At 65.5% G+C, this 55,742-nt stretch carries 52 protein-coding genes, 4 tRNA genes and 1 pseudogene (2 of these 57 only partly in view); 17 read left to right on the forward strand and 40 right to left on the reverse strand.

Going from position 1 to position 55,742, the window contains the following annotated elements:
- From AB4Y92_RS05440 to AB4Y92_RS05450, 3 genes are all read left to right on the forward strand, one after another.
- Window positions 1-194, forward strand: the 3' portion of a protein-coding gene (locus AB4Y92_RS05440) for a response regulator (RefSeq protein WP_441818710.1). It extends 454 nt beyond the left edge of the window; the window shows 194 of its 648 coding nt (coding positions 455-648); its start codon lies off the left edge, out of view; it ends in the stop codon at window positions 192-194.
- Window positions 195-398: 204 nt separating this feature from the next.
- Window positions 399-881: an LEA type 2 family protein gene (locus AB4Y92_RS05445; protein WP_441818711.1), complete on the forward strand. Its 483-nt coding sequence runs from the start codon at window positions 399-401 to the stop codon at window positions 879-881.
- A gap of 131 nt (window positions 882-1,012) precedes the next feature.
- Window positions 1,013-2,803, forward strand: a complete 1,791-nt coding sequence (locus tag AB4Y92_RS05450; RefSeq protein WP_057943696.1) for an acyl-CoA dehydrogenase C-terminal domain-containing protein — start codon at window positions 1,013-1,015, stop codon at window positions 2,801-2,803.
- 123 nt (window positions 2,804-2,926) lie between these two features.
- Here AB4Y92_RS05450 and AB4Y92_RS05455 read toward each other — a convergent pair.
- Window positions 2,927-3,061: pseudogene (locus AB4Y92_RS05455) on the reverse strand (DUF6053 domain-containing protein); the annotation flags it as partial.
- Window positions 3,062-3,335: 274 nt separating this feature from the next.
- On the opposite strand from AB4Y92_RS05455, the gene AB4Y92_RS05460 reads away from it, so the two are divergent.
- The 3 genes from AB4Y92_RS05460 (at window position 3,336) to dxs (ending at window position 7,372) form a co-directional block, all read left to right on the forward strand.
- Window positions 3,336-3,848, forward strand: a complete 513-nt coding sequence (locus AB4Y92_RS05460) for an HNH endonuclease (protein ID WP_441818822.1) — start codon at window positions 3,336-3,338, stop codon at window positions 3,846-3,848.
- Between the two features lie 140 nt (window positions 3,849-3,988).
- The gene (locus AB4Y92_RS05465) at window positions 3,989-5,224 is read left to right on the forward strand and encodes a hypothetical protein (RefSeq protein ID WP_441818712.1); all 1,236 of its coding nucleotides are present in this window, start codon (window positions 3,989-3,991) and stop codon (window positions 5,222-5,224) included.
- A 240-nt stretch (window positions 5,225-5,464) separates the two neighbouring features.
- Window positions 5,465-7,372, forward strand: coding sequence for a 1-deoxy-D-xylulose-5-phosphate synthase (gene dxs / locus AB4Y92_RS05470; protein ID WP_441818713.1), 1,908 nt, complete (start codon window positions 5,465-5,467; stop codon window positions 7,370-7,372).
- A gap of 173 nt (window positions 7,373-7,545) precedes the next feature.
- On the opposite strand, the gene AB4Y92_RS05475 is transcribed toward dxs, so the two are convergent.
- Genes AB4Y92_RS05475 through AB4Y92_RS05485 form a run of 3 tightly spaced genes read right to left on the reverse strand, consistent with a single transcriptional unit; the run spans window position 7,546 to window position 9,733 of the window.
- Complete coding sequence (locus tag AB4Y92_RS05475; RefSeq protein WP_441818714.1) at window positions 7,546-7,878, reverse strand: DUF3325 domain-containing protein; 333 nt, start codon at window positions 7,876-7,878, stop codon at window positions 7,546-7,548.
- A 12-nt stretch (window positions 7,879-7,890) separates the two neighbouring features.
- Window positions 7,891-9,465, reverse strand: a complete 1,575-nt coding sequence (locus AB4Y92_RS05480; protein WP_441818715.1) for a PepSY-associated TM helix domain-containing protein — start codon at window positions 9,463-9,465, stop codon at window positions 7,891-7,893.
- A 10-nt stretch (window positions 9,466-9,475) separates the two neighbouring features.
- The gene (locus AB4Y92_RS05485) at window positions 9,476-9,733 is read right to left on the reverse strand and encodes a hypothetical protein (protein WP_441818716.1); all 258 of its coding nucleotides are present in this window, start codon (window positions 9,731-9,733) and stop codon (window positions 9,476-9,478) included.
- Between the two features lie 431 nt (window positions 9,734-10,164).
- Between AB4Y92_RS05485 and AB4Y92_RS05490 the strand changes: the two genes are divergently transcribed.
- Both AB4Y92_RS05490 and AB4Y92_RS05495 read left to right on the forward strand, forming a co-directional pair.
- The gene (locus AB4Y92_RS05490) at window positions 10,165-11,166 is read left to right on the forward strand and encodes a TraB/GumN family protein (protein WP_441818717.1); all 1,002 of its coding nucleotides are present in this window, start codon (window positions 10,165-10,167) and stop codon (window positions 11,164-11,166) included.
- A 120-nt stretch (window positions 11,167-11,286) separates the two neighbouring features.
- Window positions 11,287-11,358 (forward strand) — tRNA-Pro (locus tag AB4Y92_RS05495).
- A gap of 169 nt (window positions 11,359-11,527) precedes the next feature.
- On the opposite strand, the gene AB4Y92_RS05500 is transcribed toward AB4Y92_RS05495, so the two are convergent.
- The 11 genes from AB4Y92_RS05500 to thrS form a co-directional block, all read right to left on the reverse strand.
- Window positions 11,528-11,734, reverse strand: a complete 207-nt coding sequence (locus tag AB4Y92_RS05500; protein WP_441818718.1) for a hypothetical protein — start codon at window positions 11,732-11,734, stop codon at window positions 11,528-11,530.
- A gap of 188 nt (window positions 11,735-11,922) precedes the next feature.
- Window positions 11,923-11,999 (reverse strand) — tRNA-Pro (locus AB4Y92_RS05505).
- A gap of 142 nt (window positions 12,000-12,141) precedes the next feature.
- Window positions 12,142-12,498, reverse strand: a complete 357-nt coding sequence (locus tag AB4Y92_RS05510; protein ID WP_057943702.1) for a MerR family transcriptional regulator — start codon at window positions 12,496-12,498, stop codon at window positions 12,142-12,144.
- Window positions 12,479-12,793, reverse strand: coding sequence for an integration host factor subunit alpha (locus AB4Y92_RS05515; RefSeq protein WP_036101930.1), 315 nt, complete (start codon window positions 12,791-12,793; stop codon window positions 12,479-12,481). The genes AB4Y92_RS05510 and AB4Y92_RS05515 overlap by 20 nt, the downstream gene beginning before the upstream one ends.
- Before the next feature lie 52 nt (window positions 12,794-12,845).
- Window positions 12,846-15,254 carry a phenylalanine--tRNA ligase subunit beta gene (gene pheT / locus AB4Y92_RS05520; RefSeq protein ID WP_441818719.1) on the reverse strand — a complete coding sequence of 803 codons (2,409 nt, stop codon included), beginning with the start codon at window positions 15,252-15,254 and terminating at the stop codon, window positions 12,846-12,848.
- A gap of 133 nt (window positions 15,255-15,387) precedes the next feature.
- Complete coding sequence (pheS, locus tag AB4Y92_RS05525; RefSeq protein ID WP_441818720.1) at window positions 15,388-16,398, reverse strand: phenylalanine--tRNA ligase subunit alpha; 1,011 nt, start codon at window positions 16,396-16,398, stop codon at window positions 15,388-15,390.
- Between the two features lie 111 nt (window positions 16,399-16,509).
- The gene (locus tag AB4Y92_RS05530; protein ID WP_441818721.1) at window positions 16,510-16,782 is read right to left on the reverse strand and encodes a hypothetical protein; all 273 of its coding nucleotides are present in this window, start codon (window positions 16,780-16,782) and stop codon (window positions 16,510-16,512) included.
- A gap of 151 nt (window positions 16,783-16,933) precedes the next feature.
- Complete coding sequence (rplT, locus tag AB4Y92_RS05535) at window positions 16,934-17,293, reverse strand: 50S ribosomal protein L20 (RefSeq protein ID WP_057943706.1); 360 nt, start codon at window positions 17,291-17,293, stop codon at window positions 16,934-16,936.
- Between the two features lie 12 nt (window positions 17,294-17,305).
- Window positions 17,306-17,503 (reverse strand): 50S ribosomal protein L35, encoded by a 198-nt coding sequence (gene rpmI, locus AB4Y92_RS05540; RefSeq protein WP_027083463.1) that lies wholly within the window; start codon window positions 17,501-17,503, stop codon window positions 17,306-17,308.
- Window positions 17,504-17,958: 455 nt separating this feature from the next.
- Window positions 17,959-18,483 (reverse strand): translation initiation factor IF-3, encoded by a 525-nt coding sequence (gene infC, locus AB4Y92_RS05545; RefSeq protein WP_441818823.1) that lies wholly within the window; start codon window positions 18,481-18,483, stop codon window positions 17,959-17,961.
- 73 nt (window positions 18,484-18,556) lie between these two features.
- Window positions 18,557-20,458, reverse strand: coding sequence for a threonine--tRNA ligase (gene thrS, locus AB4Y92_RS05550; RefSeq protein ID WP_441818722.1), 1,902 nt, complete (start codon window positions 20,456-20,458; stop codon window positions 18,557-18,559).
- 554 nt (window positions 20,459-21,012) lie between these two features.
- Here thrS and AB4Y92_RS05555 point away from each other — a divergent pair.
- Together AB4Y92_RS05555 and AB4Y92_RS05560 are read left to right on the forward strand one after the other, a co-directional pair.
- On the forward strand, window positions 21,013-22,830 hold the full coding sequence (locus tag AB4Y92_RS05555; RefSeq protein ID WP_441818723.1) for an ABCB family ABC transporter ATP-binding protein/permease: 1,818 nt from the start codon (window positions 21,013-21,015) through the stop codon (window positions 22,828-22,830).
- The gene (locus AB4Y92_RS05560) at window positions 22,827-23,963 is read left to right on the forward strand and encodes a hypothetical protein (RefSeq protein WP_441818724.1); all 1,137 of its coding nucleotides are present in this window, start codon (window positions 22,827-22,829) and stop codon (window positions 23,961-23,963) included. Before AB4Y92_RS05555 ends, AB4Y92_RS05560 begins: the two co-directional genes overlap by 4 nt.
- Window positions 23,964-24,106: 143 nt before the next feature.
- Here the strand turns inward: AB4Y92_RS05560 and AB4Y92_RS05565 are convergent, their stop codons facing one another.
- From AB4Y92_RS05565 to AB4Y92_RS05605, 9 genes are all read right to left on the reverse strand, one after another.
- The gene (locus AB4Y92_RS05565) at window positions 24,107-24,274 is read right to left on the reverse strand and encodes a hypothetical protein (protein WP_441818725.1); all 168 of its coding nucleotides are present in this window, start codon (window positions 24,272-24,274) and stop codon (window positions 24,107-24,109) included.
- A 483-nt stretch (window positions 24,275-24,757) separates the two neighbouring features.
- A tRNA-Val gene (locus tag AB4Y92_RS05570) sits at window positions 24,758-24,832 on the reverse strand.
- A gap of 106 nt (window positions 24,833-24,938) precedes the next feature.
- The gene (uvrB, locus tag AB4Y92_RS05575; protein WP_441818726.1) at window positions 24,939-26,969 is read right to left on the reverse strand and encodes an excinuclease ABC subunit UvrB; all 2,031 of its coding nucleotides are present in this window, start codon (window positions 26,967-26,969) and stop codon (window positions 24,939-24,941) included.
- Window positions 26,970-27,128: 159 nt separating this feature from the next.
- Complete coding sequence (locus AB4Y92_RS05580) at window positions 27,129-27,581, reverse strand: type IV pilin protein (protein WP_441818727.1); 453 nt, start codon at window positions 27,579-27,581, stop codon at window positions 27,129-27,131.
- Between the two features lie 12 nt (window positions 27,582-27,593).
- A complete protein-coding gene (locus AB4Y92_RS05585; protein ID WP_441818728.1) occupies window positions 27,594-31,367 on the reverse strand; it encodes a pilus assembly protein in 3,774 nt (1,257 codons plus the stop codon).
- Between the two features lie 10 nt (window positions 31,368-31,377).
- Window positions 31,378-31,896, reverse strand: a complete 519-nt coding sequence (locus AB4Y92_RS05590; RefSeq protein ID WP_441818729.1) for a pilus assembly PilX family protein — start codon at window positions 31,894-31,896, stop codon at window positions 31,378-31,380.
- An 8-nt stretch (window positions 31,897-31,904) separates the two neighbouring features.
- Entirely contained in the window at window positions 31,905-33,203 is a 1,299-nt protein-coding gene (locus AB4Y92_RS05595) for a PilW family protein (RefSeq protein WP_441818730.1), read from the reverse strand.
- Window positions 33,146-33,637: a type IV pilus modification protein PilV gene (gene pilV / locus AB4Y92_RS05600; RefSeq protein WP_441818731.1), complete on the reverse strand. Its 492-nt coding sequence runs from the start codon at window positions 33,635-33,637 to the stop codon at window positions 33,146-33,148. The genes AB4Y92_RS05595 and pilV overlap by 58 nt, the downstream gene beginning before the upstream one ends.
- Window positions 33,637-34,158 carry a GspH/FimT family pseudopilin gene (locus AB4Y92_RS05605; RefSeq protein ID WP_441818732.1) on the reverse strand — a complete coding sequence of 174 codons (522 nt, stop codon included), beginning with the start codon at window positions 34,156-34,158 and terminating at the stop codon, window positions 33,637-33,639. Before AB4Y92_RS05605 ends, pilV begins: the two co-directional genes overlap by 1 nt.
- 239 nt (window positions 34,159-34,397) lie before the next feature.
- On the opposite strand from AB4Y92_RS05605, the gene AB4Y92_RS05610 reads away from it, so the two are divergent.
- Window positions 34,398-35,057: a GspH/FimT family protein gene (locus tag AB4Y92_RS05610; protein ID WP_441818733.1), complete on the forward strand. Its 660-nt coding sequence runs from the start codon at window positions 34,398-34,400 to the stop codon at window positions 35,055-35,057.
- A 52-nt stretch (window positions 35,058-35,109) separates the two neighbouring features.
- Here the strand turns inward: AB4Y92_RS05610 and AB4Y92_RS05615 are convergent.
- The 7 genes from AB4Y92_RS05615 to grxD all read right to left on the reverse strand — a co-directional run bounded on the left by AB4Y92_RS05615 (window position 35,110) and on the right by grxD (window position 42,911).
- Window positions 35,110-35,186 (reverse strand) — tRNA-Asn (locus AB4Y92_RS05615).
- A gap of 88 nt (window positions 35,187-35,274) precedes the next feature.
- Window positions 35,275-36,657: a nucleotide 5'-monophosphate nucleosidase PpnN gene (ppnN, locus tag AB4Y92_RS05620; RefSeq protein WP_215057008.1), complete on the reverse strand. Its 1,383-nt coding sequence runs from the start codon at window positions 36,655-36,657 to the stop codon at window positions 35,275-35,277.
- Window positions 36,658-36,834: 177 nt separating this feature from the next.
- The gene (locus tag AB4Y92_RS05625) at window positions 36,835-37,398 is read right to left on the reverse strand and encodes a hypothetical protein (RefSeq protein ID WP_441818734.1); all 564 of its coding nucleotides are present in this window, start codon (window positions 37,396-37,398) and stop codon (window positions 36,835-36,837) included.
- Between the two features lie 169 nt (window positions 37,399-37,567).
- Window positions 37,568-40,768: a TonB-dependent receptor gene (locus tag AB4Y92_RS05630; protein ID WP_441818824.1), complete on the reverse strand. Its 3,201-nt coding sequence runs from the start codon at window positions 40,766-40,768 to the stop codon at window positions 37,568-37,570.
- Between the two features lie 456 nt (window positions 40,769-41,224).
- On the reverse strand, window positions 41,225-41,818 hold the full coding sequence (locus tag AB4Y92_RS05635) for a YhgN family NAAT transporter (RefSeq protein ID WP_441818735.1): 594 nt from the start codon (window positions 41,816-41,818) through the stop codon (window positions 41,225-41,227).
- 11 nt (window positions 41,819-41,829) lie between these two features.
- Complete coding sequence (locus tag AB4Y92_RS05640; RefSeq protein ID WP_441818825.1) at window positions 41,830-42,558, reverse strand: SDR family NAD(P)-dependent oxidoreductase; 729 nt, start codon at window positions 42,556-42,558, stop codon at window positions 41,830-41,832.
- Window positions 42,559-42,590: 32 nt separating this feature from the next.
- Window positions 42,591-42,911: a Grx4 family monothiol glutaredoxin gene (gene grxD / locus AB4Y92_RS05645; RefSeq protein ID WP_057943755.1), complete on the reverse strand. Its 321-nt coding sequence runs from the start codon at window positions 42,909-42,911 to the stop codon at window positions 42,591-42,593.
- A 192-nt stretch (window positions 42,912-43,103) separates the two neighbouring features.
- Between grxD and AB4Y92_RS05650 the strand changes: the two genes are divergently transcribed.
- The 3 genes from AB4Y92_RS05650 to AB4Y92_RS05660 all read left to right on the forward strand — a co-directional run bounded on the left by AB4Y92_RS05650 (window position 43,104) and on the right by AB4Y92_RS05660 (window position 46,385).
- Complete coding sequence (locus tag AB4Y92_RS05650; protein WP_441818736.1) at window positions 43,104-43,682, forward strand: superoxide dismutase; 579 nt, start codon at window positions 43,104-43,106, stop codon at window positions 43,680-43,682.
- A gap of 153 nt (window positions 43,683-43,835) precedes the next feature.
- Window positions 43,836-45,713 carry an esterase/lipase family protein gene (locus tag AB4Y92_RS05655; RefSeq protein ID WP_441818737.1) on the forward strand — a complete coding sequence of 626 codons (1,878 nt, stop codon included), beginning with the start codon at window positions 43,836-43,838 and terminating at the stop codon, window positions 45,711-45,713.
- A gap of 159 nt (window positions 45,714-45,872) precedes the next feature.
- A complete protein-coding gene (locus AB4Y92_RS05660) occupies window positions 45,873-46,385 on the forward strand; it encodes a hypothetical protein (protein ID WP_441818738.1) in 513 nt (170 codons plus the stop codon).
- On the opposite strand, the gene AB4Y92_RS05665 is transcribed toward AB4Y92_RS05660, so the two are convergent.
- The 3 genes from AB4Y92_RS05665 to purE are packed head-to-tail and all read right to left on the reverse strand — an operon-like array spanning window position 46,382 to window position 48,212.
- The gene (locus AB4Y92_RS05665; protein ID WP_441818739.1) at window positions 46,382-46,540 is read right to left on the reverse strand and encodes a hypothetical protein; all 159 of its coding nucleotides are present in this window, start codon (window positions 46,538-46,540) and stop codon (window positions 46,382-46,384) included. The two genes, AB4Y92_RS05660 and AB4Y92_RS05665, sit on opposite strands and share 4 nt — an antisense overlap.
- Window positions 46,537-47,676, reverse strand: a complete 1,140-nt coding sequence (locus AB4Y92_RS05670; RefSeq protein ID WP_441818740.1) for a 5-(carboxyamino)imidazole ribonucleotide synthase — start codon at window positions 47,674-47,676, stop codon at window positions 46,537-46,539. Before AB4Y92_RS05670 ends, AB4Y92_RS05665 begins: the two co-directional genes overlap by 4 nt.
- Complete coding sequence (gene purE, locus AB4Y92_RS05675; RefSeq protein WP_441818741.1) at window positions 47,673-48,212, reverse strand: 5-(carboxyamino)imidazole ribonucleotide mutase; 540 nt, start codon at window positions 48,210-48,212, stop codon at window positions 47,673-47,675. The genes AB4Y92_RS05670 and purE overlap by 4 nt, the downstream gene beginning before the upstream one ends.
- Window positions 48,213-48,276: 64 nt before the next feature.
- Here purE and AB4Y92_RS05680 point away from each other — a divergent pair, with 64 nt between their 5' ends.
- The 3 genes from AB4Y92_RS05680 to AB4Y92_RS05690 are packed head-to-tail and all read left to right on the forward strand — an operon-like array spanning window position 48,277 to window position 49,799.
- Window positions 48,277-48,546, forward strand: a complete 270-nt coding sequence (locus tag AB4Y92_RS05680) for a Trm112 family protein (protein ID WP_057943761.1) — start codon at window positions 48,277-48,279, stop codon at window positions 48,544-48,546.
- A complete protein-coding gene (nadC, locus tag AB4Y92_RS05685) occupies window positions 48,543-49,436 on the forward strand; it encodes a carboxylating nicotinate-nucleotide diphosphorylase (protein ID WP_441818742.1) in 894 nt (297 codons plus the stop codon). The genes AB4Y92_RS05680 and nadC overlap by 4 nt, the downstream gene beginning before the upstream one ends.
- A 39-nt stretch (window positions 49,437-49,475) precedes the next feature.
- Window positions 49,476-49,799, forward strand: coding sequence for a DUF3301 domain-containing protein (locus AB4Y92_RS05690; protein WP_057943763.1), 324 nt, complete (start codon window positions 49,476-49,478; stop codon window positions 49,797-49,799).
- Between the two features lie 232 nt (window positions 49,800-50,031).
- On the opposite strand, the gene AB4Y92_RS05695 is transcribed toward AB4Y92_RS05690, so the two are convergent.
- The 6 genes from AB4Y92_RS05695 to AB4Y92_RS05720 form a co-directional block, all read right to left on the reverse strand.
- Window positions 50,032-50,529, reverse strand: a complete 498-nt coding sequence (locus AB4Y92_RS05695) for a ClpXP protease specificity-enhancing factor (RefSeq protein WP_441818743.1) — start codon at window positions 50,527-50,529, stop codon at window positions 50,032-50,034.
- A gap of 304 nt (window positions 50,530-50,833) precedes the next feature.
- Window positions 50,834-51,469, reverse strand: coding sequence for a glutathione S-transferase N-terminal domain-containing protein (locus AB4Y92_RS05700; protein ID WP_057945536.1), 636 nt, complete (start codon window positions 51,467-51,469; stop codon window positions 50,834-50,836).
- Window positions 51,470-51,647: 178 nt separating this feature from the next.
- Entirely contained in the window at window positions 51,648-52,391 is a 744-nt protein-coding gene (locus AB4Y92_RS05705) for a cytochrome c1 (protein ID WP_441818744.1), read from the reverse strand.
- A gap of 76 nt (window positions 52,392-52,467) precedes the next feature.
- The gene (locus AB4Y92_RS05710) at window positions 52,468-53,727 is read right to left on the reverse strand and encodes a cytochrome b (protein WP_441818745.1); all 1,260 of its coding nucleotides are present in this window, start codon (window positions 53,725-53,727) and stop codon (window positions 52,468-52,470) included.
- Between the two features lie 3 nt (window positions 53,728-53,730).
- Window positions 53,731-54,342, reverse strand: a complete 612-nt coding sequence (petA, locus tag AB4Y92_RS05715; protein WP_441818746.1) for a ubiquinol-cytochrome c reductase iron-sulfur subunit — start codon at window positions 54,340-54,342, stop codon at window positions 53,731-53,733.
- Window positions 54,343-54,754: 412 nt separating this feature from the next.
- A protein-coding gene (locus tag AB4Y92_RS05720; protein WP_441818747.1) for a lytic transglycosylase domain-containing protein crosses the window boundary here: on the reverse strand, window positions 54,755-55,742 show its 3' portion. It continues 26 nt past the right edge of the window; 988 of the gene's 1,014 nt are visible here — the last part of the coding sequence; its start codon lies beyond the right edge, outside the window; the stop codon is at window positions 54,755-54,757.

Consider the following 55,742-nt stretch of genomic DNA (forward strand, 5'->3'; position numbering starts at 1 on the left):
GCCGCCTGACCCCACGCGAACGCGAGGTGTTCCATCTGATCGCCGAAGGGCTGACCACGAAGGAAATCGCCCGCCAGCTGACCATCAGCGTGAAGACCGCGGAGAACCACCGCGCGCGGGTGCTGGAGAAACTGGCGGTGCGCAATACCGCGGAGCTGGTCCGCTACGCCCTGCGCAAGGGTTTGCTGGATTGAGGGCGCGCCGCCTCGATGGCGGCGGCGAAGCGTCCGGGCGCATCGGGGCCGCGGACTGACCCGACCCGGGCACGGCCCTCGGCCTGAACCGCCGCCCCGCCGGTTCCCGACCCAAGCCGCGAAACCGCCGATCCGGCCCTGCCGGCGCCACCATGCGCCGTAGTATCCTCGCCTTCCCAACGGTCGATTGAATGGAGCGGCGGCATGAAAGCAGCGGTCTGGGTTCGGGTCTTCGGTCTGGCGCTGGTGTTCGCGCTGCTGGCCGCTTGCAAGTCCGGGCCGGTACGCCGCGTTTCCGAACCGGCCGCGCGCATCCAGCAGCTGACCGTGCGCGCCGACGGCAGTTGGTCGGTGGACGTGCGGATCGAGAACTTCAGCAGCATCCCCATGCAGTTCGACCGCCTGGACCTGCAGCTCAAGCTCGGCGAAGACAGCGCCGGCCAGTTGCAGGCGCAGCCGGCCCTATCGATCGGCCCGGAATCGGCCGACGTGGTCACCGTCGCCCTGAAACCTTCGGGCAACGCCAGGCTGGCCATCGCCGACGCCCTCGCCGGCGGCCGCGGCCTCAATTACAGCCTCAAGGGCGACATCGTCGCCACGCCCGACCAGAACAAGCAGCGCACTTTCACCATCGACCGCAGCAGCGCGCTGAGTCCTGCGCCCGGGCTGCCGGGCGTGATGCGGTAAAGCCGGGAATCGGGAATGGGGAGTCGGGAATCGCAAACCCGACGCTCGATTTCCGACGGCCCCGACTGCCCGCGCGACCTGCATCAGCGCTCTTCGAATCCCAAATCCCGAATCCCAAATCCCGGACCCCCATGAGCACCTACCAAGCCCCCCTCACCGACATGCGTTTCGTCCTGTTCGACGTGCTCGGCGCCGAAGCGCAGTTCCAGCGCCTGGGTTATGCCGACGCCACCCGCGACACGCTCGATGCCGTGCTCGAAGAAGGCGCGCGCTTCAACGAAACCGTGCTGGCTCCGCTCAACAGCATCGGCGACCAGATCGGTTGCAGCCACGACAAGGCCACCGGCGCGGTCACCACGCCGCCGGGCTTCAAGCAGGCCTATACGCAGTTCGTCGAAGGCGGCTGGTCGGGTCTCACCGCCGAGGTGAAGTTCGGCGGCCAGGGCCTGCCGCACGCGGCCGGCGTGCCGCTCAAGGAAATGATCGACGCGGCCAATCTGGCCTGGGGCAACTTCCCGCTGCTTTCGCACGGCGCCACCGAGGCGTTGCTGCATCACGGTGAGGAATGGCAGCAGGAGGTCTTCCTCAAGCCGCTGGTGGAAGGCCGCTGGACCGGCACCATGTGCCTCACCGAACCGCATTGCGGCACCGACCTGGGCCTGCTCAAGACCAAGGCCGAACCGCAGGCCGACGGCTCGTATTCGATCAGCGGCACGAAGATCTTCATCACCGCCGGCGAGCACGACCTCACCGACAACATCATCCATCTGGTGCTCGCGCGCCTGCCCGACGCACCGGCCGGCAGCAAGGGCATTTCCTTGTTCATCGTGCCGAAGATCAAGGTCGCGCGCGACGGCAGCATCGGCGAGGCCAACGCGGTGCGCTGCGGCAGCCTGGAACACAAGATGGGCATCCACGGCTCGGCCACGTGCGTGATGAACTTCGACGGCGCCCAGGGCTATCTGATCGGCCAGCCGAACAAGGGCCTGATGGCGATGTTTACGATGATGAACACCGCTCGCCTGGCAGTCGGCCTGCAAGGCCTGGGCCTGTCCGACCGCGCGCTGCAGAACGCGCTGCGTTATTCGCGCGACCGTCTGCAGATGCGCTCGCTGTCGGGCACCAAGTTCCCGGAACTGCCGGCCGATCCGATCATCGTCCACCCCGACGTGCGGCGCATGCTGCTGACCTGCAAGGCGCTGGTCGAAGGCGGCCGCGCGATGGGTTACGACGCCGCGCTGCAGGTCGATATCGCCCACGCCGCGCCGGAGGAAAAGGAACGCAATGAGGCCGATGCGCTGATCGGTTTCATGACGCCCATCGTCAAGGCCTGCCTGACCGAGTGGGGCGTGGAATGCACGTACCACGCGCTGCAGTGTTTCGGCGGCCACGGCTACATCGCCGAGCACGGCATGGAGCAGCTCGCCCGCGATGCGCGCATCACCACCTTGTACGAAGGCACCACCGGCATCCAGGCGCTGGACCTGCTCGGCCGCAAGGTCATGCAGCTGCAGGGCGCGGGCCTGCAGGTGATGCTGGCGAAGATCGAAGCGTTCTGCGCGGAAAACGAGGGCAATGCGGCGGTGGCCGAATTCGTCGCGCCGCTGCGCAAGGTCGCGGCCGAATGGATGCAGCTGACCATGAGCATCGGCAAGCGCGCGGCGGCCAATGCGGATGAAGTCGGCGCGGCGTCGTACGACTACCTGTTCTATTCCGGCTACGTCTCGCTGGCTTATTGGTGGGCGCGCAGCGTCGCCGCGGCCGAGGCCTCGTCGCAGTCGCAGCTGTTCAAGGACGGCAAGCGCGAGACCGCGCGTTTCTACTTCAGCCGGATCCTGCCGCGCACGCTGGCGCACAAGGCCGCCATCGACAGCGGCACCGCGCCGTTGATGAGCCTGAGCTCGGAAGGCTTCGGCGGCTGAGGCTGAGCGCGCTCGCGAAGCTCTCTCGATGGGAGGGCTTCGCGGTGCTGGCTGCATCGCGATCTGAGCGAAGAGCATCGGGGCTGAAGCCCCTCCCACAGAGACTTCGAAGGCTTCGAGGTTTCTTGTAGGAGGGGCTTCAGCCCCGATGCTCTTCGTTCGGATCGCGGCAAAACCATCACCAACAGGCAAGAGCCGAAGGCTATGCGCCCCTCGCCTTCGCCCCCACACACCCAAGCCTCGATCCCCACCGAACATCACCCTTCGCCCCCTCCGACACACCCGGGCATCTACACAAAATGTAACCAAGAGGGTATAAGCTGATACCCCGATGGAGACCGATAGAGCGAAGATCCGCCTGGTCCGAACCGGAACCCACGCTGAAATGCTTCAGCGTGAGCCGGATGCCTCCGGTGTCGGCGATCCTTACTCGCCCTGGACCGGCCCGCGCGCCGTCCCGCGCAACGCCCTTGAACGACTCAACTCGGTGCGACTGCTGTCGCTCGATGCGCATGGGCGCGTGCTCGACTGGATGAACTGGCAAGAGGCCAGCTGCCTGTACGCACGCGGCGCGGTCGCCTGGACCCTCGGCGATCCCTGCCTGGAAGTGCACGGCGGCATCAACCGTTTCACCGGCGAGCGCAGCGTGCTCGAGCTGCATCCCATCGTCGCCGCGCGCGGCCATGCGCGTCCCGGCGCGCTCGATCCCACGCCCGCGCTGACCAACGCCGCGCTGTTCGCGCGCGACGGCCATCTGTGCATGTACTGCGGTCACGACTTCCACCGCCCTCACCTCACCCGCGATCACGTCGTGCCGGTGTCCAAGGGCGGGCGCGACATCTGGGAGAACGTGGTCGCCGCCTGCTTCGCCTGCAATTCGCGCAAGGGCAACCGCACTCCGCAGCAAGCGAGCATGCCGCTGCTGGCGGTGCCGTACCGGCCGAGCTGGGTCGAGCATCTGATCCTGTCGAACCGCAACATCCTCGCCGACCAGATGGCGTTCTTGAAAAACCAGCTGCCGAAGAACGCGCGACTTAGCGCTTAAGTCGTGAAGCGCGTCGCAGTATCCTGGGGCCACGCACACAGAATGTGCCGATACGCGCGCATATGCGACGCATAACGCTCGTTGACGACACTACAGTCGTCCCGGACACTCATCGCCATCGACTTCAGGACGTAACCAAGATGCCTTTGACCCTCGGTCTGACCGGCATGGACCCGGCGACGGAGTCTGCTTTGCAGACGGCCTTCAAGGTCGCCAATGCCCAACTCGGGGGTCACTGGACCCTGGTGCCGGAACAGCAGGCCGACTTCGTAGTCGTCGACATGGACAGCATGTACGGTCCGATGAGCTGGCTGCGCCTGCACGCCTCGGGCAAGGCCGTGGTCGCGCTGACCGCGGCGCAGCGCACCCAGGCCGATTACCTGCTGCCGCATCCTTTCAGCGCCGACTCGATCGCCCGCCTGCTCGGCGAGATCGCGACCCAGAGCGGCCAGTCGCTGCCGACCCCGCCCCCGCCCGCCGCGCCGGTGGTGCCGGCGACGGTGGAGATTCCTCAGCAGCCGCGCACCGACCCGACCGCGGCGCTGCCGGATGTGGTGGTCGAACTGCTGCAGACCGATCTGGCCCAGGCCAAGGCGGCGGCGCAGGTGGCGGCAGCTTCGGTTCCGACTCCGACTCCGGCTCCGGCGGCGCCTGCCCCGGCGCCGATTCCCGCACCTGCTCCGGCGCCCGCTCCGACTCCGATCGCCGCGCCCGCCGCGGTTGCGCCCGTCGCGGCGGTACCGGCGGCACCCGCCGCCGTGCCTCGCGCTCCGGCCCAGGCCGCGGCGCCCTCTTCGCTCAGCCCCGCCGTCACCCTCAGCGGCGACGGCATGCTCGACTGGCTGGTGCCCGGCCGCCTGCGCGGCCTGTTGCGGGTCGCCAGCGGCGCCGAGCGCATCCTGATCGACGCCGATCAGCGCAAATATCACGGCCCGGCCGCGCTCAAGCCGCTGGCCGGCCTGTTCGAGCGCGGCTTCGCGCCGTCGGAATTCGAGATCCTGCCGGCCGCGCAGTGGGACAGCGCCGCCGCCCAGCTCGGCGCGCCGATGCCGCTGATCCGCCTGGTGTGGTTCGGCAACCTGCTCGCCGGCCACGGCCGCCTGGCCCCGGGCTACGACCCCTCGCGCCGCTACCGCATGACCAAGTGGCCGCAGACCGAGCGCGAGTACCCGAAGCACTTCCGCATCGCCACGGTGATGATGAAAGCGCCGGCCTCGCTGGGCGAAATCGCCGAAGCCAGCGGCGTGACCGAGGCCGAGGTCGCCGATTTCATCAACGCCAACCTCGCCACCGGTTTCGCCGAGCCCGAGGGCGATCCGACCCCGGTCGAGCCGGCCAAGTCGGGCGGCCTGTTCGGACGCCTGCGCGGGCGCTGATCCGGCTGCGACGCAGCGTCGCAGGGGCTCGCCCGGCATCGGCCGCGCAAGCCCCGTCAACGCCGCCCAACGCACGCCAACGGCGGCGAACGCGCCGCCGGCTTAACCGGACCTCGGTCACGCTCGCAACAGGCCGACTCTGGCCATGTTCGCCAGTGTGAACATCAAATCGTCACACTTCTTGCCCGGCTCACACAGTGGCAGGACAATGCTCGACTAGCTGAATGCCAGATGGTCGTGATGATCGATTCACAGCGCTACCCGCGTCTTTCCCGTATCCAGGCCCCCGCCGACCTGCGCCGCTTCCCGGAAGAGGAACTGCCGGCGATCGCCGAGGAACTGCGCGCTTACCTGATCGAACAAGTCGCTCTGGTGGGCGGCCACTTCGGCGCCGGCCTGGGCGTCATCGAACTCACCGTGGCCCTGCACTGGCTGTACGAAACGCCGGTGGACCGCCTGGTGTGGGACGTCGGCCACCAGTGCTATCCGCACAAGATCCTCACCGGCCGCCGCGATGAGATCCACACCGTCAAGCAGAAGGACGGCGTCGCCCCGTTCCCCAAGCGCGACGAATCCGAATACGACACCTTCGGCGTCGGCCACAGCTCGACCTCGATCTCGGCCGCGCTCGGCATGGCCATCGCCGCGCAGCGCAAGAACGACGAGCGCAAGATCGTAGCGGTGATCGGCGACGGCGCGATGACCGCGGGCATGGCCTTCGAAGCCCTCGCTCACGCCGGCGGCATGACCGATCCGGAACCGAACCTGCTGGTGATCCTCAACGACAATCAGATGTCGATCTCCGAGAACGTCGGCGGCGTGACCAAGATGCTCGGCCGCCTCACCGGCAGCCGCACGCTCAACGCGATCCGCGAAGGCGGCAAGAAGCTGCTCGGCGACAAGCGCAAGCCCGCGGCCAAGTTCGTGCGCCGGTGGGAAGAACACTGGAAGGGCATGTTCGTGCCGTCCACGTTCTTCGAGGAAGTCGGCTTCCACTACACCGGCCCGATCGACGGCCATGACCTGCCCGCCCTGCTCGCGGCGATGAAGACGCTCAAGGGCCTTAAGGGTCCGCAGTTGCTGCACATCATCACCACCAAGGGCAAAGGCTACGAGCTGGCCGAGGACGATCAGATCGGCTACCACGCGGTCGGCCCGTTCGATCCGGAGAAGGGCCTGGTCAGCAAGCCCGGCGCGAAGAAGCCGACCTATACCGACATCTTCAGCGAATGGCTGTGCGACATGGCCGCCGCCGACGAGCGCCTGCTGGGCATCACCCCGGCGATGCGCGAAGGCTCGGGCCTGGTGCGTTTCAGCAAGGAATACCCGCAGCGATATTTCGACGTCGCCATCGCCGAGCAGCACGCGGTCACCCTCGCCGCCGGCATGGCCTGTGAAGGCGCCAAGCCGGTGGTCGCGATCTACTCGACCTTCCTGCAGCGCGGCTACGACCAACTGGTGCACGACGTCGCCATCCAGAACCTCGACGTACTGTTCGCGATCGATCGCGGCGGCGTGGTCGGCCCGGACGGCGCCACCCACGCCGGCAACCTGGATCTGTCCTACCTGCGCTGCGTGCCGAACATGGTCGTGATGGCGCCGGCCGACGAAGACGAATGCCGCAAGATGCTCAGCACCGGCCATCGCTATGAAGGCCCCGCCGCGGTGCGTTACCCGCGCGGCACCGGCCCCGGCACGGCGATCCAGCCGGGCCTGGACACCTTGCCGATCGGCAAGGCCGAGCTGCGCCGCCAGGGCTCGCGTATCGCCCTGCTCGCCTTCGGCGCGATCGTGCCGGCGGCCGAAGCCGTCGCCGCCGAACTCGGCTTGACCGTGGTCAACATGCGCTTCGTCAAACCGCTGGATCGCGCGTTGATCCTGGAGCTGGCGCGCACGCACGAAGGCTTCGTCACCGCCGAAGACAACGTCGTCGCCGGCGGCGCCGGCAGCGGCGTGGCCGAATTGCTCGCGGCCGAAGGCATCGTCCTGCCCGTGCTGCACCTGGGCCTGCCGGACGAATTCCAGCATCACGCCAGCCGCGAACAACTGCTGGCCGAAGCCGGATTGGATGCGGCTTCGATCCGCGCCTCGGTGCTCAAGCGCTGGCCGCAGTTGACGGCGGTGCCGGCGCAGTCGGCGATCGGCTGAGCCGGACAGCGCTGCAGCACTAACTGTGGGAGGGGCTTCAGCCCCGATGCTTTCGTCTCAATTGTGGGAGGGGCTTCAGCCCCGATGCTCTTGTCTCAAGTCGCCGGACAATCGGACGATCTGAGACAAGAGCATCGGGGCTGAAGCCCTTCCTACAAAAGCCCGCCATGGGTTCAGCCAAGCCACAACGGAATCGAAGCGACTCCGCTCAGCAACACCATTGCCGCGACCTTGATGCTCGCCTTCGGCGCCATCGTCATCAGCAAGGTCCAGGCCAGCGCCGAGACGATCAGCGCGGCGAACCAGAAGATCGGGCCTTGCGCCCAACCCAGGCGATAGACGAACAAAGCGAACACCACGGCCAGCAGCAGCCAGCCGCCGGCGCGCAGCGCGCGTGCGCGACCGGCGTTGAACGCGCTCGCGAACACTTGCTGATGGTGCTTTGCGAGCCCAAGACTCAGCAGGCACCACGCCGCGACACCCAGACACAATCCCAACCACAGCATGCGCGCGTCTCCTCAGCGATCCGCGAGCGCGGGTTGGTTGGCGCCGGCGCGATCGTTGCGGCGCGGCTTACGCGCTTCGACCGGCAGGCGCGCCTTGACGAACGAATGCCGCGCCAGCGCAGCGAAGCCGGCGGCGAGCGCGAGCGCGGTCAGATCCACCGCCGCCAACGACCAATCGCCGCGGCCGATCGTCGCGAACAGGTGGCTGTTCGGCGCGGTGGCGAAATTGACCAGCGGAATCAGCGCGAACGCGCCGGCGTTGATCGCGAAGAACTGGCCCCATCCGCGCTTGTGCACCGCTGGAATCGCCGCGTACAAGGTCGCGGCGATCCACACCGCGCAGAACACGGCGATCTCCACGTTGGCGCGCGCGGCGACATCGGCGGGGATCAAACGATTGCCGATCACCATCGCCGCGCTCGCCAGCGGCAGGCCGCCGACCACGCCCAGGTTCAAGGCCTGCACCAGCGCATAGCCCGATACGTTGCCGGCCTCGGCGATCTTCTTCGCGCGCTTGCTCACCCACACCTGCATGCCGCTGGCGATCATCACGCAGCCGGCGATGCCCATGACGAAGTACAGCCAGCGCAGCGCGCTGCCGCCCCACTGCGCCATGTGCATGCCGCCGATGAAGGTATAGGTCTGGTAGCCCGGCGCCATCGGCCCGGACTGGTGCAGGAACTTGCCGTCGTTGGCGTCGTAGAACACCGAGCGGTAGTTCCAGGCCACATCGCGGCTGTGGTCGCCGCCGAAGGAAATCGTCGCGCTGGTGTCGTCGGGATGGTGCACGCTGACCCAGGTGACCGGCTGGCCCAGGCGCGCGCGCGCGTCGGCGACCAGCTTGTCGATCGGATAGATGCTCTTGAGCGCCTTGTGCGTTTCTGGCCGCTCGTAGCTGTCGCTGGCCTCGATGAAGAACTTCTCCGCATCGCCGTTGTAGGCCGCGAACAAGCCCGCCGGCATGTAGTTGGCGACGAAGATCGCCACGCCCGTGTAGGCGATCATCAGATGAAACGGCAGCCCGAGCACGCCAGTGAGGTTATGTCCGTCCAGCCACGCGCGCTGGCCGCCGTTCTTCGGCCGGAAGGTGAAGAAGTCCTTGAAGATGCGCTTGTGAATCACGATGCCGGTCAGGATCGCGATCAGCATGAACATACCGGCCAGGCCGACGATGTACATACCCAAGGTTTGGGCATGCAGGTTGTAGTGCAGGGTGAAGAAGAACTCGCCGCCGGCGGTTTCGGGAATCTTCTGCCCATTGGCCGGATCGAGCGTGACCAGGTCCGGCGTGCCGGCGTCGTAGTACACGCCGCCTTCCAGCGACTTGCCGCGCTCGCCGGGCAAGGTGAGGTAGTACGCATGCGGATGCGGCTTGGCGATCTTCTGCAACCGCTCGACCGCATTGGCCAGATTGACGCTGTCGGCGCTGCGCTCGTGGCCGTGCAGCGCCGGCTGCATCCAGTGGGTGAGTTCCTTGTCGAAGCAGGCGATGGTGCCGCCGACGAAGATCACGAACAGCAGCCAGCCGATCACCAACCCGGCCCAGGTGTGCAGCCACGCCATCGCTTGCGAGAACGTATTCTTCATGCGCGTCTCCTTACGGCCGGGCCGCGGCTTCGGGGAACAACGCCGCGATGCCGTACATCGCCGCCGCCCACAGTGTCAGCACCCAACATGCGCGCCAGGCGCTGCGCGCGGCGAAGGCGTACATCGCAGCGGCGCACCAAACGAAGAAGCAGAGCAAACTTGCCGCAACCACCCTGTCGCTTCGCGCAAACGGCAACACCAAAGTGCCGAACGCGGTGAATCCATACGCGACCAGATAACCGATCACGCTCGCGGCGATCGCGCGCACAGCAACCGCGCCGCGATACCGCCAGGACAACTTCGCGCGAGGCTTGCGCGCCGGCGCGTTGGCGGAAGCGGACGACGCGCTCGCGTGCGTTCGTTGCGAAACATGCGCGCGCGCGCCGTGAGGCGCAGGCGCGGCAGCCGGATTGGCGAGGGTGTCGGTCATGCGGTATCGATAGCGAAGGACGGCCGAGCCGGGGCGGCATCCTGCCGGGCCGGCGGGCGCTCGCGCAGGCGGGCCAGCGGGCAGTCTAATTGGCAATAGTTCTCATTTGCAAACCCCGCCGTATCGCATTCGGGATCGAATCGATGCCGCAAAGCCGCCTTGCCGCAGCGGTCGGGTTACATACCAGTACACAGTTGCCGTCACCGACCGGCTACGATCCGGCTTCCGCCCAGCCCCGGCTTGCCCGCCTTCCCCCAGGAGCGCCACGGATGCGTCGTGTCTTCATCGCCCTCGTCCTGACCGGCCTGTTGCCCGGCGCCGCGATCGCGCAGACCGCGCCGTCCCCGCCCGCCGGCGCCATCCGCGACATGGACACCCTGGTGGTCACCGGCGAACAACCCGGCCCGGGCATGTGGAAGGTAATGCGCGGCGGCCACGTGCTGTGGATTCTGGGAACCCTCAGCCCGCTGCCCAAAGACATGACCTGGCTGTCGCGCGATGTCGAAGCGACCATCGCCGAATCGCAGGAAGTCATCGCCCCGCCCTCGGTCAGCTTCGGCACCGAACTGGGCGTGTTCCGTACCATGATGCTGATCCCCACCGCGCTGAAGGCGCGCAAGAATCCCGACGGCAAGACGCTGCAGGAAGTGGTGCCGGCCGACCTGTACGCGCGCTGGTCCACGCTGAAGGCGCGTTACATCGGCCGCGACGGCGGAGTGGAGAAATGGCGGCCGATCTTCGCCGCGCAGGAACTCTACGAAGCGGCGATCAAGCAATCGGGCATGAGCCTGAAAGGCGTGGTCCAGCCGGTGGTCGAGAAGACCGCCAAGCAGCACGACGTGCCGATCACCGAGGCGCGGGTGACGTTGAAGATCGACGATCCGAAGGCGACGCTGAAGGAGTTTTCCGCCAGCGCGCTGGACGATCGCGAATGCTTCTCCAAGACCATGGCGCGCATCGAAGGCGACCTGGAATCGATGCGCGCGCGCGGCAACGCCTGGGCGATCGGCGACATCGCCACCTTGCGCACGCTGCCGCAGGGCGATCAATACCGCACCTGCCTGGACGCGCTGGCCGCGACCGGCGTGGCCAAGCGCCTCAACCTGGGCGACCTGCGCCAGCGCGTGACCGCGCAATGGTTGGAGCGCGCGCAGGCGGCGATCGCGAAGAACAACAGCACCTTCGCGACGCTGCCGGTGTCGGACCTGCTGGAGAACGGCGGCCTGCTCGATAAGCTGCGCGATGCGGGGTATACGGTCGAGGATCCTTGAGGTTGGGATTCGGATTCGAAGCCACGACATCCTGCCTCCCTGCCTCCCTGCCTCTGCTCACGTAGCGGAACTTCGGCCCGATGCATTCCACCTACTGCCAGCAGAGCCCGCCACATACCTCGGAGTGGCGAGCTCTGGTAGCGCATCTGCCTGGGGGGCAGAGGGTCGTCGGTTCAAATCCGGCCGTCCCGGCAATGCGAGTCAACACAGCCCTAGCGAAAGCTGGGTTTCTCGTTGGTGAGCGACTGTTTTTCTGCGGAATGCCGATCCCGGCCAAGCGCGGATCAACCCACGAAAACGGCCCGCCGATAGCGATGGGCCGTTCGCAGGCCCGATGTACCGCGAGTGCAGACCGCTGAAATCAGGCGGCGATGCGGGGCGAGGCGGCTGCCGGCCTGGCGTCGCCACGGCCGAACAGTTCGTAGATCCGCCGCAACAGCGCCGGCGTGTCGTCGAAGACTTCGTGATGCAGGCGCAGGCCCGCGTCCTCGCGCGTCCAGAACTTGAGCACCCAGCCGTTGTCGGTGCGCTCGAACTCGCCGGTCTTTTCCAAAGGGGTCGGAGTCATGGGCTTCCTCGCTGTGCCGGCATCCTGCCCTGCCGGTTCGGGTATGGCGCGACGGCCTGAGGCCATTGTCGCCGCCCGCGCTCGCACAGCCTGCGATTGGCCGCGCTCCGGCGCGGCCCGCGAAACCCGATGCGCAAAAACACGAAACCCCGGCTTTTGCCAGGGTCTGCGCGTTGCATATCGAATAATGGTCGGGACGGCCGGATTTGAACCGACGACCCTCTGCCCCCCAGGCAGATGCGCTACCAGGCTGCGCTACGCCCCGACGTGTATTGCGATGTCCGCCCTTGCGAGCGGGCGGCAAGTATAACGTTAACCGCGAGGATTCGGGAAAGGGGATTGGGCATTCGCGAAAAAACGCGGCCGGCCCCGGTGCATCCCTGACCTTAAGATCCCGTCGCTACGCCTCAGCGCCGCAACAGGTGCAGGACTTCTTCCAGCTCCATCCGGACCTGCTTGACGATCTGCGAACTCAGCGCCGATTCGTCCTTGCCGGCCTCGCCTTCCAGGCGCAGACGCGCGCCGCCGATGGTGTAGCCCTGTTCGTACAGCAGGCCGCGGATCTGCCGCACCATCAGCACTTCGTGGCGCTGGTAGTAACGGCGGTTACCACGGCGCTTGACCGGATTGAGGGTCGGAAACTCGGTTTCCCAGTAGCGCAGCACGTGCGGCTTGACGTCGCACAGCTCGCTGACCTCACCGATGGTGAAGTAACGCTTGGCCGGGATCGGCGGTAATTCTCGGTTACTGCCCGGATCCAGCATGCTCGCCTCCGCTGTAAGCCTCGACGCGTTCCTTCAGCTTCTGGCCCGGACGGAAGGTCACCACCGTGCGCGCCGAGATCGGTATTTCCTCACCGGTCTTCGGATTGCGGCCCGGCCGCTGGTTCTTGCGGCGCAGATCGAAATTGCCGAAGCCCGAGAGCTTCACCTGACGGCCCTGCTCCAGCGCTTCGCGCAATGCGTCGAAGAACGCATCGACGAATTCTTTGGCCTCGCGCTTGTTCAGCCCGACTTCGTCGAACAACCGCTCCGCCATTTCCGCTTTGGTAAGTGCCATTTTGTCCTCTGCGCTACGCCGGGGCTGGGATCGCGATCCAATCGCACCGCGTTCAGGCGCGCAATTTCGCGCCATGTTCCTTTTCGACGGCAGCCGTGACTTCAGCCACCACCGTATCCACATCCCGGTCAGTCAGGGTGCGCGATTCATCCTGCAGAATCAAGCCCATAGCGAGACTCTTGAATCCGGTTTCCACGCCCTTGCCCTGGTAGCGGTCGAACAGCACCAGCTCGCGCAGGCTGGGGCCGGCGGCGGCGTGCACTGTGGCCTGAATAGCCGCCCATGGCACCGAATCGGCGACGATGAAGGCGCGATCGCGACGCACGGACGGATATTTGGACTGCGCCCCGGCCTTCGGAATGGCACGCTCGACCAGCGGGCCGAGATCGAGTTCGAACGCGATCACGTCGCCGTCGTTAACCAACTTCAGGTCCAGCGCGCGTTGCAGGCGCGGGTGCAGCTGGCCGATCCAGCCCAGCCGCTGCTCGCGGCCGCCGTCCACGCGGTAAATGTCCGCCGAACGCCCCGGGTGCGCCCAAACCTGTGCCGAGGGGCGGTAGTCCAGGCGCGCGCCCGATGCCGCGGCGAGGCTGTCGAGATCCCCGCGCAGGTCGTGGAACCCGACCGGCCGGGCGCTCACGCCCCACTGCTCGGCATGGGCCGCGCCGCAGACCGCGGCGGCCACGCGCTGGGTCTCGATGGGCGAGGCGCCCGGGTTGTGCTTGAACACGTTGCCCAGCTCGAACAGGCGCACGCGGTCCTGCTGGCGCGAGGCGTTGCGGCCCAGCGCCGCGACCAGCCCCGGCAGCAGCATCGTGCGCATGACCCCGAGTTCGGCGCTGAGCGGATTGGCCAGCGGCACCGCGCCCTCGCCCGCCTGCCACAGCTCCAGCCAGGCGGCATCGACGAAGGCGTAGTTGACCGCTTCCAGATAATCGCGCGCGGCCAGCTGGCGGCGCACGGTCGCGGTATCGACCCGGGTTTCGCTCGGCGCGACTAGGCGCGAGGCGCCGCCGGGCAGCGTGGTCGGGATCGCGTCGTAGCCGTGGATACGGGCGACTTCTTCGATCAGGTCTTCTTCGATCGCGATATCGAAACGGCGGCTCGGCGGGGTGACGTGCCAGCCGTCGTCGCTGCGCTCCACCGTCAGGCCCAGCGCCTGCAGAATGCGTTCGACTTCGGCATCGGGCACGGTCAGGCCGAGCACCCGCGCCAGGCGCGCGCGGCGCAGCGCGACCGGCTGCGGTTGCGGCAGGTGTTCGGGCAGCGCCGCTTCGATCACCGGGCCGGGACGGCCGCCGGCGATGTCGAGGATCAGGCGCGTGGCGTATTCGATGGCGATGCGCGGCAGTTCCGGATCGACGCCGCGCTCGAAACGGTGGCCGGCGTCGGTGTGCAAGCCGAGCTTGCGGCCGCGGCCGATGATCGCCGCCGGCGCGAAATGCGCCGCTTCCAGGAACACGTTGCGTGTGGCGTCGGTGACGCGGCTGTCGAAGCCGCCCATGATCCCGCCGAGCGCAACCACCCGCTGCGCGTCGCCGCGGCCGTCGGTGATCGCCAGGAACTGCTCGTCCAGGGTCACGTCCTGACCGTTGAGCAGCTTGGTGACCTCGCCCGCTCGCGCGTGGCGCACGCCGACCGGGCCGGTCAGCGTGTCGCGATCGAACGCGTGCATGGGCTGGCCGATATCGAGCATCACGTACTGAGTCACGTCCACCAGCAGCGAGACCGGACGCACGCCGCTGCGGCGCAGGCGTTCGGCCATCCACACCGGGCTCGGCGCGGTCGCATCGACGCCCTCGATCACCCGGCCGCAGTAACGCGGCACGTCGGCGCCGGCATCGAGTTCGACCTGCATCGTCGCCTCGCTCGCGGCCGGCACCGCGGCGATGTCGAGCGCGGTCACGGCGCTGCCGGTGGCGGCGGCGACGTCGAAGGCGATGCCGCGCACGCTGAAGCAGTCGGCGCGGTTCGGGGTCAGCTTGATCTCGATGTTGGCGTCGGGCAGGCCGAGAAACTCCGCCAGCGGCGCGCCGACGACGACGTTGGCCGGCAGTTCGAGCAGGCCCGAGGCATCGGCATCGACACCGAGTTCCTTCGCCGAGCACAACATGCCGAAGGATTCCACGCCGCGCAGCTTGGCCGCCTTGATCGCGATGCCGCCGGGCAGCGTGGCGCCGACCGTGGCCAGCGGCGCGACCAGTCCGGCGCGCGCGTTGGGCGCGCCGCAGACGATCTGCACCATGCCGGCGCCGGTATCGACCTGGCATACCTGCAGGCGATCGGCCTCGGGGTGTTTTTCCGCGCTGACGATGCGCGCGACGACCACGCCGTCCAGCGCCGCGCCGAGCGCGGTGACTTCTTCGACTTCCAGCCCGATCGCGGTCAGGGTCGCGGCGAGTTGCTCGCGCGTGGCGGCGGTCGGGACGTGTTGACGGAGCCAGTTTTCGGAGAATTTCATTGGAAGGCCGGGAATCGAGAATGGGGAATCGAGAATCGGAAGGCGCTACGCGAGACCGGGAAGATTCATCGGAACCCTGAGAGCGGCAGAGCCGCTCTTACGATTCCCGATTCCCCATTCCCGATTCCCGCCCTCAAGCAAACTGCCTGAGAAACCTCACATCGTTCTCGAAGAAGCTGCGCAGATCGTCCACGCCGTAGCGCAGCATGGTCAGGCGCTCCACGCCCATGCCGAAGGCGTAGCCGGTGTAGCGCTCCGGATCGATGCCGACGTTGCGCAGCACGTTCGGATGAACCATGCCGCAGCCCAGAACTTCCAGCCAGCGCGTGCTGCCGTCGGGCTGCTGCCAGGCGATGTCCACTTCGGCCGAGGGCTCGGTGAAGGGGAAATAGCTCGGGCGGAAGCGCATTTCGAAATCGCGCTCGAAGAAGGCGCGCACGAATTCGGCCAGCGTGCCCTTGAGGTCGGCGAAACTGGAGTGTTCGTCGATCAGCAGGCCTTCGCACTGGTGGAACATCGGCGTGTGGGTCTGGTCGCTGTCGCTGCGATACACCTTGCCCAGCGCGATCATGCGCAGCGGCGGCTTGTTGTCCAGCATGTAGCGCACTTGCATGCCCGAGGTGTGGGTGCGCAGCAGGCGCGCGACGCCGGCGCTGTCGGGCGCGAAGTAGAAGGTGTCGTGCATCGCCCGCGCCGGATGGTGCGGCGGGAAGTTCAAGGCTTCGAAGTTATGCCAGTCGTCCTCGATCTCCGGGCCGTCGGCGAGTTCGAAACCCAGGCGGCCGAAGATATCGGCCATGCGCTCCATCGTCCGGCTGACCGGATGCAGGCCGCCGCGCACCGCGTCCAGACCGGGCAGGGTCACGTCGATGGTTTCCGACGCCAGGCGCGCATCGAGCGCGGCGTTGTCCAGCGCGTGCTTGCGCTCGCCTAGCGCGGTGGTCAGCGCGTCGCGCGCCTTGTTGATCGCCTCGCCGGCGTTCTTGCGCTCTTCCGCCGGCAACGCGCCCAGTTGCTTGAGCTGGGCGGTGACGCTGCCGGACTTGCCGAGCAGCGACACGCGCAGCGCTTCGATCGCATCCGACGAAGACGCCGCGGCGATTTCGTCCAGCGCCTGCCGGGTCAATGATTCGATTCCACTCATCGCCTGTCGAACCTCAATGAATTGCGCACCGGCCTCTCGCCGATGCGGTCGCCCCAAAGCCGCGGAGCCATCGTCCGATCCCGCCGGCCCGCGCAGCGGTCCCGGCACGGATCAATCGCCAAAGCTTTCATCCGAAAAACTCAACACCACGTCCGCGCCCATCGTTTCCAGCACCTGCCTGACGCTTTCCAGGTGCTCGGGACGAATGGTCGTGATCACCATCGTCTTGCGCGCGCGGATGTCGCGCTCCAACTGCTTGCGCGCCGCCGGCGAGCCGGCGAATCCGCTGCGCAGACGCTTGGACAATTCCGCGTTCGCGTGGCTGTCCGCGTCGTCCCAATCGCCGGGATTTTCGTCCCAGCCTTTTATCGTCAAGGTTCCCATCGTCATCCGATCCGTCGCCATCGAGCGAAGTACAAGACAATTTCTGAAACTCTAAAACGACAATGGGGAAGGACTTGCGCCCTTCCCCATGCCGAGGTTCCTCTCTAAAAGTCCGCGCATCGATGCGCGGGCTCTCGTGGAGGCATCCGCATTAAGCCGCGAGCGCGCTCTTCGCCTTTTCGGCCAGCGCCGCAAAACCGTTCGCGTCGTGCACGGCGATGTCCGCCAGCACCTTACGGTCGAGGGTAATGCCGGACTTGAGCAGACCGTTCATGAAGCGGCTGTAGCTCAGACCGTTGATGCGGGCCGCCGCGTTGATGCGCGTGATCCACAGCGAACGGAAATTGCGCTTCTTCTGCTTACGGCCGATGTAGGCGTACTGCAGAGCCTTCGTGACCGCCTGCTTGGCGACGCGGAAGACCTTGCGGCGGGCGTGATAGTAGCCCTTGGCCTGCTTCAGGATTTTCTTGTGACGGCGACGCGCCGTAACACCACGTTTAACTCGTGCCATTGTTCAGTCTCCTCACAAATACGGAAGCATGCGGTCCAGACGGCCAGCGTCCTCGGCACGAACATGGTTCGTCTGCCGCAGGTTGCGCTTCCGCTTGGTCGCTTTCTTGGTGAGGATGTGGCTCTTGTTGGCGTGACCGCACTTGTACTTGCCGGAAGCAGTCTTCCGGAAGCGCTTGGCCGCCGCCCGATTGGTCTTGATCTTGGGCATTGCGATGTCCTTTCGGAGGTTTATGTCACTGGCCTGGGCGGTGGCACCGGTGCGCTTGCGCGCGGCCACTCTTTCCGTCCTGCCCTTGCCGGCTTGTAAGTCGTTGATCTAAAACAGATCTACAACAGGTCCGTGATGCAACGTACTGCAAACCCGGAGAACCGGGCCGCACATTATGCGCAGCTTGGCAACCCGATGCAAATCAGCGGTTTAGAATCCCGCCGGAGAGCCGGCTGGAGAGGGCCGGAAGCCGGCTTGGCGCCGGCCTGGCGGCGTCAGCAAGCACTGCCCATGGCCTCGCAGGGCCGATCGTGCCCGGGTCCGGAAGGGACCGGCCATCGATACGAACAAGGGCGCGAAACGCGGCGGCGCCGCCTGCCCAACGAAAAAAGCCGCAAGCGCGACCTCTTCGTCTCGCAAAAAACAAGGGCCGCGAACGCGGCCCCTGCGGTAACTCAGATCTTTTTCTTCGGCGCGATCATCATGACCATCTGCCGCCCTTCCAGGCGCGGACGCGACTCGACCACGATGTCTTCGCCGAGGTCGGCCTCGATCCGGGCCGCCATTTCGCGACCGAGTTCCTGATGGCTCATCTCGCGGCCACGGAAGCGGATGTTGACCTTGACCTTGTCGCCCTCTTCCAGAAAACGGCGCATGTTGCGCAGCTTGATCTGGTAGTCGCCTTCATCGGTGACCGGGCGGAACTTGAGTTCCTTGATCTCGACCTGCTTCTGCTTCTTCTTGGCCTCGTTGGCCTTCTTCTGCTGCTCGAAGCGAAACTTGCCGAAGTCCATGATCTTGCAGACCGGCGGATCGGCATTCGGCTGGATTTCGACCAGATCCAGGGCTTCGTCCTCGGCCATGCGCAGCGCTTCGTCGCGCGTGAGCACGCCGATCATTTCGCCATCGCTGCCGATCACGCGCACTCGCGGTACGCGGATTTCCTGGTTCTTTCGATTCGGCTTCTCGGGGGTACTGATTGTTGGATCTCCAAAGTGATTCAGGCCGTCCCGGACTGGCACCGGGACGGGATCTGTTGCTGGCTGCGCGCGGTTAGCAGGCCGACTCGCCGTTCAAACGCGAGGCGAACTCGGCGACGGTCATCGTCCCCAGGTCTTCCCCAGCCCGCGTGCGCACCGCAATCATGCCATTTTCCTTCTCGCGGTCTCCGGCCACAAGCAGGTACGGCACGCGATCGAGCGTGTGCTCACGAATCTTACGGCCGATTTTTTCATTGCGCAAATCGGCCTCGACCCGGAACCCTTGATTTGCAAGGAGTTTCCGGACATCGGCCACATAATCGGCCTGGGCGTCGGTGATGTTCATGACCGTGGCCTGGACCGGGGCCAGCCAGGCCGGGAACTGGCCGGCGTGGTGTTCGATCAAGATTCCGATGAAACGCTCCATCGAGCCGACGATGGCCCGGTGAAGCATGACCGGCGTCCGCCGCTGGCTGTGTTCGTCCACGTATTCCGCGCCCAGACGGCCCGGCATCATGAAATCGACCTGCATCGTGCCCAACTGCCAGGTACGGCCGATCGCGTCCTTGAGGTGGTATTCGATCTTCGGGCCGTAGAAGGCGCCCTCGCCCGGCAGCTCCTGCCATTCTACCCCGCACGCCGACAGGGCGCTGCGCAGGGCGGTTTCGGCCTTGTCCCAGGTGGCGTCGTCGCCCAGGCGCGAATCCGGGCGCAGGGCGATCTTGATCTGGATCTCTTCGAAGCCGAAGTGCTGGTAGACCGCCAGCGCCTGCTGGTGGAACGCGGTCACTTCGGCCTCGATCTGGTCTTCCAGGCAGAAGATGTGGCCGTCGTCCTGGGTGAAGCCGCGCACGCGCAGGATGCCATGCAGCGCGCCGGAGGGCTCGTTGCGATGGCAGGCGCCGAATTCGCCGTAGCGGATCGGCAGGTCGCGGTAGCTGTGCAGCCCCTGGTTGAACACCTGGACGTGGCCCGGGCAGTTCATCGGCTTGATCGCGTAGGTGCGCTTCTCCGACTCGGTGAAGAACATGTTCTCCTTGTAGTTGTCCCAGTGGCCGGACTTCTGCCACAGCGACACGTCCAGGATCTGCGGGCAGCGCACTTCGCCGTAGCCGCTGTCGCGATAGACCTTGCGCATGTACTGCTCGACCACCTGCCACACCGACCAGCCCTTGGGATGCCAGAACACCAGGCCCGGGGCTTCTTCCTGCAGGTGGAACAGGTCCTGCTGCTTGCCGATCTTGCGGTGGTCGCGCTTCTCGGCCTCTTCCACGCGCTGGATGTAGGCGGCCAGTTGCTTCTTGTCGGCCCAGGCGGTGCCGTAGATGCGCTGCAGCTGTTCGTTCTTGGAATCGCCGCGCCAGTACGCGCCGGAGATGCGCGTGAGCTTGAAGGCCTTGAGGAAGCGCGTATTGGGCACGTGCGGGCCGCGGCACATGTCCACGTATTCCTCGTGGTAGTACAGGCCCATGGCCTTTTCTTCCGGCATGTCCTCGACCAGGCGCAGCTTGTAGTCCTCGCCGCGCGAGGCGAACACTTCGATGACTTCCGCGCGCGGGGTGACCTTCTTGATCACGTCGTAGTCTTTGTCGATCAGCTGGACCATGCGCGCTTCGATCGCGGCCAGATCCTCCGGCGTGAACGGGCGTTCGTACCAGATGTCGTAGTAGAAGCCTTCGTCGATGACCGGGCCGATCACCATCTTCGCGGTCGGGTACAGCTGCTTGACCGCGTGGCCGACCAGGTGGGCGCAGGAGTGGCGGATGATCTCGACGCCCTCGGGGTCCTTGGGCGTGATGATGCGCAGCTTGACGTCGTGGTCGATGCGGTCGCTGGCATCGACCAGCTTGCCGTCGACTTCGCCGGCGACGGTGGCCTTGGCCAGGCCGGCGCCGATCGAGGCGGCGACGTCCATGATGGATACGGGTTGTTCGAATTCGCGGCGGCTGCCGTCGGGGAGCGTAATGGCGATCATGACGGGGTCTTCGTAGGCGGAAACGTTGCGGTGAGCGGCCGCGCCGGCCGGCGGCGACCTTGCGGGGTCGGACCTGCGGCGGCGGCGGGGAACCAGGATTCGGTGCGGAGGCGGTATGGATCGAGCGAACGGGCCGGCGCGGTGAACTTCAGCCGGACATCGCCGGGCCATCGGCGGCAAGAAAAAAGCGCCGCGAGGGCGCCTGCGTGTGCGGGGGCCTCGGACGGTTCAGCGATGGGCGCGGGTAGTGTCCATGTCGCACGCTCGGCCGGCGGGTTCGCGGGCCACCTCGGGTTCGATCGCGGCGGAATGCGGCGATCCGATTCGCTCATATTTGGGTACGCCGCCGGGCAAGTCAACCGCCGTCACGGCGCCTTGCATCGACAATGCCGCCAAGATAGGCAAGCCGCGGGGCTTGGAGTACCGTGGAACGCGACAAGGACGGCCTCCGCAATGGGGACGCGAAGGAAGCGCGAAGGGCACCGGCGACGCCGGTAGCGGCCCGTTCGGCGACCGACGCGACGGGCCGGCCGCCAACCTCTTTCGGGCCCTCGATGAGCGCCACTGCGAACGCCTCCAACGCCGGCACGATCGCGATCTTCCGCCGCCTGCTGCCCACGGTGTGGTTCTACCGCTGGCGGGTGCTGCTCGGCCTGAGCCTGCTGGTGGGCACCAAGCTGGCGACGATCGGGGTGCCGCTGCTGCTCAAGCAGCTGATCGACACGCTGGACCAGAAACCCACTCCGCTGACCGTCCCCGCCCTGCTGCTGATGGCCTACGGCGCGTTGCGCTTGTCTACCTCGGTGCTCCAGGAATTGCGCGGCATTGTGTTCGCGCGGGTGCTGGCTCGGACCTCGCGCGAGATCACTCTGCGGGTATTTTCGCATCTGCATGCGCTGAGCCTGCGGTTCCACCTCGACCGCCGCACCGGCGGCATCACCCGCGATCTCGAACGCGGCATGTCGTCGATCTCGGAACTGCTCGACACCATGCTGTACCTGGTGTTGCCCACGGTCCTGGAAGTGGTGCTGATCTCGGCGATCCTGATCGGGCGCTACGACACCAGCTTCGCCGTGATCACCCTGGGCACCCTGGTGGCCTACGTCGCCTTCACCGTGCACATGACCGAGTGGCGGTTGCGCTACTACCGGGCCATGAACGAGGCCAACACCGAAGCCAGCGCCAATTCGGTGGATTCGCTGCTGAACTACGAGACCGTCAAATACTTCAACAACGAGCGCTACGAAGCGCAGCGCTTCGACAGCAGCCTGCGCGAGCTTGAGGAAGCCGCAGTCAAGAGTCTGAAGACGCTGTCGCTGCTCGGCATCGGCCAGGCGGCGATCGTCGCCATCGGCCTGACCCTGCTGGTGTGGCGCGCGACCGAAGGCGTCATCGCCGGGCGCATGACCCTGGGCGACCTGGTGCTGGTCAACGCCTTCCTGATCCAGCTCGCCGCGCCGCTGAGCTATCTGGGCATGATCTATCGCGAGACCAAGCAGACCCTGTCGAACCTGGAACGCATGTTCGTGCTGCTCGACGAACCGATCGAAGTGCGCGACCCCGTGCCCGCGCCGGAGCTGGTGATACGCGGCGGCGAGGTGAAGTTCGAGCGGGTCTGGTTCTCCTACGACGGCAAGCGGCAAGTGCTGCGCGACGTCGATTTCGTCATCGCGCCGGGCAAGACCCTGGCCGTGGTCGGCACCACCGGCGCCGGCAAATCGACCCTGGCGCGGCTGTTGTACCGCTACTACGACGTCGATGCCGGGCGGGTGTCGATCGACGGCCAGGATCTGCGCGAGGTCGGCCAGGATTCGCTGCGCACCAAGATCGGCGTGGTGCCGCAGGACACGGTGCTGTTCAACGATTCGCTGTACTACAACATCGCCTACGGCCGCCCCAGCGCCAGCCGCGAGGAGGTGGTCGCCGCGGCCCGGGCCGCGCACGTGCACGACTTCATCGAAAGCTTGCCGCAGGGCTACCACACCAACGTCGGCGAACGCGGGCTCAAGCTGTCCGGCGGTGAAAAACAGCGGATCGCCATCGCCCGCACCCTGCTTAAAGACCCGGCGATCCTGATCTTCGACGAAGCCACCTCGGCGCTGGACACGCAGACCGAGAGCGGCATCCAGCTGGAACTGCGCAATGCCGCGCGCGGCCATACCACCCTGGTCATCGCACACCGCTTGTCTACGGTGATCGATGCCGACGAAATCCTCGTGCTCGATCACGGCCGCATCGTCGAGCGCGGCACCCACACCGCCCTGCTGGCCGCGCGCGGCCGCTACGCGATGCTGTGGACGATGCAGCAGCGCCAGGACGACACCCCCGCTCCGCAGTCCCACCCGAACCGCAGCGAAAAAGGACAACCATGACGACATTGATAGTCGCCGACCCGTGGGACCAGCACGCTCAGGCCGTGGCCTGGGCGCTGGACGCCGAGGGTGAGCCGGTCCATATCTGGTACACGCACGATTTTCCGCAGAAGCATCATGTGAGTTTGCGCATCGGCGGCGACTCGCCGCTCAGCGCGGCCGCGCCCGAAGTGTCGCTGTACTGCACCCAACATCGTCACGACTTTCAGGCCCAGGACATCGAGACGGTGTGGCTGCGGCGCTGGTATCAACCGGCCGCCTCGCCCGATCTGCACCCGGCCGACACGCGTTTTTCGCAGGTGGAATCCAACGAGTTCGTGCGCTCGGCGATCAATCTTCTCGACGAGCGTCCGCGCTTCTGGGTCAATTCGGTGCAGGCCAAATCGCGCGCCGACCGCAAAGTCGTGCAGCTGATGAACGCCGCCGCGGTTGGCCTGAAGACTCCGCTGAGCCTGTTTTCCAACGATCCGGAACAGATCCGGGGATTCTTCCGCGAGCACGGCGGCAAGGTCATCTACAAGCCGATCACCGGCGCGGCCTGGGTCGGCGAAGAAACCTCGCACGCCACCTTCACCTCGATCCTCAACGAAGAGCTGCTGCGCAACGACGGCTCGCTGTCGAACGCGCCGGGCATCTACCAGACCCTGCTCGACAAGCGCTACGAATTGCGGGTCACGGTCATGGGCCGCACGGTCGTGGCGGCCAAGATCAAATCGCAGCGCGACGGCAATTATCTGACCGACTGGCGCGCCAACGATTTCGACGAAAGCATGGGCTGCGAGCGCTACGCCATGCCGGCCGAGGTCGAGGCGCGGTGCCTGGCGCTGATGGAGCGGCTGGGGCTGGTGTTCGGCTGCATCGATATCGTCGTCACCACCGCGGGCGACTACGTGTTCCTCGAAGTCAACGAGATGGGCCAGTTCCTTTGGCTGGAGGGCATCAATCCCGACCTGCAGTTGCTCGACTGCTTCGTCCGCTTCCTGCGCAGCCGCGATCCGTGTTTCGTCTACGACTGGCGCGCGCCGGCGTACCGCTATCGCGAATACTGGGAAACCACCCAGGCCGCCGGCGGCAACCTGCCCGACCCAAGCCGCCACGTGGCCCTGCCGCGCACGTTCGAGATGCGCGAGTGAGTGCGCGCCGGTCCGGACGCGTGTCCGGGCCGGCCTTCGGCGCGCGCCGGCGATGTCCGCCGCGAACAATATCCGGCGCAAACAAAAGGGCCAGAGGTGAAGCCACCTCTGGCCCGATCATCTGGCAAACCGAATCGATCGGCTTACGGGATATGGTCGCCGTTGTCGGCGAAATCGATCTCGTTCGTCGGCGCCGTGCGACGGACCGTCGACGCGCTGGCGAACGTGGCGCTGTTGCCGGGAACGTCCAATACCGGGGTTTCGACAGCGACCTTGCGACCGATCAGTCGGGTCTCTTCAACCTGGGACATTGCCTACTCCTTAGCATGTTGCGGCGGATTACCGCAGCCCGAGAATAGGTGCCTGCAGACACAGGCTTCAAGGCGATTTTCGGCATGTTCTGCGGCCATTTCGGCACCTGAAATACGTAATCCCAGGCAAATCAAGAACAAACCGCCGGATTGGGCAAAACTAGCCAAACCAAAGTCGGCAATCCGACCTATTTTTACCCACGAAATTCTGATAATGGCATCGCAGATACCGATGTCCGGATGCGTATCCGGCGGCGAGGAGCGATTTACGTGCCGCCATCGGCGGTGAGGGGCCTGGATCGGCGAACGCGCCGGCCTCGCCCCGCCGGCCGATATCGCTCCCGATCGGCGTCAGGGATGCTCGGGGCCGCGCGGACCCGGGCGATGCGAACCAGGGCGGCCGATCGTCGTCGCCGCGACGCAATCCGATCCCGCAAAAGCAAACGGCGCGACCCGTAAGGCCACGCCGTTTGACCACTTATGTGGTGGGCGGTACAGGGTTCGAACCTGTGACCCCTACCATGTCAAGGTAGTGCTCTACCGCTGAGCTAACCGCCCGTCGCCGACTTGTTTCAACTTCCCGGCGAAGGGCGCGCAGTGTAGCCCACGCGACGGCGGCCCACAAGCCTTTTTCCGCCGCCGGCGCCGCGGCCGCGGGCCCGCCTCAGGCGCCGAAGCCGGCGTCCTTAAGCTTGCGCAGTTGATCGCGCGTCGCCGCGGCTTGCTCGAACTCCAGATCGCGCGCGTGCTGGTACATCTGCTGCTCCAACTGCTTGATCTTGGCCGCGAACTGGGACGGGCTGAGCGCGGCGTATTCGGCCGTTTCCTCGGCCGCCTTGCGGGCCCTGCCGCGCGCCTTGAGCGCTTCGGGATCGACCCGCGCGCCTTCCATGATGTCGGTCACCGCCTTGTCCACCGACTTCGGGATGATGCCGTGCTCCTGGTTGTAGTCGACCTGCTTCTGCCGGCGGCGGTCGGTTTCCTCGATCGCGCGCTGCATCGAGTTGGTGATGCGGTCGGCGTAGAGGATCGCCTTGCCGCGCAGATTGCGCGCGGCGCGGCCGATGGTCTGGATCAGCGAGCCGGTCGAACGCAGGAAGCCTTCCTTGTCCGCGTCGAGGATCGCCACCAGCGACACCTCGGGCATGTCCAGGCCTTCGCGCAACAGGTTGATGCCGACCAGCACGTCGAACTTGCCCAGGCGCAGATCGCGGATGATTTCCACGCGCTCCACGGTCTCGATGTCGGAGTGCAGGTAGCGCACCTTAACCCCGTGCTCGCCCAGGTACTCGGTCAGGTTCTCGGACATGCGCTTGGTCAGGGTGGTGATCAGCACGCGATCGCCCATCGCCACGCGCTCGCGGATTTCGCCGAGCACATCGTCCACCTGGGTGCCGACCGGGCGGATCTCGACCACCGGATCGATCAGGCCGGTGGGCCGCACCAGCAGCTCGGTGATCTGCCCTTCCGACTTGCGCAGCTCATACGGCCCGGGCGTGGCCGATACGTAGATCGCGCGCGGCGAGCGCCCTTCCCACTCCTCGAACCGCAGCGGCCGGTTGTCCAGCGCCGAAGGCATGCGGAAGCCGAATTCGACCAGGGTCTCCTTGCGCGAGCGGTCGCCTTTGTACATCGCGCCGATCTGCGGAATGGTGACGTGCGATTCATCGACCACCAGCAGCGCATCGGGCGGCAGGTAGTCGAACAGGCACGGCGGCGGCTCGCCGGGCATGTGCCCGCTCAGGTGCCGCGAGTAGTTTTCGATGCCGTTGCAGAAACCGACCTCGGCCAGCATTTCCAGGTCGAACTGGGTGCGCTGGGCCAGCCGCTGCGCCTCGACCAGCTTGTTGTTGGCGTACAGGTACTCCAGGCGCTCGCGCAGCTCTTCCTTGATCGTCTCGATCGCATCGAGCACGGTGCGGCGGGTGGTGACGTAGTGCGAGCCGGGGTAGATCGTGAAGCGCGGTACCTTTTCCAGGGTTTCGCCGGTCAGCGGATCGAAAATGGTCAGGTTCTCGATCTCGCCGTCGAACAGCTCGATCCGCAGCGCCTGGGCGTCACTTTCGGCCGGATGCACGTCGATGACTTCGCCGCGCACCCGGTAGGTGGCGCGGCGCAGCTCGGTGTCGTTGCGGTCGTACTGCATTTCGGTGAGGCGGCGGATCAGCTCGCGCTGATCGATGCGCTCGCCGCGCACCATGTGCAGGACCATGCGGAAGTATTCGTTCGGGTCGCCCAGGCCGTAGATCGCCGAGACGGTGCACACGATCAGCGCGTCGCGCCGCTCCAGCAGGGCCTTGGTCGCCGACAGCCGCATCTGCTCGATGTGCTCGTTGACCGAGCTGTCCTTCTCGATGAAGGTATCGCTCGACGGCACATAGGCCTCGGGCTGGTAGTAATCGTAATAGCTGACGAAATACTCGACCGCGTTATGCGGGAAGAACGCCTTGAACTCGCCGTACAGCTGCGCCGCCAGGGTCTTGTTCGGCGCCATCACCAGGGTCGGCTTCTGCACCGCCTGGACCACGTTGGCGATGGTGTAGGTCTTGCCCGAGCCGGTCACGCCGAGCAGGGTCTGCTGCGCCAGTCCGCTCTCGAAGCCCTGCACCAGCTTTTCGATCGCCTGCGGCTGGTCGCCGGCCGGCGAATACGGCGAGATCAATTGGAAACCGGAGGACTGGGAGGTGTCGTCCATCGTGCTGCCCGCGATTGAGCTAATCGGGCAGTTTAGCTAATGCAGTCTCATCGGGTGAGAATGAATGCCGCCGGGCCAGGTCCATCGCCCCGTCGGCAAGAAAAAAGCCCACCCGGGTTGGCGCCTGGGTGGGCTTATCGGAACTGAACCGTTAAACGGTCAGTTCATGTTCCAGCATTCCTTGTGGGCGTCGTCGTTCGGGGTCTTCCGGCCGGCGTTATCGACCGTCAAGGTGCCGCATTTGTCCTTGCTCTGACCGCTGCTGGTGCTGGGCACCGCCTGGAGCTTGAACGTGCTGGAGGTGACCGCGCCGTCGAAGGAAATCGCGTACTGCGGCGTGCCGGTCTTGGGCGATTGCACCGGCGTGCCCCAAATGATGGCCAGACTCGCACCTACATAGGTGTTGTTTGACGTGTAGTAGCGCTCCATCGCCTGCGCAACCTCGACCAGATCGGCCTTGGCCTGCCCACGCCGGCTTTTGCGCACGCTGTCCTGGTAGGTCGGCACCGCGATGCCGACCAGAATGCCAACGATGGCCACCACGACCATGAGCTCCATCAAGGTGAAACCACGGCTCGGGCGCGCAGGCAGATTAACGGTACAAGACTTCATTTCGGTCCCCTGTTATCGGATCTGGCGCCAGGACTGGCGGCCGCACGGTCTGGGCAGATAGATCGGCTGCGAGCCGGAGGTCTGCACCATGACCGAACACTTGCTCGCCACCGCCTTGGCGATTTCTTCGTCGGTCGCGGTAGCCGGCAAGATGTCGCCCTTGGGCGTGGCGACCACGGCGATGTCCTTGACCGGCGCAGTGCCGGTGCCGCTGCCCTGACGCTTCAACTTGACCGCGCCGACGTTGGCGCCGAAGCGGTTGCCGGTAGCCGAACCGATACGCGCGTTGGCCATGCCTGCCGCGCCGCTGAGCGCATCCAGACCGTAGAGCCAGTTATTGCCGTCGGTGGAACAACCGTCGGTGCTGTTGGGATCATAGGTCGGGAAGAACAGGATGCCGTTCTGCAGACGCGGATTACCGATGAAACGCTCGCCAGTCGCCGTCGGATTGCCGTTCTTGGAACGATCGACACCAAGATTGATGTACCAGCCCTTCTTGGTCGCATTCAGGCGATCGCCGGTGACGTCGCGCAGCACGGCGCCGGTGGTATCGACCTCCTCAGTGATGTACTGCTGCTGCAGCTCGCTGCGACCGTTGACCACCGCACCGCGATCGATGATGCCATACGCGCTCTGCATCGCCTTGTCGCTGGGGTCATCACTGAACGAGAAGCTGCCGGTACCGAACAGGACCATCACATCGTTGCCGACCGTGGTCGCCTCCAGGCCACCGAGGATCGGCTGGCGCAGGTTGTAGTCGTCCTTGTAGCGGGCGATGAACAACGGGTTGCCGCCCAGCGCGACCGTGTTGCTGCGCAGGTCGAACTTCCACAGCGCGCCGTTCAAGTCGCCGGCATACACCGTATCGGCGAAACCATCGCGAGCCTCCGTAGTGCTGGTGCCTTGGTAACGATCGATCACCACCACGTTGCCGAGGCCGTTCTTGGTCCGGGTCGGCAGGGTGCCGGTCGTTTCCGTGGCGGTGATGCGGCTCACCTTGCCGTCGGCGATATCGACCAGGAACAGCACGGCCTTGCCGTTGACGCTGTCGTAACCGTTGCCGAAGATCGCCTTCCATTTGATCGCGCCGCCGGCTTCCTTGACCGGAACGATCGCGATCTTGCCTAGGACACTGCCGATATCCTTCGCGCCATTGGCGTCACCGGACATGTCGTTGACTTCCCACAGCACGCTCAGTGCGTTCTGGTTGCTCATATCGAGCGCGAACACGCCGCGGCCACCCGCGCCGACGCTGGCCGCCAGAACCGTCTTCCAGGCACTGCCGTCGTGCGCATCGGACACGGTCGCCAGACCATCGACGAAGTAGCGATGCTGGAAGACTTGATCGTTGCGATCGGAGGCGCGGTACGGGAACAGCAGATTGCCCATATGGCCGACCGAGGTCGCCGGGATGTAGGCGAAAGCTTCCGCACCGGTGTCGCCGTTGAACGCATGGAACATGCCGTCGTTGGCGCCAACGTAGACGAACGTCGAGCGGGCGGTGCGCTTGGTGGTGAGGTAGTTGGCGTAATTCAGCACGTCGCTGGTGAGGCCGTCGGCGCTGCGCAGGCTGCGGTAACCGTAGTCGTCGCCCTTGGAGGAAACGATCGGCGTCGAGTTGACGATATCGCCGAGCAACGTGGTGCGCTTACGCAGCTTTCCGCCGTCGTTGGCTTTGTCGCCACGCAGATACGCTACTGCTTCAGCACCTGTCACACCGCCGTCGATGCGGTTGAATTTACCGGCGCAGTTCTGCAATGCGTCGCTGCACAGCGCGGCAAGCACGGTCGCATCGGTAGCGCCCAGGGCCGTGGCGGTGAAATCCGCCACCGTCGGCTTGACGCTGCCGGCCGTGGTCTTGCCGAACCGGACGGTGCGCCCGGCGGCCTTGATACCGGCCGAAGCCTCCCACTTGGTGGTGAAAGTAATGTTGCCGGTGACCGGATCGTTGGTCGCCGAGTACGCCGTCAGACGGCTGAACCAGTCGGTGCCGTTGTTGGCTTGCTCATACGTCGGCTCCACCGACAGGGTGTTCGACCCGACGCGCGAACCGACCAGACCGATGCTGCCCGAGGGCGTGGCACCGCCGCCGACCGACGCCAGAATCTCGCGCATCGCCGAGGTGATGTCCGCCGGAGTGGTCGCATTGATGAACTTGCCGCGCGCGTTCATCGTCGCGTGCCAGATTTCATCCACCGTGCTCGGTGCATCATCCTGGTAGGCGCGCCAGGCCGGGTAGCCCGCGGGCGTGTACGGATCCGGCGTATTGGTCACCGGGTCGTAGGTCTTGCCGTAGATATCGCCCTTGGCGCCGAGCGTGACACCATAAAAATTCATATGCGGATCGGCGCGGCAATCCAGCTTGGGATCGTTAGGCGTGGTCTTGCAGGCTTCCGGCACAGGAACCTTGCCCAGTCCCAAGTCGCTACGCAACGTGTCCTTGTAATACAGAGCCGCGGTATCAGCCATGGTGTCCGCGAAAGAATCCTTCAACGGAGCCGGCATATCAGCGTCTTGCGAGCCGACCGCCGGGCCGCCGCCGTTGCTGTAACCGTCGGTAAAGAGCATGCCCGCATTGATCTGGCAGGCGTACTTGACCGGCGCTCCCGCATCGGTGCGCTTGAACTGCTTACCCACCTGCTCGACCGCGAAACGGTTCGGCGTGCCGCCGCCAGCAGTCAGCGTGAGCAGCTGATTGTTGTACAGGTTCGCCTTTTCGGCTGCGACCGACATGTCGCGCATCTGAACGTCGGTGTACGTGCCGTTGATGGTGAACATGCCCACGCGCATCTTCTCGGTGCGCTCCAGCGACAAGGTCAACGCGGCCTTCATCGCACGGATGCGGTTGCCGTAGAAGCTGAACCAATTGGCGAAATTCTGAATCGCCAGGGCGTAGTTGCCGGCCGAATAATTGCCCGACTTGATTTCGTACTTATAGAGATCGCAACCGTCTCCGCACGCATTCTTGGCTAACGTCGGCGTGGCGGTGTAACCCCAGGCCGCGCCGGCGGTCGCCGATTTCAGATAGAACGTCGCCGGGTAATACTCGATGAGCACGGTGCAATTGCCACCCATGGTCACCGCGTTGGTCAAGGTTCGCCACGTGTTGCCGCTCGAAAGACTGCCGCAGCCACCATCGGCGTAGTACACCGTGCCCTTGGGCAAGATCGCGCCCCTGGGAACGTAGAAATATTCGTCCCCAGATCCGGTGCCCCGCCAGTTCGATGCCAGATTGATCGCCGGCGTGGCGCTATCGGGATTCACCCGTGTCGCGGAGACGCTCGCCTGCGGATAGTCCACGATCTGGTTGCTGGCGTCGGGCTTTTTCCAGGGCGAATACGTCACGCCCGGATTGAAGTACGCAGGATTCACATCGGACGAACGAGCGAACCCGAAGTTGTCGATCGGCGCGATGGCCTTACGCGAATTGGCAATACGGTAACCGTCGGACGGAATCGTGTGATGGAACTGATTCACGTCATAACTGTCGTTCTGCGTGCGCAGACGCGCGTTCGCTCCGCTACCGATAAAATAGCCGTTGGTCGAGGCCGCATCGTTCTCCCAGAACGCCGCGCCGTCGGCGCCCGGGAACAAGGTCTGGAAGGTCATCGAACCGGAGTTATCGACCGCCATGACGAACGCGGGCGGCACCGACACGCTCGAGTTCAACGGCGTCTGCGCCAACGAACCACCAGCCTGGATGGCGTTGGCGTTGTACAACCAATAACCGCCGGCGCCGACGGCGATTGCCAGCGGAAGTGCGAGGTATACGCGCGGGGAAGTCATGACGTTACCCTCAGGGTACGAAAATGGTGTCGATGACGGCGTCCGAACCGGGGTTCGTGCCGTGGTCCACGGCGTAGGCCGTGACCTGGAAGATCAGATTGGTGTTCTCGCTCAGCGGCGCAGTGCCCATGCCGATGCCCGAGCCGCCGGAAACGCATTCGTCGATACGGCGAGTGAAACTCAGCTTGGCCGGCAACGGATCGGCGTATTTGAGTTTCTCGGCCCAACCCGAGGGATCGAAGCCCGAGGTGCACAGGGGCTGATCCAGGTCGATCGCCTCGGTGCCGCCGCTCTGGACCTGACGTTGCAAATCGCTTTCTTTTCCGCGCGCGCGGCCTTCGGCGTTCTGGAAGGCCATGTTGGTCGAGCGATAGCTCGAGGTCATGCGCTCCTGCAAACCGGTCACCTGCATCGCGGTAATGCCGATCAGCGCCAACAAAACCAGCATGATCAGCGCGACGTACAACACCGCGCCGCGCTGGGCGGAGGGCGGTGTCGGGAAAGCGCGCCTGATACGGATCGTATTCATGTCGGACCTCAGTTTCCGTACAGTCGGTTGCGCAGAGCGATATTGGTTTCGTAGACGGTGCGATAGCGCTTGTCGTCGGGCAGCGTCAGCTGGGTGCCGAGCGAACGCTGCACGGCCGTGCGCTTCTGCGCGGAGGCTGGATCGGTGCTGCGGATCAACAGACCGACCTGCATTTCACCGACTCGCTGCCAGCCGCCGCTGCTGCTGCTGTTGGGCAACAAGGTCGCGGCGGTGCGCACCGAATCGATGACACCAGTCGGCGATTGGGCCGGATCGGTCACCGTGTCCTGGCCGTAAAGCAGTTGCATGTTCTCCACGCCCTCCACGACTTCCTCCGCGATGCCGGTGTCGGCATCCAACGACAGGGCGCCGGCTCCCGGAAGGGCAGTGAAGCGCGCGCGATAGAGCACGAACTCATTGTCTTGCGGCCGTGGCTTTTTCGGCAGCTTGAAGCCCACGTAATAGACCAGGCTCTCCGCGCGATACAGACGCGCCTGCCCCTTGGCGAAGGTGTCGGAACCGTCGAATGCGCTCTTATTCAGTCCGTTTGTCTGTACGGTGATTTGCTTGGCGCCGCCCACATCATCGACTTTGGTCGCCTGGAACATCACTGCCGAACGGCAATCGGCGATGCCGAACAATCCCGGGTTGGCCGATGTCTTGGTCAATACACCCCATTGCGTGGCATTGATTTGGATCGTGGCCGGATCGCCGGTAACGAAACCCGTCACTTCGGCGCTTTCCGGAGACAGGGAGCGCAGTACGACGATGTCGCTGCCGCGAATCGGCGTGGGCTTCAACGCGGCGAAGAATCCGGTCGTCAGCGCCGGCGACCAGTCCCCCGCCGCTCCCTCGACCGGATCGGAGGAAAGATTCAGCGTATCGGTCGGCGCGGTGCCGGTCGCTTCGTAGCCGCGGATCGAATAGTCGAAGCGCAAGGGCTCGCTCGCAGCCGGCATGCTGTTGTAATCGGCGCGATTCGGCAGGAACAACTCGCCGAACATGCCATTACCGGCATAGAAATGAGCCTGGTCGGACACGCAACCGAAATGCCCGCTCATTCGCGCGTCGCGCTGCAAGGCGTCGATGGCGAAACGCGAGCTTTCCTGAGCGCGGGCCAGCCCCTGCGCCATCTGGTAGGACGCGCGAGAGGTCGAAAATATCTGGATCAGGCCCAGCACCAACAGCGTGCTAAGCAGCAGCGCCACCATCAATTCGATCAGCGACAGGCCCGTTTGCAGTCGTCGGCTCACAGCGCACTCTCCATCACGAATTCGGTTGCCTTGGCGCCCGGAAGCTTGTTCCACCGCAGCTCATCGTCCCAGGTAATCACGATGCTCACGGTCTTGTTCGCGTTCACCTTGACCACGGCCTTGCCCGTTTCGCCCAGCGCCTCGCGCAACCGGCAGGTGAAACTCGCCTTGCGATCGTCCGGAGTGAGCTTGTTGAGCTTGGCGCAATTGGCGTTGGCGGTAGCCGAGGAGGCGTTGTAAGTTCCGTCGTATTTCGCCGCGAGCAAACGATTGGAGCGGATATCGTCGAGCAGATCGTTGGACAGATTGGTCGCGATCGTGCGCTGATTCGAGCTCTGCGACAGGCGCAGGTTGGTGGCCTGCAGCATCGCCAGACCCAGCAGACCGATACCGAGCACCAGCACCGCCATCAATACTTCGATCAGGCTCAGGCCGCGCTGGCGCGCGCCGAAAGCGGGCGATTCACGACGCGAAAGTCGGCGACTCATCATGGGCAGATCCCCCGGGTGACGGTTACGCGTCCGGTGCGACTGATGTCGAACGAGCGGACGTTGTACGCGCCGGGCTTGCACTGCGCGGCCTTGATGGTGAAAGCGCGCGTCTTCTGATCCAGGGTGCGGCCGCGATGGTCGAAACCGATCTCGTTGAAATTAGTGACGGTGGTAACGATGCCTTGCTGCGGCTCGATGACGCGCTTGACCTTGCTGGCGTTGAACTCGTTGTTGCCGTTTTCATCGGTCCAGACCAGCATGCCCGCGCTCGGGCCCCAGGTCGGCGCGCATTGGGCGCCGTCCAGGGTCGGGCAGACGCGCGCGCTGCTCTTGCTGCGCAGCGCCTCGGCCCGGGCGAGATTGATCGTCGCCAGGATCTGATTGGTCGCGGTGGATACGCGATTGGAACGAATCGACTCGGTAAACGAAGGCAGCGCCAGCGCGAGCAGGATCGCGGCGATCCCGATCGTCACCATGAGCTCGATCAATGTGAAACCGGCGGCCGGCCGACTAGCCATGAGCGTTTCTCTTCCCCAGAGGTCGATCAGGATGCTAACAGTCGGAATTACCTAGAAAAGGTGCCACACCGACGAGCGGTCGGGCGGAGTTGGTCAGTGGTTTTGCGCCTCGGAATTGTCCGACAGACGTCACGCCTTAGTCCTACCGGCGGTCGCGGTGCGATCCGCTTCCGGCTCGACTGCGCGCAGCCGAAGCTGTCCGCACCCCGATTTGAACCCCCGCTGCCAAGGAATGGCCCATGCGCGCCAAGCTTCTCGATCCCTTCGAATTCGCCGCCGCGATAGTGTTGGTGAGCCTGCTCAGCGTGCTCGCCTGCGCCGCGTTCGGCGCCCCTACCCGCACCGGCCGAGCCGAATTGTTGCGCAGCGGCCTGGACGGCTTGTTCGCGCAAGCCGGCCGGCGCGCCGTCGCCAGCGGCTTGCCGGTGGTGCTGTGCCCGGTCGATGTCGGCTTTTCCTGCACCGGCGGCGGCGACTGGAGCCGCGGCTGGATCGGCTTCACGGACGAAAACGGCACTCGGCAATACGACGGCGACGACGAACTGCTACGCCGCGACCTGCCCCTGCCCGACGGCGTGCGCCTTTACGCCTTCGCCGGCCGCAGTCACCTGCGTTTCGAGCCGCGCGCGGGCCGCATGGTCACCGGCGGCGGCTTCGTCGTGTGCGATCCGCGCCGACCGGCCGAGCCGGTGGCGCTGAAGCTGTCGGAGGAAGGACGCTTGCGGCTGGAAACGCCTCCTCCGAGCGCGGCGGAGCAATGCGCGGTGAAACGACCGGTCGCGACTACGCCGGCAATAGATGTTTCGCCGGCGAAGCGGCCGTTCATTTCGACTATCCGGCGTCGCGCCGGCATCCATGCCGCCGAGCGAGTCTCGGGCGGAAATCCAGGTCCCGGCTAAAAATGCCGGACAAAAAGAAAGGCCCCGCATTTCTGCGAGGCCTTCCGGTATTTGGCGCCCGAAGTTGGACTCGAACCAACGACCCCCTGATTAACAGTCAAGTGCTCTAACCGGCTGAGCTATTCGGGCGGGGCTGCATATGATGCTTATTGATCCGGCCGGCGTCAACACTTCGCGATAAAAAAGTGAAAAACGCCGGCTTTTCAGCGCTCGCGGCTCAGGTTACGACGCGATAGCAGGGCTTGTACTCGCCGGCGATCTTCATCCGGCGCTGCTCGACGAAGGCTCGCAGCAGCTCGTCCAGTGACTGCATCATGTCGGTATCGCCGTGGATCTCGAACGGGCCGAATTCCTCGATCCGGCGCATGCCGTCCTCCTTGACGTTGCCGGCGACGATGCCCGAGAACGCGCGGCGCAGATCGGCCGCCAGTTCGTGCGGCTTGCGGCCGTGGTGCAGGTCCAGCGCCGCCATCGCCTCATGGGTCGGGATGAACGGCTGCTGGAACGTCAGCGGGATGTCGATCGACCAGTTGAAGTAGAACGAATCCTTCTGCTCGATCCGGTACTCGCGCACCTTGCGGATGCCGTGCGCCATGCGCTTGGCGACCTGCTCCGGGTTGCCGACGATGATCTCGTAGCGCGAAGTCGCCGCCTCGCCCAGGGTCAGGCGCAGGAACTTGTCGATCTGCTCGAAATACGGCGCCGACGCGGTCGGGCCGGTCAGGATCAGCGGGAACGGCAGACCGGCGTTTTCCTCGCGCAGCAGGATGCCCAGCAGGTACAGGATCTCCTCGGCCGTGCCGACGCCGCCCGGGAACACGATGATGCCGTGGCCCATGCGCACGAAGGCCTCCAGGCGCTTCTCGATGTCCGGCATGATCACCAGGTGATTGACGATCGGGTTCGGCGACTCGGCGGCGATGATGCCCGGCTCGGTGATGCCGATGTAGCGCATGTTGCGCTTGCGCTGCTTGGCGTGGGCGATGGTCGCGCCCTTCATCGGGCCCTTCATCGCGCCCGGGCCGCAGCCGGTGCAGATGTCCAGGCCGCGCAGGCCCAGCTCGTAGCCGACCTGCTTGGTGTAGATGTATTCGTCGCGCGAGATCGAGTGGCCGCCCCAGCACACCACCAGGTTCGGGTCGGCCGGGTGCAGGATGCGCGCGTTGCGCAGCAGGCCGAACACCGAGTCGGTGAGGCCGTCGCTGCTGGCCAGGTCGCGGCCGCCGCCCTTGCCCAGCTCGATCGCGGTATAGGCCAGGTCGCGGACCACCGCGAACAGCAGCTCGGCGACGCCGCGGATGATGTCGCCATCGACGAAAGCCATCGCCGGCGCGTGGCGCAGGTCGATGCGCACACCGCGGTCCTGCTGGTGGACCTCGATGTCGAAGTCGGGATACAGCTCGCGCGCCGCGCGCGGGTCGTCGGAGGCGCTGCCGCTGGTCAGCACCGCCAGGGCGCAGCGACGCAGCAGGTCGTGCATGCCGGTGGAGGCGTCGCGCAGGCGCGCGACCTCGTCACGGGACAGAACATCGAGCCCGCCCTTGGGATAGATGCGGGCGTTGACCGTCGGCAGGACGGCCGTTTGAGGGGGTGCGGTCATTGCGTTTTTCTCAAGAGTTTTCATGGTCTAACGGCGCAAGACTCTAGCAGTTTGTGGACATCTGCGGTGACGTCTTCGACCAACTTAAACACCCTTAAAGAATAAACGATACCCGGAATAAAAACGGCCGGGACATGCCCGGCCGCGGTCAGCAGTAAAGCCGCCCAAGAGAATTAATTACGGAATTTGCAATACCGGCGGCAATCCCTGCGCCGAATCGCACGGAAGCTCTTCAGAGGTAGAAAGAACATGCTCAGGATTCGCTTCGTCGTAGAAGTAATAGTAGCTTCGAACAAGACCATCTGCAAAGGTAATAAAGAGTGGATCACGGTGAGTCAGCCCACCGTAGAAGTTAATAACTGACAAGTGCGCTTGCACTGCCAAGGTAGCATATGCCTCTCGCTCCGCAGGCGATGCCGTGCAAGTCACGTAGGAATAAGGATTGCTCGGATTTCTGGGTATAGTCCAGTAATTATTGCCGTCACTCCCCCCACCGACGGCACCGCCCGGCCATGGCGGGCAATATTGAGTATAAATATCGCAAGTACCGCCCGCGCAGGTAACGTCATAGGGATTAAGCTCGCAAAACGTCTTCTCTTTCTCCGCTGCATGAACGACACCGCCCTGCCCGCCCGGGAAGACCATCGCGCCCAACGCCAGCAGCACCGTCATTACACTCGAAAACAGACCAAGCCAACCACGCCGCGCAACGACATCTTTATCTTTGAACTGCTGCTTCATTGCTTCACTCCATTGATTGAACAGTCAGAACAGAAATTATTCGAGTCCATGTCCAAATAAACATTCCGGACTCGCTTTCGAATCTAGCACAGCAGATCGCGCGAACATGAGACAAAAAAAAGGCCGGCGATAGCGCCGGCCTTTTTTCGTACTCGTCCTAACTCACGGGTCAGAAGCGGTAGCGGAAGCTCACCTGAGCCGCCCAGCGCGAGATGCCCTTCTCGTCGTAGATCTGCTCGGGATCCGGGGTGTTGAAGCGGTAGACGTACTTGCCGGTCGCCGGATCGACGCCGCCGTACTCGACCACGCCGCGCATGCCCGGGAACGCCACTTCTTCGACGCGGCCCCACTTCTTATTGAGCAGGTTGCCGACGTTCATGATGTCAACGGCCAGCTCAGCCTTGTGGCCTTCCCAGAAGCCCGGCAGTTCCTGCGCGATGTGCAGGTCGAACTGGTTGACCCACTTGCCGCGCACGTCGTTGCGCTCGGCGACCTGGCCCAGATGGCTGCGCAGGTATTCGTTGCCGTTGACGTAGTTCCAGAACGCCTGCTGCTCGGCCGGGTTGCGGAAGATCACGTCGCCCACGCCCTTCGGGATGTACAGCAGATCGTTCAGACGGCCGTCGCCGTTGGCGTCGTTGTCGAACGCGTAGCTGTACGGACGGCCCGAGCGACCTTCGTACACCAGCGAGACGATGGTGTTGTAGTCGCCGAAGAAGGCGTGCTTCCAGTTGACGTTGGCGGTGAAGCGGTCGCGGATCTCATAGGCCGAACGCGCGGCCACTTCTTCGTTGGCCTGGAACACGCCGACGTTGCCGAGCTGCGAGCTCGAGGTCGAGCTGGTCAGCGGGCTGACTTCGGTGGCGTGGGTGAAGGTGTACGCCACGCCCCATGCCCAATCGCTGTTGTTGAACGGCTTGTTCAACGAAATGGTGAGCTGCTGGCTTTCGCCCTTCGACGTATTGCGGGCGATGATGGCGTCGTTGTAGGTCTTGTTGCGCTTCGTACGCGCGTCCACGCCGCTATTCACGCAGCCAGGACCGCCGACCAGACCGGTCTCGCCCGTGCAGGCGCTACCGTCCGCATTCCAGCTCAACGGACTCAGGCCTTTGGCGTCCCAATAGATGGCGCGACCGTCCTGGCCGACCTTGGTCGCCGAACCGAGGTTCAACTGCTGGTAATACAGAGCATCGTTGACCTTGGTCACAACGCCCTCGATCGCCGCGACCATGCCGTACCACGGCAACTCGGTATCGAACGCCAGGTTGGCCTTCCACACCGACGGCAGGCTCAGATCTTTCTCGAGGAAGTCGATCGACTGCGTATTACCCTGACCCGCGGTGATCAGACCCAGCTGAGCGTCCGGATTCGGGCTGAACTTGTTGATGCCGGTGTTGAAAATATAGTCGGTATACGACACGCCGTTGTTCGAATACGGGTTGGCCAGCCACACGGTCGGCGAACCGCCCTTGAACAGGCCGATACCGCCGCGCAGCTGAGTCGGACGCTCGCTGTCGAAGGTGTAGTTGAAGCCGAAGCGCGGCTGCCACAGGTCGCTGCCGTCGATGTTGGCATCGTTGCGGGTGCCGAAGAAATTGGAAGCAGCGGCGTTGTAGGTCGGCTTTTCATCGACCATCGCGCGATCGTAGCGCACACCGAAGGTCAGGGTCAGCTTGTCGTTGACCGCCCAGGTGTCCTGCACGAACAGGCCGAGGTTCTTCTGGGTGAAGCCGGCGGCCATGTTGTCGAGATCGCCGCCGCGCGGAGCGAACAACTGGTAGCGGCTGGAGACACCGGCGGCATAGTTGGCGATCGAACTGAAGGTATACACGCCATTGATGCGGCGACCGAACAGGTTATAGACCTCGTTCGACTCGTAGTCGGCACCGAACTTGATCGTGTGCGCATCGAGGAACAAGTTGCCGGCGAAGAAGCCGTTCCAGGTCTTGGTTTCCAGGATGTTGGCCTGGGTGTTTTCTTCGGTGCCGAAGTTCAGCGTGTTGCTGCCCACGCGCACGCCGATCGCCGGCAGATCGAACTGCGGGTTACGCACGGCCGAATAGTCGCGGTAGGAGACCTTGGCTTCGGTCGAGAAGTTGTCGGTCCAGTCGCTGAACAGTTGCGCGGTGTAGGTCTTGAACTCGAAGTCCTGCACGTAGTGGTACGAGCTCAGCGCCAGCGAGTTGGAACCGAAGCCCTGCAGGAACGCGGTGCTCTGCTTGCTCTGCGCGTAGCGGAAATTGGCGCGGTGACGATCGCTGATGTTCCAGTCGATCTTCAGGCCGTATTCCTCGCTCGTAGTGTCGAGCGGCGGCAGCGACAAGTTACCCGGGTCGAAGCCGTAGGTATTCTTGGAGATATTGATGATCTGGTTGATCTGATCCTGGGTGATATTGACGATATTGTTCGCGCCCGAGCCCGGAGGGCCGAAGGCCGAATTACCGGTGAACAACTCCTTGCCGGTGTACTTCTCGTAGTTGGCGAAGAAGAACAGCCTGTCCTTGATCAGCGGGCCGCCGAAGGTGCCGCCATAGGTACTTTCGCTATCGAACAGATGCGGACGCGCGTTGGCCGAATTCTTGCCCGACCAGTCGTTGTCGCGATAGACGCCGTACACCGAACCGTGGAAATCGTTCGTGCCCGACTTGGTGACGGCGTTGATCACGCCGCCGGTGCCGCCGGCGATGGTGACGTCGTAATTGGCGACGTCGATCGAGACTTCGTCGATCACGTCCATCGAGAACGGCTGCTTCGGCGTCGGCAGGCCGTTGCCGCCCAGGCCGAAGGAGTCGTTGGTGCTGACGCCGTCGACGCGGATCACGTTGTAGCGCGGGTTCTGGCCGCCGACGGAGATTTCGTTGCGCGACTTGTCGGTCTGCACGACGCGCGGGTCGAGGCGGACGAAGTCCTGCAGGTTGCGGTTGATGGTCGGCATCTGCTCGAGCTGCTGGCGGGTCACGACCGAGCCGGCGCCCATCTTGTTGGCCGAGAACACTTCCGAGGCCGCCGCGGCGACCGCCTGGACGGACTCCAGGGTGGTGACCGAGTTGTTCAGCGAAACATCGACTTCGTTGACCTTGTCGAGGTTCAGGTAGACCCCGTCCTGGCTCGCGGTGCCGCCGCCTTCCTTATTGATCACGACGGTGTACGGACCGCCGACGCGCAGACCGCGAGCGTTGTAGCGACCATCGGCGCCGGTGGTGGCGCGGCTGACCGTGCCCGATTCGGTGTGGGTGATGGTGACTTCGGCGTTCTGCACCGGCTGGCCGTCGGAGCCGACGACACGACCGGCGATACCGGCGGAGGTGCTCTGCGCGAATACGGGAGCGGTAGCGAGTACGGCGAGCAGACCAAGCGCGAGCTTGGACATGCGGACGCGGTTCTGATGGGTCATTACAGTGGCCTCAGGACGTTAGGAATGCGTGGCGGAGTATCGACAGGCGCGGCTTTGCGCCGCGGCCGTGCACGAGGAATTGATTTGGCTAGCCCCTGACCCGCGCGACCAGTGGCCCGCCGGGTTAACAGCAGTTTAACAGGCTAGGCAGGCTCTGTGACAGAGACGTGACCGTCATCAAGCCTTGTCACACGGTGACGGTGGCCACAACAGAACTGCCAGACAGCGCAAAGTTGTATAACCGGGCGCGCGGGATGTGCCAGGTGGGTTGGCGAGGCGTATGGGGCAGAAGCCGGGATTGAGGGGAATGGGGATCAGGGAATGGAAGAGTCCGGGGCGAGCGGCCAAAACGAACAAGGCCCGCTCGGGGGCGGGCCTTCCAGTGTTTCTAACCATTCCCTGCTCCCCACTCCCTTCATTCCCCGCCTTCAACTACGGCGGCCCGGGCAGATAGGCCCCCAGCCCGTCGAGGATCATCTGCACCGAGATCGCCACCAGCAGCATGCCCATCAGGCGCTCGATCGCGATCAGGGCGCGGCGGCCCAGCAGCTTGTAGAGGATGGTGGCCGAGAACAGGATCGCCGAGGTCGCGCCCCAGGCGATCATCAGCGCCAGGCTCCAGTCGCCCAGGCGCGAGGGGTCGTTGCTGCCCATCAGCATCACCGCGGCCATGCCCGAGGGGCCGGCCACCAGCGGGATCGCCATCGGCACGATGAAGGGCTCGCCGTCCGGGATCTCGCCCATCAGCCCTTCCGGCGGCGGGAAGATCATGCGGATGCCGATCAGGAACAGCACGATGCCGCCGGCGATGGACACCGACTCCTGGCGCAGGTGCATCAGCTCCAGCGCGTACTTGCCGCCCCACAGGAACACCATCAGCACGCCCAGCGCGATCAGCAGCTCGCGCGCGAGCACGATGCGCTGGCGCTTGGGCGGGAGCCCGCGCAGCAGGCTCAGGAACACCGGGATATTGCCCAGCGGGTCCAGGATGATGAACAGCAGCAGCGCGGCCGAGGCGATGGTCATGGTCGGCGGGTTCAGAGCGCGGGCGCCCAGACTTGGCCGCGATGGATCGCGCCCTGCGCCGACAACAGGCTCACGCAGGCCTCGGCGTAGGCGCCCGGGTCGCGCGCGGAGCGGTCGTTTTCTTCCACATAGGCGCGCGCGCGCAGCGGCGTGCGCATCGGTCCGGGACGCAGCCCGGCCACGCGGATGCTGGAATTGGCCAGTTCGGCATGCAGGATGCCGACCAGCGCGGCCAGCCCGTGCTGGGCCGCGCCGTAACCACCCCAGTAGGCCTGGCCGACCCGCTGCGGATCGTCCAGGGCGAACACCAGGGCCGAATCGGCCGACTTGGCCAGCAACGGCAGGCAGGCCTGCGACAGCCACCACGGCGCGGTCAGATTGACGTGCACGGCGCGCGCGAACGCGGCCGGATCGGTCTGCGCCAGCGGGGTCAGGCCGGGGAAATCTGCTGCGCAGTGGAGCACGCCATCGAGATGGCCGAGCTCGCTGTCGATGCGCGCGGCCATTTCGGCGTAGTCGTCGGGCTGCGCGCCTTCCAGGTCCAGCGGGTACAGCAGCGGCTCGGGCCCGATCTGGGCCAGGGCGTCGTACACGCGGTTCAACTTCGGCAGCTTGCGGCCGAGCAGCACCACCGTCGCGCCGGCGCGCGTGCAGGCCGCGGCCGCGGCGGCGCCGAGGCCGCCGTTGGCGCCGGTGATCAGAACCACCCGGCCGGCCAACGCCAGCGAGGCATCGTCCATGCCCGCGGCGTTCGAACTGACGGCGCCGGAATTCACTGCGTCTGGGTCTCGCTGATCATCCGCGCCAGCTCGCCGGACTCGAACAGCTCCAGGGTGATGTCGCAACCGCCGATCAGCTCGCCGTGGATGAAAAGCTGCGGGAACGTCGGCCAGTTCGAGTAGCGCGGCAGATTGGCGCGAATCTCCGCGTCTTCCAGGACATTGACCGTATGCAGCGCGGTCGCGCCGGCGGACTTCAGAGCCTGCACGGCGCGGCTGGAGAAGCCGCACATCGGGAACTGCGCGGTGCCCTTCATGAAAAGGACGATCGGATGGGCTTCGACTTCGGCCTGGATCCGTTCCATAACGGACATGGGTACTGCTCCTGCGATGGTTTGTTGCCGACTTTGACGGTTCGGCAACGAAACGTGGGGATAGAATATGAATTGTAAGCCTTCGCGGCGTCGCCGACGCGTCCGGCCCGGAACTCCATCGTCCCGGGAGCGGAACGCCGGCCGCGGCGCCCTCCGCTAGCCAGCCCCCCTCGAAACTTTAGGAGCCCGCCAATGGCCATCGAATTGCCTGCCCTGCCCTACGACCGCACCGCGCTCGAACCCACCATCTCCGGCGAGACCATCGACTTCCACTACGGCAAGCACCACAAGGCCTACGTCGATAATCTCAACAAGATGATCGAAGGCACCGAGTTCGCCTCGCTGTCGCTGGAAGAGATCATCCGCAAGTCGCAGGGCGGCATGTTCAACAACGCCGCCCAGATCTGGAACCACACCTTCTACTGGAACTGCCTGTCGCCCAAGGGCGGCGGCGAGCCCAGCGGCAAGCTGGCCGAGCTCATCAACAAGGCCTTCGGCGACTTCGCCAAGTTCAAGGAAGAGTTCACCAAGACCGCCGTGGGCACCTTCGGCTCGGGCTGGGGCTGGCTGGTGCAGCGCCCGGACGGTTCGCTGGCCCTGGTCAGCACCCCGAACGCGGCCACCCCGCTGACCGGCGAAGACACCGCCCTGCTGACCTGCGATGTGTGGGAACACGCCTACTACATCGACTACCGCAACGCCCGTCCGAAGTACGTCGAGGCGTTCTGGAACCTGGTCAACTGGGACTTCGTGGCTTCGAACCTGAAGTAAGCGCCCAGCGTCATCGCGATACCGAAACGGCCGGGGAAACCCGGCCGTTTCTTTTTGGGCGCCGACCCGGCGACGCGCGGCAGACCGGTTCGCGGCGCGAATTACGTTGCCCGGTATGGACCCAGAACGTCGAAGCCAGGGAGTGCACGCGAGATGAGCAGCATCGGCCCCACCCTGCCGGGCCGCGCGCGCGGCAAGTCGCCGACCGGCCGCGCCTGGCTGAACCTGCTGTTCGCCTGCGCCTTCGCGCTGCTGGCCTGCGGCTGTCCGGGCCCGGCGCCCACGCCCGACGACACCGGAACCAGGAACAGCGCCAAACCGCAGCCGGTCAACACCACCGATCCGTACTGGGTGCATCAGGGCAATCCGCACGCCAAGATCGCGGTGGTCTTCGTCCACGGCATCTTCGGCGACACCAGCGGCACCTGGACCAACGCCAACGGCACGCGCTTCTTCGATCTGCTGCGGTCGGCGCCCGGCATCGGCGACAAGGTCGATATCTACGCCTTCGGTTTCACCTCGCGCATGTTCGCGCAAGGCTCGCTCGACATCCGCGAGGCCTCGCTGAAGCTGCACGAGTACCTCGACTATCACGGCGTGAGCCAGTACGACTCGGTCGTCTTCGTCGCCCACAGCATGGGCGGCCTGGTGGTGATGCGCGAACTCATCAGTCATCCCGACCTCAGCGCGAAAACGCCACTGCTGATGTTGTACGCGACGCCGCAGGAAGGCTCGCAGATCACCAACATCGCCAAGTACATCGTCGTCAACAACAACGCGATCCGGCAGATGCTGCCGGCCGACGCCAACGACTACCTCAAACAGCTCAGCGACGACTGGATGGGGCTCAAGAGCAGCGGCGCGGCGCCGAAAGTGATCTGCGCCTACGAAACGGTGAAGACCGGCCCGGTGATGATCGTGCCCTGGACCAGCGCCACCCGCTTCTGCGACGAAGCGCCGCCCGGCATCGCCGGCGCCGATCACATCACCATCGTCAAACCCGACCGGCAGGAACACGAATCGGTGGTCAAGCTGGTCAATGCGCTGCGCAAGTACGCCTTGCCGCGCCTGGATGCCACGACCTGGGAAACCCCGGATTTCTCCCCGGAAACCGACAAGTGGGTCTACACCTTGGCGCAGGCCAACGATCTCAATCACGCCGGATTGATCAACAAGAGCCAGGCCCGGCAGGACTACAGGATCGTCTTGCCCGCGAACTCCAAACTATGGATTTCGCCGGAACAGACACCGCGCAGCGTCGCGCCGGGCAATCGCGAGGATCTGCGATTGTTCGTGTACGGCGAGCTGCAGCCCGAATACAGCTTCGTGCTGCAGTTGGCCTCGCTTCCGCAGCGCACGGTACTGGTGCGCATCCCCAATCTGAGCGCGGCCAAGGCGGCCAAGGCGCAGCAGATCGAAGCGATCGCCCAGGCCGTGAACGGGCGTATCGAATCGCAGGCGGGCGACGCATCGTTCAAAGCGCTGTCGGACGAAAACAAATGGCAGCTGCTGGCCGACACCGCGCAAAGCTCGATCGCCGAGAGCTCGCCCGAGCTGCCGGCCGGCGCGCGCTGGGTCGCCGCCGCCGATCTGTTGTCGCAGTTGGGCATCCTCGAATCCTCGGCGCTGGCCATGCGCATCGTCGAGAAGGACTATCCGCAGACCGCGCAATCGCCCGCGGTGCGCCAGCTCGCCGCGCAGGTGTCCGCGCAGTCGGGCAAGAAAGACGTATTCGTGACCACTCCGATGCCGAGACTCAAGGACAAAGAATCCGCGCTGCCGCGCAACGAAGTGGTGCTGGCCAGCGCCGGCGACAGTCAGGCGCTGCTGGAATTGGCCAAGCACCTGGAAAGCACGCCGGCGACCAAGAGCAACGGCCTGTCGCTGAAGGGCGACATCCTCAAATCGCGCGGCGACGAAGCCGGCGCCGCGCGCGCCTACTCGGAAGCCAAGTCGATCCGCTTCACTCCGGTGCTGGATTCCAAGTTCAAGCACGCGGCGGCGAGTGCTCAGCAAGGTCGCGAGATCTGAGCGAGCGGCGGCGCCATTCCTCGCGCGGGCATCCCGCGCAAGCTTTCAGGGCGGGTTTCGCCCTCGATGCAAGCGATGTGACTTCCGGCGGGCTTGCGCCGTCATCGGGCAGCGCTCAAGCTCACCAGTGCATTCCCGCAGACTGATCAGGTCGCTCCGATGGCCACGGCGTTCGCTTCCACCGCTCCCTATTGGGTGCCGGCCCTGTCGGCCCTGATGGTCTACCGCCGCATCCGCCGCAATTTCGGCGTGCAGCCGTGGCGTCCGGTGCGCAGCGGCATCCGGCTCGGGGTTCTGTCGCTGGTCGCGTGCATGCTGATCGTGCTGGCGGTGCTGCAGCCGCAGTTGGCATTGGCCATGGGCGCAGGCGCTGTCATCGGCGTCGGCGTCGGGCTGCTCGCGCTCAAGCACACCCATGTGGCTTTGCGCGACGGTCGCCGCGTGTATACGCCCAATCCCTGGATCGGCGGCGCGCTGACCGTACTGCTGCTAGGCCGTCTGGCCTGGCGCTGGACTCACGAGGGCTTCGCCGCGGCGCAGGCGCCGAGCCCGCTGACCTTGGGCATGGCGGCGGTGCTGATCGTGTATTCGCTGGTGTATCTGGTCGGCTTGATGCTGCAGATGCGGCGACTGCCGGCCACGGACGAAAACAGCGCCGCGAGCGGCGACTAAACGCGATAAGGCGAGTCGCGGCCCACATCGCAGCAGACCGGTCCGCAAGCCAGCGCACCCAGAAAAAACGGCGCGACCAGCAGCGACAGCCCCAGGTTCTGCAAGATCGCCGGCGGCGTGCGGTGACTGCGCGCCGCGGTGACGACGGGGATCACACCAACCTCGCGACCACCGGATCTACCTGACCGGTCCGTCCGAGCGCTTCACCGACACGACGCAACGCCTCGGCGAGTTCTTTCGGCGAATCCGCGCGCAAAGTCGCATGCCCCACTTTGCGTCCCTCGCGCGGCTGCTTGCCGTAATCGTGCCAATGCCCGCCGGCTTCGCCGAGCACCGCATTGGCATCGGGCATCGCGCCGATCCAGTTAAGCATGCAAGCGTGGCCGAGCATGCGCGTGTCGCCCAGCGGCAGGCCGAGCACGGCGCGCAGATGGTTCTGGAACTGCGAGGTCTCGCTGCCTTCGATGGTCCAGTGGCCGGAGTTGTGCACGCGCGGGGCGAGTTCGTTGGCCAGCAACACGCCGTCGCGGCAGAACAGTTCCAGCGCGAACACGCCGACGTAGTCCAGCGCTTCGGCCAGCTTGCGCGCATGCGAGATCGCGGTCGCGGCCAGGGCCTCATCGGTTTGCGCCGGGGCCAGGCTCGCCGACAACACGCCGTCGACGTGCCAGTTCTCGGTCAGCGGCCAGGCGCGGAATTCGCCGTCGCGGCCGCGCACGGCGACCACCGACAGTTCGCGCTGGAAGGCGACGAAGCCTTCCAGGATCAGGCCGACCTTGTCCGCCTGCGCGCCCAGCGCGGCCCAGGCCGCGTCGGCGTCGGCCGGCGTCTTGATGCGGAACTGGCCCTTGCCGTCGTAGCCCAGGCGGCGGGTCTTGAGGATGCACGGCGTGCCGATCTTGGCCAGCGCGGCGTCGAGCGATTCGCGCGTGCCGATCGCGGCGAAATCCGGCACCGGAATGCCCAGGTCGAGGAACAAGGTCTTCTCGGCCAGACGATCCTGCGCCACGGCCAGCGCGCGCGGACTCGGGAACACCGGCCGGCGCTCGGCCAGCCAGTGCGCGGACTCGGCCGGGACGTTTTCGAAGTCGAAGGTGGCTACGTCGATGTTCGAGGCGAATTCGTCCAGCGCGGCCTGATCGGTGTAGTCGCCCACGACCATCGGCGCGAACTGGCCGGCGCAGGCGTCTTCAGCGCTGTCCAGCACCAGGAAGCGCAGCCCCAGCGGCGCGCCGGAAAGCGCGAGCATGCGGGCCAGCTGCCCGCCTCCGAGAATGCCGACGGTGGTCATTGGCGCGGGTCGTCGTTGGCCAGGACCTCGTCGGTCTGGCGCGCGCGGAACGCACTGAGCGCCGCGCCGATGGCCGGGTATTCCGGCGACAGCAGCGCCGCGGCGAACAAGGCCGCATTGGCCGCGCCGGCGTTGCCGATGGCGAAGGTCGCCACCGGAATGCCGGCCGGCATCTGCACGATCGACAGCAGCGAGTCCATGCCGTTGAGCGCCTTGGACTGCACCGGCACGCCCAGCACCGGCACCGCGGTCTTGGCCGCCAGCATGCCCGGCAGATGCGCCGCGCCGCCGGCGCCGGCGATGATCGCGCGCAGGCCGCGCGAGGCGGCCGTGTCGGCGTATTCGAACAGCACGTCGGGCGTGCGATGCGCCGACACCACGCGGACTTCGTGCGGAACGCCCAGCGCTTCGAGCTTGGCGGCGGCGTGCTGCATGGTCTCCCAGTCCGAACGCGAGCCCATGACGATGCCGACCAGCGGCGACGACGGACTTGGCGGGGAGCCGGACGAAGAAGCGGAACTGCTGGCTGGGAACATGGGACGTGCCTTGGCGCAAAGACGTATTCTAACGCCCTGTCCCGTCGTACCGGCACCGCACCGTATGGATCGCAAATTGCTCGACCTGCTCGTCTGCCCCACCACCCGCCAACCGCTGCTGCCGCTGGACGGCCGCGGCCTGCAGGCGCTCAACGCCGCCATCGAGGCCGGCGGCGTGGTCCGCGGCAGCGGCGACGCCCAGCCCCAGCCGCTGCGCGAGGCCCTGATCACCCGCGATCGCAAGATCGTCTACATCGTCGATGACGGCATTCCGCTGCTGGATTCGGAAAACGCCATCGGCACGGCCCAGATCGACGGCTTTCCCGGCGCATGAGCGCGCAGGCGAGGCTTAACCTGACCCCGCCGCCGCCGGCCGAGATCGAGGCCGACGTCGCCGACGCCCTGGCCGAGGATCTGGGCGGCGGCGACGTCACCGCCGACCTGCTGCCGGACGTGGCCGACATCGCCTACCTGCTGTGCAAGGAAGACGCGGTGGTGTGCGGGCGGCCGTGGTTCGACGCCTGCCATCGCGCGCTGGACCCGCACGTGCAGATCGACTGGAAAGTCGAGGAAGGCCAGCACGTCCAAGGCCGCACGGTCCTGGCGACCCTGCAGGGCCGGGCCCGTTCCCTGGTCAGCGCCGAGCGCGCCTCGCTGAATTTCATGCAGACCCTGTCGGCCGTCGCCACCGTCACCGCGCAGTACGTCGCGGCGGTGGAAGGCACCGGCGCGAAGATCCTCGACACCCGCAAGACCCTGCCCGGCCTGCGCCTGGCACAGAAATACGCGGTGCGCGTCGGCGGCGGGGTCAATCACCGCATCGGCCTGTTCGATGCGGTGATGCTCAAGGAAAACCATATCCGCGCCGCCGGCTCGATCCGCGGCGCGATCCACAGCGCGCGCGCGCGCCATCCGAAGCTGCCGCTGATCGTCGAGGTCGAAACCCTGGAGCAACTGCGCGAGGCGCTGGGCCAGGGCTGCGACCGGGTGCTGATCGACGACTTCAGCGCCGACGATCGCCGCGAAGCGGTGCGCATCGCGCACGCCGCGCCGTTCGACGGGCGCATTCCGCTGGAGGTGTCGGGCGGCGTGGATTTCACCACCCTGCGCGGCATCGCCGAGGACGGCGTGGACTGCATCTCGATCGGCGCGCTGACCAAACATGTGCGCGCCATCGATCTTTCGCTGAAACTCGGGCCGCCGCCGAATCTCCAGGGCGCCTGACGCCTTGCTTTTCGCGCCCGCCGTCGCCAGAAATCCGCCATGCCTACCTTGATCCTGCTGATGATCTTCGGCGCCGCCGCGTTCTCGTTCTGGAGCGCCGGCCGCGCCGCCGCCGAACGCGCCGAGGTCGTCGGCCGCGACGCCTGCCGCGCGGCCGGCGTGCAGTGGCTGGATCAGAGCGTGCATTCGATCGGACTGCGGATCATCCGCCAGGAAAGCGGCTGGCTCGGATTCGAGCGCACCTTCCGCTTCGATTATTCGATCGACGGCGAAGACCGCCATGTCGGGCGGATGATCTTGCGCGGGGACAAGTTGATTGCGTTCAGCGGGCCGGTGACCCGCGAGCCGTCGCAGTTGCACTAAGCGGCAGCGGACCTGGTTTTGCTCCCTCTCCCGCTTGCGGGAGAGGGCTGGGGTGAGGGCGAGCGTAAGTAACGCAACAACGCAGCCAGTCATTGCCACGCGCCCTCATCCGCCCTTCGGGCACCTTCTCCCGTACACGGGAGAAGGGAAAACGACGCAGGCCAGTCATTGCCGCGCCCCTCATCCGTCCTCCGAGCACCTTCTCTCGCGACGGGAGAAGGGAAGCGGTTGCTTACTTCACGATCCGCAAATGCCCACCACGACGCGGACTCGGCGTCGGCGGCTGCGGGCCGTCGTCGTCGCCGTCCGGCGCGGGATCGTTGGGCACGGCGCTGAGCACCGGCGGCGAGGTCGACTCGACCTCATCCAGCTCTTCCTCCAGCGCGGCCTCTTCCATATTCACGTCTTCCGGCAGCGCCATGCCCTGCCCGGTTTCGCGCGCATAGATCGCCAGCACCGCGCCGACCGGCACCGAGACCGGATGGCTGACTCCGCCGAAGCGGGCGCTGAAGCGGATGAAGTCGTTGCCCATTTCCAGGTGCGAGACCGCGCGCGCGGCGACGTTGAGCACGATCTTGCCATCCTTGACCGCGTGCGCGGGCACCTGCACGGACGGACGCGTGGCATCGACCAGCAGGTGCGGGGTCATGCCGTTATCGGCGATCCACTCGTACAACGCCCGCAACAGGTAGGGGCGGTGGCTGGTCATCGGCGTGCTGCTTTCGGTCATATGCGCATTTTAAGCTAAAGCGCTGGCCGGCAGGCAGCCAGAAACATATTCCCGGGCCTCTCGGCCCGGATCGAAGGCTCCACGCCGCTGGAAAGGGCCGCAGATGCGTAGTTCGCCTCAGGGCCACGAAGCACGCCGCCCCCCTGCTCCGCCGCCGATCCACCGCGGCCTTTCGAGAGGCATCAGCCCCGAAGTTTCAGGAAGAGCATGGCCAAGCCTCGGACGCGAACCGCCCCGAACGCATCGAAGCCCTACGCCCCACTCGCACTACCCATTCCCGATTCCCGATCCCCCATTCCCCGCCTCAACCAGGCATCTCGCGCAGCTTGCGCTCCTGGTCGGTCAGGCTGCGGGTGAAGCCGGGGTTGCGGAAGATGCGGTTGCCGTAGTCCTCGATGGCCTTGCCGTCCTTCGGCAGCGGCACGTCCAGCGACGGCAGGCGCCAGATGATCGGCGCCATCGCGCAGTCGGCCAGGCTCATTTCCGGATTCAAGAAGAACTTGCTGGCCTTGAACAACGGCACCGAGGCGGTCAGCAGCTCCTTCAGGCGCTTGCGCGCGGCCTCGGCCTGGGCCTTGTTGCCCATCTGGATGGCCTGCACCTGCGGCACCCAGTCGTGCTCCAGGCGCAGCATGGCCAGGCGCAGGCGCGCGCGCGAAAGCGGATCGACCGGCATCAGCGGCGGATGCGGGTAGCGCTCGTCGAGGTATTCGCTGACCACGCTGGCGGCGTAGAGCACCAGGTCGCGTTCGACCAGGGTCGGGACCGAGTGGTAGGGGTTGAGATCGACGAGGTCTTCGGGCGGATTCTGCGGATCGACCGGGATCAGATCGTAGGTGACGCCCTTGGCCGCCAGAACCAGTCTGACGCGGTGGCACAGTACGCAATCGGTGGACGAAAACAGAGTCAGGGCATTACGCATACGGGGGCTCGCCGCCATCATCGACCTCTCCAGCAACCGGAATCCGCCAGTCGCAAGACGCCCTCCACCCTTTGTGGAAGGTCATCACGGCCTCGAGCCTGGGCACAGCCTACTTTGCTGAAGCTGCCGGCTCGCTAGACCGACAACCCTAGCGGAAAACCCGCGCTTGTGGCGCGGGTTTTCCAGTCGGACGACATCAATGTTCCACGTCGCGCCAGTACTCGGTCTTCAACAGATACGCGATGAAGGTGAACAACGCCAGGAACAGGATCACCCAAACGCCAAGACTCTGGCGCTTGAGGGCGGCCGGTTCGCCGGCGTACTCGAGGAAGGTGGTGATGTCGCGCGTGGCGGTCTTGAAGCCTTCGGCGTCGAGCTTGCCGGGCTGGGTGACCTTGAGCGCGTGCACCGGACGGTCGCCGGTGGTCTTGTCCGGCTCGCCGAACTCGGCGTGCTGCAGGCCCTGCAGCTCCCACAGCGGGTTGGGCATGGACGCGTTCGGGAACAACTTGTTGTTCCAGCCCAGCGGACGCCCTTCGTCGAGGTAGAACGAGTTCAGGTAGGTATAGACCCAGTCGCTGCCGCGCACGCGGGTGATCAGGCTCAGGTCCGGCGGCATCTTGCCGAACCACTGGTTGGCGTGTTCCGGGGTCAGGCTCACCTGGATCTGCTCGCCGAACTTGGCGCCGGTGAAGTTGAGGTTCTTCATCACCTCTTCTTCGGTCAGGCCCAGGTCCTCGGCCATGCGCGAGTAGCGCAGGTACTTCAGCGAGTGGCAGCCCGAGCAGTAGTTCATGTACAGCTGGGCGCCGCGCTGCAGCGAGGCGCGATCGTTGAGATCGGTCCCAGACTGCATCAGGTTGCCGCCCTCGGACGCGAAGGCGGTGGCCGACACGAGCAGGCCGGCGACGAAGGTGGCGAGCTTCTTCACGATGTGCATCTTCCGCAGAGGCTGGCTTTTTGAAGAGTCCGCACAAGGATGTGCGGGCTTTTGCAGAGGGACCTGCACACTTGTCTTAGTCATGCATCGTCACCCGTTGCGGCACCGGCTTGGTCTTGTCGATCTTGGTCCACAGCGGCATGGTGATGAAGAAGGCGAAGTACAGGAAGGTCAACACGCGGCCGACGATGGTCTCGACCGGGTCGGTGCCCGGGCCCGCGCCGATCTTGCCCAGCCAGATGAAGCACACCGCCAGCAGCATCAGCATGAACTTGCTGATCCAGCCGCGATAACGCACCGACTTGACCTTGCAGCGGTCCAGCCACGGCACCAGGAACAGCACCGCGATCGCCGAGAACATGACCAGCACGCCCGACAGCTTGTGCGGGATCACGCGCAACATCGCGTAGTACGGCGTGTAGTACCACACCGGCTTGATGTGCTCCGGCGTCACCAGGCGGTTGGCCTCGGTGAAGTTGTCGTGTTCCAGGAACCAGCCGCCCATCGCCGGAGCGAAGAAGATGATGAAGGCGGCGATGATCAGGAAGAAGCCGACGCCGACCAGATCCTTGACCGTGTAGTACGGGTGGAACGGAATGCCGTCGAGCGGCTTGCTCGCGTCCCAGCGGTTGCCCTTCGGGCCGTACTTGATGTCCACGCCGTCGGGGTTGTTGGAGCCGACTTCGTGCAGCGCGCCCAGGTGCAGCACCACCAGCAACAGCAGCACCAGCGGCAGCGCGATCACGTGCAGGGCGAAGAAGCGGTTGAGCGTGGCGTCGCCGGGCAGGTAGTCGCCCATGATCCACTCGGTCAGGCCGTTGCCGATCACCGGAATGGCGCCGAACAGCGAGATGATGACCTTGGCGCCCCAGAACGACATCTGGCCCCACGGCAGCACGTAGCCCATGAAGGCTTCGGCCATCAGCACCAGATAGATCAGCATGCCCAGGATCCACACCAGCTCGCGCGGCTTCTGGTACGAGCCGTACAGCAGGCCGCGGAACATGTGCAGATAGACGACGATGAAGAACAGCGATGCGCCGGTGGAGTGCATGTAGCGGATCAGCCAGCCCCACTCCACGTCGCGCATGATGTATTCGACCGACGAGAACGCATCGGCCGCGGACGGCTTGAAGTGCATCGTCAGGAAGATGCCGGTGACGATCTGGTTGACCAGCACCAGCAGCGCCAGCGAACCGAAGTAGTACCAGACGTTGAAGTTCTTCGGCGCGTAGTACTCGGTCATATGCTTGCGATAGACCGGCATCATGCCGGGCGCGCGAGCGGTGACCCAATCGAAGACGTTGTTGGCGGTGCGGGTAAGGATGTTGGACATGACTTACGCCGCTCCCTTCGGATCAACACCGATGATGATGGTGTTGTCGTTTTCGTAGTAATGCGGAGGCACCAGCAGGTTGATCGGTGCCGGAACGCCCTGGAACACGCGCCCGGACATGTCGAAGCGCGACTTGTGGCAGGGGCAGAAGTAGCCGCCCTTCCATTCCGGATCGAACGGCTCGGGACGAATCTCGGCCTTCATTTCCGGCGAGCAGCCCAGATGGGTGCACAGGCCGACCAGCACCGAGATGTCCGGCTTGATCGAACGCAGCTCGCCCTTGATGTACGCGGGCTGCTGGTCCTTGTTTTCGGACTTGGGATCGCGCAGACGGCCGTCCAGCGTCGGCAGTGCGTCGAGCACGGCCTTGGAACGCTTGACGATCCAGATCGGCTGACCACGCCACTCCACCATCAGGCGTTGGCCTTCGGTCAGGGCGCTGATATCCGCCGTCACCGGAGCACCGGCGAGCTTGGCGCGCGCGCTGGGGTTCCAGGACTTGATGAAGGGCACCGCTGCAAAGCCGGCCCCGACCGCACCGACCACTGCCGTGGTCGCCGTCAGGAACCGACGTCGGCCCGTGTTAATAGGATCGTGGACCCCTTGGTTGGCCATCCGGCACTCCGCAAAAGCTGCAATTCGAAGTTAACGCCGCGCTACCCGGAACCATTGGCTAACCAAACACAACCACTGGCGAAAGGCTGGCGGCTCAAAAGACGGGGAAGTGTAGCGGAACCGTTAAGGGCGCGACAATCCGCGCCATTGCAAATTGCTCACACGGTGCGCCCCGGACGCGGTATTCGCCACCAAATCGCTTGTTTTGCAGGTTTTGGCGCGGCCACGGCGATGGCGGCGAGCGGCCCGGGTGGGAAAAGGACGCGCCGCGAACGCGGCCATTGCGCGAGCGCCGCACCGTCATGCGCGCCGTGCGGGCCCGCGGGCGGGGCGTCGATGCGCGGCCGGGCGGAGGATTCTTCGAGCCGTCGAGCGGGCCGCGCATCGCAGCCACTGCGCCGCCGCCCCGCCCTCAGCGCGCGACCACCGCCGAGCGATAGCGCTGGGCCAGCACCGCCACGCGCTGCACGTAGCGCTGGGTTTCGGCATACGGCGGCACGCCGCGGTATTTGTCGACCGCGCCCTCGCCGGCGTTGTAGCCGGCCGCGGCCAGGGTCAGGTCGCCGTTGAAACGCTTGAGCAGCCAGGCCAGGTATTGCACCCCGCCCTGGATGTTCTGGTTGGCGTCGAAGGCGTTGCCGACCCCGAACCGGCGCGCGGTCGCCGGCATCAGCTGCATCAGCCCCTGCGCGCCGACCCGCGACATCGCATTGGGGTTGTAGGCCGATTCGGCATGGATGATGGCGCGCACTATCGCTTCCTCGACCCCGTGCTGGCGCGCGGCCGCGGCGATCTCGGCCGAGAACGCCGCCGTGTTCAGGCGCAGGGTGCCGAAGTTGACCCCCGGCTGGGCCGCGCAGGCGAAGCAGGTCTCGATAAAGCTGTAGCGGATGGTGCGCACCGCGGTCGCACTGGCCAGGCCCTTGGGGCGCTTGCTGGTGTAGTGGCGGACGCCGTCCTGAATATAGGAATAGACCTGACCCTGGACGAGCCGGGTCGGCGGTTGCTGCGGCATCGGCGCGATCACCGCCATCGGCGCGGGCGCCGCGGCCGTACCCGCCGTTGCCGCGGTGCCTGCCGCCGGCAAGGCCGGCCTCAGCCCGCCCGCCGCCATCGCCGCGGCCGCGCCGCTGAAGGTGGCCGGCGGATTGTTATGGATCGAAACCGGTACGCCGGCCACATCGGTGCGGGTGGTCAGCGACCCCACCGCCGGCGCCGGCGGCGCGTAGGACACCGGGGTCGGATTGCGCATCCGCCGGGCCAGGGCCGTGTACTGGCTGGCGACCACGCAGCTTTGGCCCTTGACCTTCTTGCTGACGTAGCTGCGCTCGCCGCTGGCGCTTTCGCATTTCCAAACGGTGCCCGCCACCGCCGGCGCAAGCGCCAGCAGGCAGACGGTC

Origin of the sequence: Lysobacter sp. TAB13, from assembly GCF_052113885.1 — a bacterium.
GTDB classification, from domain to species: Bacteria; Pseudomonadota; Gammaproteobacteria; order Xanthomonadales; family Xanthomonadaceae; genus Lysobacter; species Lysobacter gummosus.

Bases quoted from the DNA above. Each gene is read 5' to 3' on its own strand.
- AB4Y92_RS05480 (WP_441818715.1), bottom strand. From the start codon at position 9,465: ATGAAGAATACGTTCTCGCAAGCGATGGCGTGGCTGCACACCTGGGCC.
- AB4Y92_RS05610 (WP_441818733.1), top strand. From the start codon at position 34,398: ATGCGCGCCAAGCTTCTCGATCCCTTCGAATTCGCCGCCGCGATAGTG.
- AB4Y92_RS05490 (WP_441818717.1), top strand. From the start codon at position 10,165: ATGCGTCGTGTCTTCATCGCCCTCGTCCTGACCGGCCTGTTGCCCGGC.
- AB4Y92_RS05445 (WP_441818711.1), top strand. From the start codon at position 399: ATGAAAGCAGCGGTCTGGGTTCGGGTCTTCGGTCTGGCGCTGGTGTTC.
- AB4Y92_RS05680 (WP_057943761.1), top strand. From the start codon at position 48,277: ATGGATCGCAAATTGCTCGACCTGCTCGTCTGCCCCACCACCCGCCAA.
- thrS (WP_441818722.1), bottom strand. From the start codon at position 20,458: ATGATCGCCATTACGCTCCCCGACGGCAGCCGCCGCGAATTCGAACAA.
- AB4Y92_RS05605 (WP_441818732.1), bottom strand. From the start codon at position 34,158: ATGGCTAGTCGGCCGGCCGCCGGTTTCACATTGATCGAGCTCATGGTG.
- AB4Y92_RS05635 (WP_441818735.1), bottom strand. From the start codon at position 41,818: ATGACCATCGCCTCGGCCGCGCTGCTGCTGTTCATCATCCTGGACCCG.
- AB4Y92_RS05460 (WP_441818822.1), top strand. From the start codon at position 3,336: ATGAACTGGCAAGAGGCCAGCTGCCTGTACGCACGCGGCGCGGTCGCC.
- AB4Y92_RS05465 (WP_441818712.1), top strand. From the start codon at position 3,989: ATGCCTTTGACCCTCGGTCTGACCGGCATGGACCCGGCGACGGAGTCT.
- AB4Y92_RS05625 (WP_441818734.1), bottom strand. From the start codon at position 37,398: ATGAAGCAGCAGTTCAAAGATAAAGATGTCGTTGCGCGGCGTGGTTGG.
- AB4Y92_RS05690 (WP_057943763.1), top strand. From the start codon at position 49,476: ATGCCTACCTTGATCCTGCTGATGATCTTCGGCGCCGCCGCGTTCTCG.
- AB4Y92_RS05450 (WP_057943696.1), top strand. From the start codon at position 1,013: ATGAGCACCTACCAAGCCCCCCTCACCGACATGCGTTTCGTCCTGTTC.
- rpmI (WP_027083463.1), bottom strand. From the start codon at position 17,503: ATGCCCAAGATCAAGACCAATCGGGCGGCGGCCAAGCGCTTCCGGAAG.
- AB4Y92_RS05700 (WP_057945536.1), bottom strand. From the start codon at position 51,469: ATGGCGGCGAGCCCCCGTATGCGTAATGCCCTGACTCTGTTTTCGTCC.
- AB4Y92_RS05560 (WP_441818724.1), top strand. From the start codon at position 22,827: ATGACGACATTGATAGTCGCCGACCCGTGGGACCAGCACGCTCAGGCC.
- ppnN (WP_215057008.1), bottom strand. From the start codon at position 36,657: ATGACCGCACCCCCTCAAACGGCCGTCCTGCCGACGGTCAACGCCCGC.
- grxD (WP_057943755.1), bottom strand. From the start codon at position 42,911: ATGTCCGTTATGGAACGGATCCAGGCCGAAGTCGAAGCCCATCCGATC.
- AB4Y92_RS05670 (WP_441818740.1), bottom strand. From the start codon at position 47,676: ATGACCACCGTCGGCATTCTCGGAGGCGGGCAGCTGGCCCGCATGCTC.
- dxs (WP_441818713.1), top strand. From the start codon at position 5,465: ATGATCGATTCACAGCGCTACCCGCGTCTTTCCCGTATCCAGGCCCCC.
- AB4Y92_RS05640 (WP_441818825.1), bottom strand. From the start codon at position 42,558: ATGGACGATGCCTCGCTGGCGTTGGCCGGCCGGGTGGTTCTGATCACC.
- rplT (WP_057943706.1), bottom strand. From the start codon at position 17,293: ATGGCACGAGTTAAACGTGGTGTTACGGCGCGTCGCCGTCACAAGAAA.
- AB4Y92_RS05695 (WP_441818743.1), bottom strand. From the start codon at position 50,529: ATGACCGAAAGCAGCACGCCGATGACCAGCCACCGCCCCTACCTGTTG.
- AB4Y92_RS05515 (WP_036101930.1), bottom strand. From the start codon at position 12,793: ATGGCACTTACCAAAGCGGAAATGGCGGAGCGGTTGTTCGACGAAGTC.
- purE (WP_441818741.1), bottom strand. From the start codon at position 48,212: ATGTTCCCAGCCAGCAGTTCCGCTTCTTCGTCCGGCTCCCCGCCAAGT.
- AB4Y92_RS05510 (WP_057943702.1), bottom strand. From the start codon at position 12,498: ATGCTGGATCCGGGCAGTAACCGAGAATTACCGCCGATCCCGGCCAAG.
- AB4Y92_RS05710 (WP_441818745.1), bottom strand. From the start codon at position 53,727: ATGTCCAACATCCTTACCCGCACCGCCAACAACGTCTTCGATTGGGTC.
- AB4Y92_RS05585 (WP_441818728.1), bottom strand. From the start codon at position 31,367: ATGACTTCCCCGCGCGTATACCTCGCACTTCCGCTGGCAATCGCCGTC.
- AB4Y92_RS05580 (WP_441818727.1), bottom strand. From the start codon at position 27,581: ATGAAGTCTTGTACCGTTAATCTGCCTGCGCGCCCGAGCCGTGGTTTC.
- uvrB (WP_441818726.1), bottom strand. From the start codon at position 26,969: ATGGACGACACCTCCCAGTCCTCCGGTTTCCAATTGATCTCGCCGTAT.
- AB4Y92_RS05630 (WP_441818824.1), bottom strand. From the start codon at position 40,768: ATGTCCAAGCTCGCGCTTGGTCTGCTCGCCGTACTCGCTACCGCTCCC.
- AB4Y92_RS05565 (WP_441818725.1), bottom strand. From the start codon at position 24,274: ATGTCCCAGGTTGAAGAGACCCGACTGATCGGTCGCAAGGTCGCTGTC.
- pheT (WP_441818719.1), bottom strand. From the start codon at position 15,254: ATGAAATTCTCCGAAAACTGGCTCCGTCAACACGTCCCGACCGCCGCC.
- petA (WP_441818746.1), bottom strand. From the start codon at position 54,342: ATGGCCAACCAAGGGGTCCACGATCCTATTAACACGGGCCGACGTCGG.
- AB4Y92_RS05590 (WP_441818729.1), bottom strand. From the start codon at position 31,896: ATGAATACGATCCGTATCAGGCGCGCTTTCCCGACACCGCCCTCCGCC.
- pheS (WP_441818720.1), bottom strand. From the start codon at position 16,398: ATGAGTGGAATCGAATCATTGACCCGGCAGGCGCTGGACGAAATCGCC.
- AB4Y92_RS05530 (WP_441818721.1), bottom strand. From the start codon at position 16,782: ATGGGAACCTTGACGATAAAAGGCTGGGACGAAAATCCCGGCGATTGG.
- pilV (WP_441818731.1), bottom strand. From the start codon at position 33,637: ATGAGTCGCCGACTTTCGCGTCGTGAATCGCCCGCTTTCGGCGCGCGC.
- AB4Y92_RS05555 (WP_441818723.1), top strand. From the start codon at position 21,013: ATGAGCGCCACTGCGAACGCCTCCAACGCCGGCACGATCGCGATCTTC.
- AB4Y92_RS05705 (WP_441818744.1), bottom strand. From the start codon at position 52,391: ATGCACATCGTGAAGAAGCTCGCCACCTTCGTCGCCGGCCTGCTCGTG.
- AB4Y92_RS05500 (WP_441818718.1), bottom strand. From the start codon at position 11,734: ATGACTCCGACCCCTTTGGAAAAGACCGGCGAGTTCGAGCGCACCGAC.
- nadC (WP_441818742.1), top strand. From the start codon at position 48,543: ATGAGCGCGCAGGCGAGGCTTAACCTGACCCCGCCGCCGCCGGCCGAG.
- AB4Y92_RS05650 (WP_441818736.1), top strand. From the start codon at position 43,104: ATGGCCATCGAATTGCCTGCCCTGCCCTACGACCGCACCGCGCTCGAA.
- AB4Y92_RS05655 (WP_441818737.1), top strand. From the start codon at position 43,836: ATGAGCAGCATCGGCCCCACCCTGCCGGGCCGCGCGCGCGGCAAGTCG.
- AB4Y92_RS05475 (WP_441818714.1), bottom strand. From the start codon at position 7,878: ATGCTGTGGTTGGGATTGTGTCTGGGTGTCGCGGCGTGGTGCCTGCTG.
- AB4Y92_RS05660 (WP_441818738.1), top strand. From the start codon at position 45,873: ATGGCCACGGCGTTCGCTTCCACCGCTCCCTATTGGGTGCCGGCCCTG.